General features: G+C 65.0%; 35 protein-coding genes and 2 pseudogenes (1 of these 37 cut by a window edge). 26 read left to right on the top strand and 11 right to left on the bottom strand.

From position 1 onward, the window contains the following. Positions 1-71 precede the first annotated feature (71 nt). From ABD882_RS12100 to ABD882_RS12090, 3 genes are read right to left on the bottom strand one after another with little or no spacing between them, the layout of a single operon-like run. On the bottom strand, positions 72-956 hold the full coding sequence (locus ABD882_RS12100) for an SIR2 family NAD-dependent protein deacylase (protein WP_345187257.1): 885 nt from the start codon (positions 954-956) through the stop codon (positions 72-74). Next, positions 953-1,798 (bottom strand): macro domain-containing protein, encoded by an 846-nt coding sequence (locus ABD882_RS12095; RefSeq protein WP_345187255.1) that lies wholly within the window; start codon positions 1,796-1,798, stop codon positions 953-955. The genes ABD882_RS12100 and ABD882_RS12095 overlap by 4 nt, the downstream gene beginning before the upstream one ends. Continuing rightward, entirely contained in the window at positions 1,795-2,160 is a 366-nt protein-coding gene (locus tag ABD882_RS12090; RefSeq protein ID WP_345187254.1) for a winged helix-turn-helix transcriptional regulator, read from the bottom strand. Before ABD882_RS12090 ends, ABD882_RS12095 begins: the two co-directional genes overlap by 4 nt. A gap of 169 nt (positions 2,161-2,329) precedes the next feature. Between ABD882_RS12090 and ABD882_RS12085 the strand changes: the two genes are divergently transcribed. From ABD882_RS12085 to ABD882_RS11980, 22 genes and pseudogenes are all read left to right on the top strand, one after another. Continuing rightward, entirely contained in the window at positions 2,330-3,097 is a 768-nt protein-coding gene (locus ABD882_RS12085) for a nuclear transport factor 2 family protein (RefSeq protein WP_345187252.1), read from the top strand. Between the two features lie 201 nt (positions 3,098-3,298). After that, on the top strand, positions 3,299-4,243 hold the full coding sequence (locus ABD882_RS12080; protein ID WP_345187265.1) for a helix-turn-helix transcriptional regulator: 945 nt from the start codon (positions 3,299-3,301) through the stop codon (positions 4,241-4,243). 232 nt (positions 4,244-4,475) lie between these two features. Further along, on the top strand, positions 4,476-5,423 hold the full coding sequence (locus tag ABD882_RS12075; RefSeq protein ID WP_345187250.1) for a bifunctional DNA primase/polymerase: 948 nt from the start codon (positions 4,476-4,478) through the stop codon (positions 5,421-5,423). A 35-nt stretch (positions 5,424-5,458) separates the two neighbouring features. After that, a pseudogene (locus ABD882_RS12070) lies at positions 5,459-6,114 on the top strand (DUF2637 domain-containing protein). Further along, on the top strand, positions 6,111-6,563 hold the full coding sequence (locus tag ABD882_RS12065) for a hypothetical protein (protein ID WP_345187248.1): 453 nt from the start codon (positions 6,111-6,113) through the stop codon (positions 6,561-6,563). The pseudogene ABD882_RS12070 and the gene ABD882_RS12065 overlap by 4 nt, the downstream one beginning before the upstream one ends. Before the next feature lie 75 nt (positions 6,564-6,638). Continuing rightward, on the top strand, positions 6,639-7,490 hold the full coding sequence (locus ABD882_RS12060; RefSeq protein WP_345187246.1) for a hypothetical protein: 852 nt from the start codon (positions 6,639-6,641) through the stop codon (positions 7,488-7,490). Next, positions 7,487-8,485 carry a ParB N-terminal domain-containing protein gene (locus tag ABD882_RS12055; protein WP_345187245.1) on the top strand — a complete coding sequence of 333 codons (999 nt, stop codon included), beginning with the start codon at positions 7,487-7,489 and terminating at the stop codon, positions 8,483-8,485. The genes ABD882_RS12060 and ABD882_RS12055 overlap by 4 nt, the downstream gene beginning before the upstream one ends. Positions 8,486-8,527: 42 nt before the next feature. Further along, on the top strand, positions 8,528-9,217 hold the full coding sequence (locus ABD882_RS12050) for a hypothetical protein (protein ID WP_345187243.1): 690 nt from the start codon (positions 8,528-8,530) through the stop codon (positions 9,215-9,217). A 12-nt stretch (positions 9,218-9,229) separates the two neighbouring features. After that, positions 9,230-10,405, top strand: a pseudogene (locus ABD882_RS12045) (M23 family metallopeptidase); the annotation flags it as partial. 11 nt (positions 10,406-10,416) lie between these two features. Continuing rightward, entirely contained in the window at positions 10,417-10,683 is a 267-nt protein-coding gene (locus ABD882_RS12040; RefSeq protein WP_345187264.1) for a DUF6112 family protein, read from the top strand. Between the two features lie 179 nt (positions 10,684-10,862). After that, on the top strand, positions 10,863-11,135 hold the full coding sequence (locus ABD882_RS12035; RefSeq protein WP_345187262.1) for a DUF6112 family protein: 273 nt from the start codon (positions 10,863-10,865) through the stop codon (positions 11,133-11,135). Positions 11,136-11,172: 37 nt separating this feature from the next. Continuing rightward, entirely contained in the window at positions 11,173-12,576 is a 1,404-nt protein-coding gene (locus ABD882_RS12030; protein WP_345187261.1) for a conjugal transfer protein TrbL, read from the top strand. Positions 12,577-12,579: 3 nt separating this feature from the next. Beyond that, positions 12,580-14,052 (top strand): SCO6880 family protein, encoded by a 1,473-nt coding sequence (locus tag ABD882_RS12025; protein WP_345187241.1) that lies wholly within the window; start codon positions 12,580-12,582, stop codon positions 14,050-14,052. A 51-nt stretch (positions 14,053-14,103) separates the two neighbouring features. Further along, positions 14,104-14,586: a hypothetical protein gene (locus ABD882_RS12020; protein ID WP_345187239.1), complete on the top strand. Its 483-nt coding sequence runs from the start codon at positions 14,104-14,106 to the stop codon at positions 14,584-14,586. Further along, a complete protein-coding gene (locus ABD882_RS12015) occupies positions 14,583-16,079 on the top strand; it encodes an ATP-binding protein (RefSeq protein WP_345187237.1) in 1,497 nt (498 codons plus the stop codon). The genes ABD882_RS12020 and ABD882_RS12015 overlap by 4 nt, the downstream gene beginning before the upstream one ends. Further along, positions 16,079-16,528 (top strand): hypothetical protein, encoded by a 450-nt coding sequence (locus tag ABD882_RS12010; RefSeq protein ID WP_345187236.1) that lies wholly within the window; start codon positions 16,079-16,081, stop codon positions 16,526-16,528. Before ABD882_RS12015 ends, ABD882_RS12010 begins: the two co-directional genes overlap by 1 nt. A gap of 96 nt (positions 16,529-16,624) precedes the next feature. Beyond that, positions 16,625-17,065 carry a hypothetical protein gene (locus ABD882_RS12005; RefSeq protein WP_345187234.1) on the top strand — a complete coding sequence of 147 codons (441 nt, stop codon included), beginning with the start codon at positions 16,625-16,627 and terminating at the stop codon, positions 17,063-17,065. 59 nt (positions 17,066-17,124) lie between these two features. After that, on the top strand, positions 17,125-18,852 hold the full coding sequence (locus tag ABD882_RS12000; protein WP_345187232.1) for a type IV secretory system conjugative DNA transfer family protein: 1,728 nt from the start codon (positions 17,125-17,127) through the stop codon (positions 18,850-18,852). A gap of 213 nt (positions 18,853-19,065) precedes the next feature. After that, complete coding sequence (locus ABD882_RS11995) at positions 19,066-19,614, top strand: hypothetical protein (protein ID WP_345187231.1); 549 nt, start codon at positions 19,066-19,068, stop codon at positions 19,612-19,614. 38 nt (positions 19,615-19,652) lie between these two features. Next, positions 19,653-24,674: an SNF2-related protein gene (locus tag ABD882_RS11990; RefSeq protein ID WP_345187229.1), complete on the top strand. Its 5,022-nt coding sequence runs from the start codon at positions 19,653-19,655 to the stop codon at positions 24,672-24,674. Positions 24,675-24,747: 73 nt separating this feature from the next. Then, positions 24,748-25,212: a single-stranded DNA-binding protein gene (locus tag ABD882_RS11985; protein WP_345187227.1), complete on the top strand. Its 465-nt coding sequence runs from the start codon at positions 24,748-24,750 to the stop codon at positions 25,210-25,212. A gap of 7 nt (positions 25,213-25,219) precedes the next feature. Further along, a complete protein-coding gene (locus tag ABD882_RS11980) occupies positions 25,220-25,807 on the top strand; it encodes a hypothetical protein (RefSeq protein WP_345187226.1) in 588 nt (195 codons plus the stop codon). A 62-nt stretch (positions 25,808-25,869) separates the two neighbouring features. On the opposite strand, the gene ABD882_RS11975 is transcribed toward ABD882_RS11980, so the two are convergent. The 6 genes from ABD882_RS11975 to nrdH all read right to left on the bottom strand — a co-directional run bounded on the left by ABD882_RS11975 (position 25,870) and on the right by nrdH (position 33,042). Continuing rightward, positions 25,870-26,592 (bottom strand): DUF6349 family protein, encoded by a 723-nt coding sequence (locus ABD882_RS11975; protein ID WP_345187224.1) that lies wholly within the window; start codon positions 26,590-26,592, stop codon positions 25,870-25,872. A 922-nt stretch (positions 26,593-27,514) separates the two neighbouring features. Continuing rightward, positions 27,515-28,831 (bottom strand): tyrosine-type recombinase/integrase, encoded by a 1,317-nt coding sequence (locus ABD882_RS11970; protein WP_345187222.1) that lies wholly within the window; start codon positions 28,829-28,831, stop codon positions 27,515-27,517. 364 nt (positions 28,832-29,195) lie between these two features. Next, positions 29,196-30,173, bottom strand: a complete 978-nt coding sequence (gene nrdF / locus ABD882_RS11965; protein WP_345187221.1) for a class 1b ribonucleoside-diphosphate reductase subunit beta — start codon at positions 30,171-30,173, stop codon at positions 29,196-29,198. Positions 30,174-30,206: 33 nt separating this feature from the next. Further along, positions 30,207-32,366 carry a class 1b ribonucleoside-diphosphate reductase subunit alpha gene (nrdE, locus tag ABD882_RS11960; RefSeq protein WP_345187220.1) on the bottom strand — a complete coding sequence of 720 codons (2,160 nt, stop codon included), beginning with the start codon at positions 32,364-32,366 and terminating at the stop codon, positions 30,207-30,209. Beyond that, positions 32,348-32,785 (bottom strand): class Ib ribonucleoside-diphosphate reductase assembly flavoprotein NrdI, encoded by a 438-nt coding sequence (gene nrdI / locus ABD882_RS11955; RefSeq protein ID WP_345187219.1) that lies wholly within the window; start codon positions 32,783-32,785, stop codon positions 32,348-32,350. Before nrdI ends, nrdE begins: the two co-directional genes overlap by 19 nt. 23 nt (positions 32,786-32,808) lie before the next feature. Then, positions 32,809-33,042 (bottom strand): glutaredoxin-like protein NrdH, encoded by a 234-nt coding sequence (nrdH, locus tag ABD882_RS11950; RefSeq protein WP_345187217.1) that lies wholly within the window; start codon positions 33,040-33,042, stop codon positions 32,809-32,811. A 394-nt stretch (positions 33,043-33,436) separates the two neighbouring features. Here nrdH and ABD882_RS11945 point away from each other — a divergent pair, with 394 nt between their 5' ends. Then, positions 33,437-34,648: an MFS transporter gene (locus ABD882_RS11945; RefSeq protein ID WP_345187216.1), complete on the top strand. Its 1,212-nt coding sequence runs from the start codon at positions 33,437-33,439 to the stop codon at positions 34,646-34,648. A 46-nt stretch (positions 34,649-34,694) separates the two neighbouring features. Here ABD882_RS11945 and ABD882_RS11940 read toward each other — a convergent pair whose 3' ends face one another. After that, entirely contained in the window at positions 34,695-35,006 is a 312-nt protein-coding gene (locus ABD882_RS11940; protein WP_345187214.1) for a helix-turn-helix domain-containing protein, read from the bottom strand. A 127-nt stretch (positions 35,007-35,133) separates the two neighbouring features. Between ABD882_RS11940 and ABD882_RS11935 the strand changes: the two genes are divergently transcribed. Beyond that, positions 35,134-40,074 carry a DEAD/DEAH box helicase gene (locus tag ABD882_RS11935; RefSeq protein WP_345187212.1) on the top strand — a complete coding sequence of 1,647 codons (4,941 nt, stop codon included), beginning with the start codon at positions 35,134-35,136 and terminating at the stop codon, positions 40,072-40,074. Further along, complete coding sequence (locus tag ABD882_RS11930) at positions 40,071-42,212, top strand: ATP-dependent nuclease (RefSeq protein ID WP_345187210.1); 2,142 nt, start codon at positions 40,071-40,073, stop codon at positions 42,210-42,212. The genes ABD882_RS11935 and ABD882_RS11930 overlap by 4 nt, the downstream gene beginning before the upstream one ends. Positions 42,213-42,263: 51 nt before the next feature. Here ABD882_RS11930 and ABD882_RS11925 read toward each other — a convergent pair whose 3' ends face one another. After that, positions 42,264-42,611, bottom strand: a complete 348-nt coding sequence (locus tag ABD882_RS11925; RefSeq protein ID WP_345187209.1) for a DUF5615 family PIN-like protein — start codon at positions 42,609-42,611, stop codon at positions 42,264-42,266. Positions 42,612-42,625: 14 nt separating this feature from the next. Between ABD882_RS11925 and ABD882_RS11920 the strand changes: the two genes are divergently transcribed. Beyond that, positions 42,626-42,868: the 5' portion of a type II toxin-antitoxin system RelE/ParE family toxin gene (locus tag ABD882_RS11920; RefSeq protein WP_345187207.1), read on the top strand. It continues 36 nt past the right edge of the window; the window shows 243 of its 279 coding nt (coding positions 1-243); the start codon lies at positions 42,626-42,628; its stop codon lies off the right edge, out of view.

The raw sequence follows: 42,868 nt of genomic DNA, 5'->3' as shown, positions 1-42,868 counted from the left end.
AACCCACACCCACGACGAATCCGTCGCGGCCTAACATCGCCCTCCGAAAATCCCAGGCCGATTCAGTCAGGTCAACCCCAGGCCGAAGTGCGGCGGACGAAGTCCATTGCATTGCTTGTGATGGATGCGGCGCGGGGCGCAATCGCGGGCGGGACCCCAGGGTGATTGGTGTTCACGCGGATGAGGCGGCTTTCATGAAGGTGTGTGGTGATGCGTTCGATGGGCCACCGGATAACTCCGGGGGTATTGAAACCGGCGCCAATCTCGATGACCACGGTGTTCCCGCCCTCGTGAGCGGCGTTGTGGAGCCAGTCATTGAGGGCGTGGAGTTGGGGTTGAAAGTGGTCATTGATGTACCAGGAGCCCGCAAAAACGTTAAGCGTCACCGCGCCGCCGCAGTTCGGACAGACCGGGACTGCTTTCTCTGAAGTCGCACCGGTTCTCGGGTCGTAGTCGTCAAGAGCGTGACGGAGGATGCCACGGGCATCCCAGACTTGTCGCGTGCACGGAGTCAGACATTGGTAGAGAGCGTAGTCGCCCTGAGGTGTGTAGACCCGAGCGGCGTCGAAACCGTTGCGGGTGAACAATGCATCGACGTTGGAGGACATGACGAAGTGATCACGATCACCGACGAGGTTTCGCAGGTCTTGGTACACCGAGTCGGGCTGATCACCGAGGCGGATGTCGTTGACGTGCACAGCCCAAAATCCCCACTGGTGGCGTGGAGGGAGAGGGTATCCGACGAGTTCGTAACGAGCATGAAACCCGGCGCGATGCAGTGCAGGAAACAACTCTTTGAACCGTTCCGTGTCGCCGTAATCGTAACCGGCCGCGGCAGAGAGACCTGCACCAGCGCCGATCAGCACCCGGTCGGCGGCGTCGACCCAGTCGAACGCGTCCTGGATCGTGCCATGGCCACCAACCAGTGGCGGAAGCTGCTGGTGGGGATGACTCACGATGGGACCATTTCGCTCAGCGCCGTGCGGTATGCAACCTCGTCCACATCGGAGAAGAGGCTAATGATGATCCGGAGGGCACTGTCGGGGTGCCGGTCGAACCAGGAGGCGATAGTTTCCAAGCAGACTCGTGCTGCAGCCGTTTTCGGGAAACCGAATACGCCGGTCGAGATGCTACATAGCCCCACAGTTTCGATATCGGAGCGTGCGTGAGCGGCGTCAAGGATCGACTGGTAGCTGAGCGCGAGGAGACCCTCATCGATGTCAGTCAGTTCGCCGCGCACTATCGGGCCAACGGTGTGGATGACGTGGGCGGCCGGGAGATTGTAACCGCACGTGATAACGGCGTGACCGGTGGGCTCGGGGGTACCTTGGCTCCGCATGTGCGCGTCGCATTCCTCGCGTAAGCGCGGTCCCGCGGCAGCGTGGATAGCGTTGTCAATGCAAGCGTGCCCAGGGATAAAGCATCCAAGCATTCGGTCATTGGCAGCGTTGACGATCGCATCGGCGCGCAACCGGGTTAGATCGCCGCGCCACATTCCCACCCGGTCCGTGGGGAACCCCGGTAGCGCTATGCCTCGATCGGTCAGTGTCGGCAATGCGTCTGCTTCAACAGTGCCGCGGGCCTCCCGCTCGCCGCTGAGCAATGCATCGAGATCATTGAGTATTCCCACCGGAAGTGGTCCCGGCGCTCGGGAGGTCAGCAGAGCAGCGAGGAGTCGACGGTTGTCGGGGTTCCTGCTCCCTTTGGGCCTGCGGGAACGGATATCCGTTGCTTGGCCGACAGGAAGCACGTCGTCGATGAAGTAGTCCACCAGTCGGCCTACCACGGTCTCTGTCATCGGGGTGCCTCCACCGAGAATCTGTCCCGAGCATCCAGGATCGACGCCATGTGCTCCTTCGCCCAGTCCTCCAAGGCCTTCAGCGGCTCCTGGAGACTGCGCCCCGCCGTGGTGAGCTCGTAGTCCACACGAACGGGGACCGCAGCAGTCACAGTCCGTGTCACCAAACCGTCCTGCTCCAGCCCACGGAGCGTCTGAGTGAGCATCTTCTGCGATATCCCGTCGATCCGGGCCGCCAGTTCGGAGAACCTCAACGGGCCGCCAGCCAGCGTCCCCACAACGAGGACCGTCCAACGGTCCCCGATTCGGTCCAGCACCTTCCGTGTTGGACAGTTGCGGTCATACGGATCCCACTCCACCATCACGCCTCCACTTACTAAAAAACCACCAACTTACCTTTTGGTGCCTTATATCGATCTAGCTGAAACTCTCCTATAGTAACCCATGTGATAGACCAAAGGAAGGTTCCCCTGAGGATCCTCGCCGCCGCTATCCGAATCAAACACCGTCACCACGACTGAGGAGACACCCGTGACCACTGAAATGACCCCCGCAGAGACCGTCACCGCCGCCACGACCGCCGCTTTCGGTGAGAAGGACATCACGGCGATCGACACCTATTTCGGTCCCACCTATATCCAGCACTCCACCCTTGCCAGCGACGGCATCGCCGGCCTGAAGGACCTCGTGTCATCCCTCACCGACGACTTCCGGTACGAGCCCGCCCGGATCATCGCCGACGGCGACCTTGTCGTCACTCAGGGCATCTACTACGGTTTCGGGCCGGTCCCGCTGACCGGCTTCGATGTCTGGCGAGTCCAGGACGGCAGGATTGTCGAGCACTGGGACGCGCTCACCGCCGTCGTCGAGAACACGGTAAGTGGACGCACTCAGACCGATGGGCCCGCCCAGACCACCAACCTCGACAAGACCGAAGCGAACAAGGCACTCATCACTGAGTTTGCCAACCTCGTCCTGATCGGTGCCGACTATTCCAAGCTCACCGACTACATCTCCACTGATCAGTATAATCAGCACAACGTCGACGCCGCCGACGGCCTCGCTGGATTCGGGGCGGCCGTCGAGAAGTGGGCGGTGGACGGGAAAAACCTCGCCTACAAGACGCTCCACCAGGTCATCGCCGAAGGCAACTTCGTCTTCACCCGTGCCGAAGGTGAGTTCGGAGTTCCGTCCATCTACAACGACCTGTGGCGCGTCCAGGACGGCAAGATCGTTGAGCACTGGGACGTCGTCATCCCCGTCCCTGCAGACCTCCCGCACACCAACGGGGTTTTCTAGACCGACCTGCAAGAGCGGTTGGGGACCGCGAGGTCGTGCCACCCCAACCGCTCTTGCACACGCGCGACGCGGCAATCCTCACCTCCGCGCGCTGGATCACCTGCATTGGAACAGTTCGGCAAGCGAGGCAGCTTTCTTACCCGCGCCCAGGACATGGAGTTTCCAACGCAACCTGCTGGAAAGGCTACGTGCCCCATGAGCATGCAGTCTGAAATGACAAGTGCTGCGACCAACCGCAACGACGACGGCTCGAACCCCTTCCAGCCGATTCTCGCTCGCACAAGGACAGTCCATCAATCGGTGGGTCCGGTGGCGTACGACTGTGTGAAGGTCATCGTCGTCCGCGACGGCAGCGCGATTCTCTTCTCCGAATTTGGCCAGAGGCCCGTCAAGGTCGGCGACGTAATTCTGCTCGGCTCGAACGTGCTCTGCGGATCGGAGCCAGAGGGCTCCATCACCGTCACGACGGTCTACTTAGACACCGACTACGTGCACGATCAAGTGCGTTGGCAGTACGCGGGCCTCCTCGAGGATCGCTTCAACGCACAAGGCTTCGCCGAAACCATCTACACGGAGCCTGCGCAGGTCCTCCGCCTGGGCGAGGACCACGCAAGGATGTTGGAGCCCTGGCTCGATGAACTGGTCTCGCTCAGCCTCGACGGCGACTTCGTGCACCACTATTACCGGATACATGCCCTGTGGTTCCAGATCATGCACGTCGTCGCCCCGTTCATCAGAGCCTCCCCAGTACGCGTCACGTCCTCCCAGCGCGCACACATCCGCCCCAGCCTGCCCAGGGATCGCCGCTTCGTACCGCTGCGGGCAGAGGCCCGCACTGCAGCTGGTTTGCTGCGCAACGCCCCTTCTCGACGGTGGACACTGGAAGAACTCGCGGCCGAGGTACACCTATCGTCTTCTCGCCTATCGAGCGTGTTCGTGGAGGCTTACGGCAAGACACCACTCGCGTTTCTGACGATGATTCGCGCTGAGAACCTGGCAAAATACCTCCGAGAGACCGACCTCACGGTCACCGCAGCGATGCAGCGCGTGGGGTGGCACTCCCGCTCGCACGCGACGAAGCTCTTCCGCCAGTACGTCGGGCTCACGCCTGGCGACTACCGACGGCTCCGCATCCAGACAGCCTGACGCGGTGAGCCGAATCTGCCAACTCTGAGCCGGTCTTTTCAGAACATGGGCCTCTGGCCGTTGAGACCCCGGATCGACTGGTAATCCGGTAGGGACTCGTCGGGTTCTTCGCGAAGCCTGACGGTCACAGTCTCGTCTCCTTGTCCGTCTCGTCTTCCTGATCCTCTCGACGCACCTCACGGTCGTACGGCCGCCTCGCCGGGGGTAGCCACTGGAGGAAGGGAGACCGACGATGGACGAGGCCCGCGAGGCCACGACGCGCCGAACCTCGGCAGTCGCTGCAGCCTTCAGACTTCTCACCGAGGGGCTGCCCGTCTCCATCGCGGCGCGCGAGTTGGCGCGGCGAGGCGTGCCGGTGTTCCCGTGCGCGCCGGGTGAGAAACATCCGATCCCCGAGCGTGGTTTCCATGAGGCATCCGTCGATGCCAGGCAGGTCGAGCTGTGGTGGCGGGAGCGGCCTCGGGCGAACCTCGCCCTTCCGACTGGTGCCACCTCCGGCGTGGTCGTCGTCGATGTCGACATGCACGGCGTCAACGGCCACATCGCGTTCGCTCGCGCAGCGCGTTCGGGAATGCTCCCGGAGCCGTTGGCGACGGTGACGACGCCGACCGGCGGCAGGCACCTGTACTTCCCGGCCGACCAGGAGCGGGAGCAACGGTCATGGCAGGTGGGTCACACTGGCATCGACTTCCGGGGCGACGGCGGCTACATCATCGTGCCGCCCTCGCTCCGCGCGCTTGACGGTCACTGGGTGCCGTACCGGGTCGAGACCGTGGCTACTGGGCCGGTCGTTTCGTTGGACGCGCAACGGCTGCGCGACTTCCTCGACCCTCGCCCGAAGTACGTTCCCGTGCCGGAGCCGCCGGGCGGCTGGCCGCTGGACGTTGCCCGGCTCGCCTCGAAGGTCGCAGGCAGGCCCGAGGGCGAGCGCAACCTCGGGCTGTTTAAGGCCGCTTGCCGCATGGCCGAGCACGGGCACCCGCAAGGTGAAGCTCTGGAAGCGCTCGGCCCGGCGGCAAGTCAGTCCGGGCTCGGCGAGCGCGAGATCACCCGAACGGTCTACTCGGCGTATCACCACGTCAGCACCAACGGGCCGCGCCATCGCGCCCTAATACGCCAGGCGGGTTCCGAGTTCATGCAGAACGAGCCGCCAGTCTCGGTGATTAGTCGGGGGCTGTGATGAGTGCGCAGAGACCGAAATGGGGTTGGGCGGTCATGACGGCAGCGACCGGCACCGTGCTGATCGGTATAGGCGCGTTCTGGCTGTCGTTCATGTCGCTCGCGGATCTAGCAACTCGCTCGGGTATCGCGATGGAACAGGCATGGATCTGGCCACTGTTGGTGGATGGCCAGATCGTCGTCTCGACGATCGCAGTTGTCGCGCTCGATGAGCGTGCAGGTGTTTGGTACCCGTGGGCGCTGCTGATGGGCGGCGCCCTGATGTCTGTCACCGCGAATGCACTGCACGCGGTCGTCGCAGCGGACGCGAGCGTGCCCGCTGTGCTGGCGGCGGCAGTCGCAGCGGTACCACCGCTCGTGCTTCTGGCAAGCACCCATCTCACGGTCGTCCTCACCCGCTCGACACAACCCACGAATCCAGCTTCTGAAGTTGACGCCGACGACGCACGCGAGGATGCCGACGAGCTGTTAGACCCACTCGCCGCACAAGAAACGATCACGCCCGTCGAGGAACAACCGCACGAGGTGGGGCGGCGGGAGCAGGCCAAGCGGTTGCGGAAGCGCAGTGGTCGAACAAAGCGATCGCCCGCGAGCTGGGCGTGCACCCCTCAACCGTGGGCCGCTGGCTCACATCGGCCACCGATGAACCACACCCCGGCGACGGGGATGAGAAGAAGGAGAACCCATCATGAGTACCGATCCCCACAACGACTCAGACATGGCGCGACGGCAGTCGCCACCTGAACGAGAGCTGGTAACACCGCCGGTCGAAGCGGTGAAGGTGCCCGAGGCTGTGCAGGAGTCCGACGTTGACCGTCGCCGGAAGCTCCTCGAGATCGACACCGCCGACAAAGCACTCGACACCGAGGTCGCGGAGAGCGACGTTGCGGAGAAGTCGAAGCTGACCCAGGCACGAGGCGTGGAGTGGGTACGCCCGACCGATCTGATGGCGCGCCACTCCAGCGCCCTCGCCGGGCGCGGCCTCGACCTGCACACGCGCCTCGATGCCGAGCTGCGCGGCAAGATCGCCGCCGCGCGAACTGCGCTCGGGCAGCAGGCGCGGCGGCTCTCACCGCTGTCGTCCTTCGGGCGCGGCGCACGCCACGAAGCACCCACTCGGGCGGCGGTCGGAAAGGCATGAACGTGAGCCAGACCGACGCGACACACACCGTCACATGGATCAGGCAGTGCACCTGGCACCAAGGAGGAAACAGCGATGAAGAATCACACGCCTACTGGTGAGCCAGAAGACTTCACGACCAGCGAAGGGCTCCGTGCTCTCCTGCACCGGCTCCACGAGACCGGGCCGCACGCATGGGAGCACGACCCGATCGCCCGCGAGGTTATGGCCTACGCCGCCGACAAGTACGCGGCCCTCGCCCGCAAGCACGGCCTCGACCCGTGGGAAGCCGCCAGCGCGGCGTTCGACGTGATGCGAGCACGAGCAACCCGCACCGCCGATGACCCGTGGGGCGTCGTCACTCACGCGGTCAGGATCACCTGCATCGCGGAAGAACGCGGGCAGGGCCTGTTGTGCTCCACGCACCAGGCGCGCCGCCCACACGTCTCCGCATTCCACGATCCCGAGCGACTCTCCGACAGGGAGAACCCGCTCCCCGACTACCACCCGGCGTTCCACTACACCGACGCCGACCCCACCGAGGATGCTTCCCTTGGCGGCTCGGAGGAGGCGTGCACCTCGGCTGGCAGCGCGATGGAAGACGCGATCGCACTGTTCACGCTGCTGGGGTGGCCGCCGCACATCGCCCGCGCCGGGGTCGAACACGTCTGCCAGGCCCTCGCGCTCATCGGGAACCGGCGTAGCGCCTATGAAACGCTCCGCCGCGACAAGCACTCCCGCGCCCTCCTCGACATCAGCGCCGACGCATGGACAGCACTCCTGAAGGCGTTGCTCGGGCATCCGCACCCGTCCTATGCCGCCACGATTGCTGGCCGGGGTGTCCTGCTGCGGTTGCTGATAGGTGAACCGCTGCGGGTGTTGCTGCGCGATGACGACCTCGTGCTCATGATCGCGCTCGCGGCTCCATCTGATGGGAGTCGGTCGTGAGCGGACGCGGCGGCAGTATCGAGCTGGATCGGGCCGTGGACTCGATCATCGTCGGCGCACGGCACCGCACCGATCTGGGCGACCTCGACGACCTCGCCGCGTCAATTGCCCAGCATGGGCTGTTGCAGCCGTTGACCGTGACGCTCGACGGGATACTCGTGTGCGGGGCGCGCAGGCTCGCCGCGATCAAACAGCTCGGCTGGCGGACGGTCGGCGTGTGGGTGCGCTCAGGCATCTCCGACCAGCTCGGGCACCTCCTCGCGGAACAAGACGACGACAAGCTCCACAAGGCGCTCACTCCCGTCGAAGCCGCCGACCTTTACCAAGAAATCAAGACCCTCATGGCTGAGGATGCTGCTCGCCGTATGGGTGCGGGCCAGTTCTCTGACGAGTATCAGCCGAGGTGGAACGGCTCCGGAAAATTTCCGGAGCCGTTGGACACGCCCACCGGCGAGTCCCGTGAACAGGCGGCGTCGATGATTCCTGGTGCTCCGTCGTACAAGACGCTCGACAAGATCGCCTACCTGCGACAGATCGCAGACGACCTCGGCCAGCCTGCGGAGCTTCGGGCGCAGGCCACGCGCGAGGTCGAGCAGGTCAACGCGGGAGAGCCCGTCCATCCCGCCTATGCGCGCATTCGTGAAGCGGTCAAGCAAGCGCACTCGGATGACGCGGCCGATCTACAAGCGCTCGCCGCGGAAGCGGTCGTCCGCGCTCAACGTGGCAGCATCAAGGGCACGTCAGCAGCAGGGAAATCTACGGTGACGCTAGTGCCGGAGCGATGGTCGGTGCGCGCATTCGTGACGACGTGGAGCGAGCTGGAATCGTGGTGGCTGCACTTCGACGTGACGAGCCTTGCAGCGGCGCTCACCGACGAACAGGTCACGGCGTTCCTCGCCACTGTCGACGGCTCCAGCGAGTTCGCCGATGCGCTACGCGAGGCCTGGGATAGCAAGCCCGGTACGGTCGCGCGCGGGCATCTTCACGCACTCTGACCGCCGCATTGCCCGGCGGGTGTGCGGGTGCACCTGCCGGGTATGACCCCTCATCCTGATTCTCGTTCACGTCGGCGCTTGATCGCTCTGATCGCGACTGGCGTGATTCTTGTTGTTCTGGCCGGGTTTGGCATCTACGGCCTCCTCGCCGGCCCCGATCGCGATCACACGCCCACGCCGCCTGGCGAAACAGCCAGCCCCGCCCCGAGCGCCCCCAGAGAGTCGTGGACGCCCGGTCGTCCGCAGCTTCCCCCCGTGGTGCAGTCGCGTGATGCCGAGACCTTTGCCCGCAACGTGGCCGAAGCACTGTTCGCTTGGGACACCGGCTCGGGGTTCACGCCTCTCGATTACACCTCGGTGATCCTCGAAGTCGGTGATCCATCCGGGCAGGAACAGGCCGGGCTTGCGGGCGATATTGCCGCGTATCTGCCGACACAGGGTGCGTGGCTGCAGCTGCGCCAATATGCGACTCGGCAGTACCTCATGATCGACTCGATCACGATCCCCGAAGCCTGGGCAGATGCGGTCGCACGGGCGCAACCGGGCCAGCTCGCTCCGGGCACCGTCGCGTACACGATTGAAGGCACCCGACACCGTGACGGCATGTGGAACGACGACCCGCAGACCTCATCAATCGACGTCGCGTTCACCGTGTTCATCGTCTGCCCGCCTACCGGGAACGACCCCTGTTCGCTGTTGCGTCTCTCGCAGCTCGACAACCCGCTCCGATAGCGGAGGCGGACCATGCTGAAGAAAGCCGTTGCAGTCGTCGCCGCGATTCTCCTGTTGGGGCCGATGATGGGCTTGGTCGGGATCGCGCTCATCGCGAACCCCGCTGCGAACGCTCACTGCACCATCTCGGGCAACATCATGCTCGGTGAGATCCCCGACGAACTGACCGTGACGACCGCAGGCGGGGTGACGTTCACGCTCAACAAGAAGCAGCTCACGCACGCGGCAACCATCATCGAAACCGGAGCCGGGATCGACGGTGTAGGCGTCAACGGCATCCGGATCGCGCTCGTGGCTGCCCTCACCGAGAGCACCCTGCGCCAGCTCGCGAACACCGGCACCTACCCGGCGAGCGGCGACTATCCGAACGACGGCAACGGCTCCGACCACGACAGCCTGGGCCTGTTCCAGATGCGACCACAAGCGGGCTGGGGCACCGTAGCCGAGCTCATGGACACCACGTACCAAGCACGTGCATTCTTCGGTGGCCCCGACGGGCCGAACTATCCCAGTCCGCGCGGCCTCCTCGACATCCCTGGCTGGGAACAGCTCGACCCCGGCGAAGCCGCGCAAGCCGTCGAGGTCTCCGCCTACCCTGACCGCTATCAGGACTACCGGCCAGTCGCCGACAGCATCCTCGACGCGCTCACCAAGCCATCAAACGGCACCGGGGCTGGGAGCTCTGGATCGGAGATCACCGGCGAGACAGTGCCGGAGACCTCGGAGGTGGTGTTTCCGCTGCCGGAGGGAGCCTGGGTACAGACCGACGTATTCGGGCCGCGCACCGACCCGATCACTGGAGAGGCCGCGTTCCACTCCGGCATTGACCTCGGCGCGCCTGGCGGCACCGCGATCCTCGCCGCCGCCGATGGCGTCGTCACCGTCGCGGAGTTCTCCGGCGGGTACGGCGGCCTCATCGTCGTCGAGCACACCGTCGACGGGCAGACCGTCGCCACCGCGTACGGGCACATGTGGCAAGACGGCATCCACGTCACAGCAGGCGATCACGTCACCGCAGGCCAGCACATCGGTGACGTCGGTTCCAGCGGACGTTCGACCGGCAACCACCTGCACTTCGAAGTGCGACCCGGCGGCACGAACGGTGAAGCAATCGACCCGACGCCCTGGCTCACCGATCACGACGCGACAGACCTGCTTGAACCATCCGGATCTTCCCCCGACCAGTGCAGAGGTGCATGATGAACGTGTTTCCCGACTTCGGCGGACTCGACGGTGTCAGCGACATGAAGACCGTCATCGGCGCGCTCCTCACGATCGTGCTGATTGTGGCCGTCCTCATGCTCATCGTCTCCGCGATCATCTGGGCAATCTCAGCCTCCAGCGGTAACTACGGTGTCGCGAGCAAAGCCCGCACCGGAACCCTCGTCGCCCTCGGAGCTGCCGCCCTCGCAGGCTGCGCGGTCGCTTGGGTGAACTGGCTCATCAGCATCGGCGAACAACTCTAGATACCCGCGTCATGCGCCCGTCCTCGTCAAGAGGGCGGGCACTTTCGCATATCTGTGGCGCGGCGTGCACCTCGGGGATGACCTCGTTCATTGCCCGCTACCAGGCGGGCTTCCTCGTCAGGAGCCACATCGTGTTCGACCTCTTTTCTACTCTGTCCGTCCTTCCGGCCGTGCTGCCGATGGACATCAGCATCGACCCCAACGACAACGGGCTGCCCGGTATCGCGCAGCTGCGGACCATCGTCGGCGCGGTCATGACGGTCGGCCTGATCCTCAGCGTCCTCGCGCTCATCATCAGCGCGATCGTCTGGGGCTTCGGCGCGAACTCCTCGAACCCGCACCTCGCAGGTAGGGGCAAGATCGGCGTCCTCGTCAGCTGCGGGGCAGCGGTGATCTGCGGTGCTGCCGTGACGCTCGTGAACTTTTCCTGGGGCGTCGGCCAGCAGGTCTAACACCCACCCGTCAACCACCAATCTGAGGAGGTTCGTGATGGGAGTCTGCGATGTCCCGATCATCTCCAACGTCTGCGATGTCGCGGGCGAAGCAGCCGCGACACTCGTCGCGGCCCCCTTCAACTGGCTCGCGTCAGCGATGGGCGAAGCAGCCGGATGGCTGATCGAGACCATGTGGACGGTCTTCGACTCGACCACGCTCGTCGACCTCACCGGGACCGGGTTCATCTCGGTCTACAACCTGCTGTTTGGCGTCGCGGTCTTCATCGTGCTGATCTTCTTCTGCTTCCAGCTCATCCTCGGCCTGGTCAGACGCGACCCCACCGCACTATCGAGAGCCGCGCTCGGGGCCGGGAAATCGATCCTCGGATCGTTCCTGGTCATCACGCTGACCGGGCTCGCGCTCGAGATCGTCGATCAACTGTGCATCGGGATCGTGCAAGCAGCGGGTGAGACGACCGGAACGATGGGCATCAAGATCGCCCTGCTCGCCGCCGGTCTGACCGCGATCAACATTGCCGCACCGGGTGTCGGGGCGATCGTCACGATCTTCCTCGCAGGCTTGATGATCGCCGCCGTCGCGATCGTGTGGTTCAGCCTCCTCATCCGAAAGACACTGCTGCTCGTCGCGGTCATACTCGCCCCGATCGCACTGTCTGGTGCCGCGTGGGACGTAGCCCGTTCCTGGTTCGGGAAGTGGGCGGCATTCGTCCTGGCACTGATCCTGTCCAAGCTCGTGCTCGTTGTCGTGTTCCTCATCGCGATCACGCAGATCGCGACACCGATCGAGCTGGATCTCACCGCGATCACCGAGCCGATCGTCGGCATCGTGCTGCTGTTCATCGCCGCGTTCGCGCCCTACATGGTCTACCGCTTCATCAGCTTCCTGGGCTTCGACATGTATCACGCAATGGGCAGCGAACAGGAAGCCAAGGCCGCAATGAACCGCCCCGTCCCGACCGCCTCGAAGCCATCCGGCGACGGGCCGAAGAAAGTCCTCGACGGCGGAGACTCCGGCGGTGGAAGCTGCGACGCGCCAAAGCCACCGCCATCAAGCGGAGCCCCGGCGAGTGCGAGCGCGGGTGCTGGAGCCGGAGGAGCAGGGGCAGGCGGCGCTGGAGCGGGTGCCGGGGCTGGTACAGGTGCGGTTGCCGCAGGCCCAGCTGCCGCCGTCATTGTCGGGGCGGAAGTCGTGCAGGCCGCTGGAACCGCTGGCCCGGCTCTTGGCGGGGCAATCGGAACCCAAGCCGAAACCGCAGCAGGTGGCGCGGATCAGCCGAATGACCCCGGTTCGTCGACGCCGCCACCGTCCGTCCCGACTCCGAACCAACCCGCCGATCCGGCACCGCCCGCGCCGAACCCGCAGCCACCTGCTCCGGGGCCAGTGCCGAAATCCCCGCCGCCGAATGTTCCACCGATGCCGAAGCCAAGAAAGGAGTAAGCCATGAGCAACAGCACACGAGACAGCCAAGACGCATCCGGCGGCCTGGCCCCGGTGAAGTTCTCCCGTCTCACGAGGCGCGGCGTCCTGCTCGGACTCTCCGCTGCACAGTTGGTCACGCTCGGCGTAGGGGGTGCTTCGCTGGTGTTCGCGTTCTACGCGGGCGGCGGCATCCTCGTCGCTTACACCGCGCCGATCTGGGTGATGAGCGCGATCCTCACCTGGGTGTCGATCGGTGGGCGAAAGATGGTCGAGTGGGTGCCGATCGCGGTCAAGTGGTTGTGGCGCAGCACCGGCAAGCAGTTGATCTACCGGCGCAAGGTCGTCAAGCCTCGCCCTGAAGGGACGCTCGCGCTGCCGGGCGACATGTCTAGCCTGCGCGAGTACACCGACCCGACTACCGAGGCGGGCATGATCCACGATCCCTACGCGGGCACGCTCACTGCCGTCTGCGAGGTCACGCACCCGGCATTCGTACTCCTCGACCCGTCCGAGCAGGAACGTCGCGTCACGTCGTGGGGGCGCGTGCTGGCGACCGTTTGCCGCTCCGGTCGCGTTGCAACTCTGCAAGTCCTCGAACGCACGCTGCCTGACTCGGGAACGGGGCTTGCCGAATGGTGGGCCGAGCACGGCACCGCTGACGGGTCATGGGCCGCGAACACCTACGCGGAGCTGATCGAACGGGCAGGCCCTGCCGGAGAACGCCACGCGACCACGCTCAGCCTGTCGCTGGACATGCACGCCGCCGCGCGACAGATCCGCACGGCAGGCGGCGGCATTCGTGGGGCTGCAGCGGTGCTCCGGCAGGAGATGTCGACGCTGACTGCCGCGCTGCGTTCGGCAGACCTCGCACCGAAGCACTGGCTCTCGTGCGGGCAGATCGCCGTGATCCTCCGCTCGGCCTATGACCCGGCGGTCGCGGCGACACTGGAGCGTCACGGCGAAATTGGCCAGTCGCTCGCGACGGCTGGCCCGGTGTCGGTGAACGAGTCGTGGTCGCGGCTGCGCACGGACTCCGCATATCACGCGGTGCTGTGGGTGTCGGAGTGGCCGCGCTCGCTGGTCTATCCGGGGTTCCTCGCCCCGGTGCTGCTGTCGACGGGTATCCAACGGTCGTTCTCGCTGCTGTGCACGCCGATGCGGTCGGATCAGGCCGCCCGCGACATCCGCAAGAAGAAGGTCGAATACATCTCGGATCAGGCGCAGCGGCAACGCATCGGGCAGGTCGAGGACGCGTCGCAGAGCGCGGAGTTCCGTGACGTGCTTCAGCAGGAAGCTGACCTCACCGCAGGTCACGGCGTGCTCCGCTACACCGGCCTCATATCGGTGTCTGCCGAGACCGTCGAAGAGCTCGACGCGGCGGTCTCCGGGATCGAACAGGCCGCGATCCAAGCGTCCTGCGAGACCCGGCTCCTGGTCGGGCAACAGGCCGTCGCGTTCACGGCGGCAGCGCTCCCGCTGGGTCGTCGCGTCTGAACTCGCAGCTGCCTGCCGCCACCAACTCCTCACTTTTGAAAGGGCACGATCATGCCGACGTTCTACGATCCCGAAGCCGATGCCGCTGAAGCCAGGGAAGCGATACGCGGTCTCGCGCACGCCTCCCGGCAGATCGACCATCCCGACGCCCTCTACGGTCTCGTCTGGGAAATGCTGGGGGCGACGCGCAACCTCGAACAGGTGTTGAACCAGCTCGCCCGCAACACCCTCGCTCATCAGCAGCGCGCCTCCACCGACCGTGGCGATGACAAGATCGGGCATGCCGATGCGTGGGCCGCCGCCGACTTCCTCGCAACCGCTGCACGCGAAGTCGGGCAGGCCGAAGCCGCCCTCGATCAGGCATCCGGGCTCCTCGGGCGCATCGCCTGGCAGAAGACCCCGCCGCAGGTAGCCGAGACGATCGAACGCGCGCCGCACGCGCTCGATGAACGGCAGGCGCAGGCGAAGTCGCGGAGCTGGTTCGAGCATCCGGGCATCGCCGCAGTCAAGCGCGAACGGGGGCTCGGGCGGTGAACAGTGAAGACACCGAGCGGCTGCATACGAGCGTGCTCGTCGCCCCGGCGAAAGAACGACGTCGGGCACGCAAGCAGCGCCACGAAGCCGCCGTCAAACTCCAGGTAGAGAAGCACGCACGCGAGAAAGCCGAGCAGGTCGCGAAGGCTGAAGCGGAGCGTGCCGAGCGACGCGCGACCATCTACCTGCCGCGTGCCGGAGAACCGGGGGCCGTCGCGTTGCGGACGCCGGGCAAGTTCCGACTTCCGCGCCATCAGGACACGTCCGCAGCTCTTGCGGGCGCGTTCCCGTTTCTCGCCGAAGGCGGCCTCGGCTCCGAAGGCGTCTTCATCGGGCAAGACCTATACTCGGGCGGTTCATTCGTCTACGACCCGTGGGAGCTGTACCGGCGCGGGATCATCACCGCTCCGAATCTGGTACTAGCGGGCATCGTCGGCAGCGGCAAGTCCGCCCTCGCCAAGAGTCTCTACACGAGGTCGATTCCGTTCGGGCGGCGCGTCTACGTTCCCGGCGACCCGAAAGGCGAGCACACGGAAGTCGCGCGTGCTGTCGGTGGGCGGGCGATCGTGCTCGGGCACGGCTTGAACACGCGCCTGAACCCGCTCGATGAGGGCTACCGGCCCGACGGTCTCAGCGATGAGGAATGGGCCAGCACCGTCGCCTCACGTCGCCGCGACCTCATCGGCGCACTCACCGAGACCGTGCTCGCACGCACACTCACCCCGCTCGAACACACCGCGATCGACACAGCACTCACCGCGACAGTGCGGGAAAACAGCGTGCCGATCCTACCGATGATCGTCGATCGCATCCTCGAGCCCCGCGACGATACAGACGGACGTCTCGCGGAAGACGGCAGACTCGTCGGCCACGCGCTGCGCCGCCTCGTCAAAGGCGACCTGAGCGGCCTGTTCGACGGGCCGTCGACGGTCGTGTTCGATCCGACACTCCCGATGATCAGCCTCGACCTGTCCCGCGTCACCGAGAACTCGACGTTGATCTCCGTGCTCATGACGTGCTCGTCCGCGTGGATGGAGGCCGCGTTGCTCGACCCGAACGGCGGGCAGCGGTGGGTGATCTACGACGAAGCCTGGCGGCTCATGAGCCACCCCGCCTTGCTCAAGCGAATGGATGCACACTGGCGTCTCGCTCGCGCCTACGGCATCGCAAACATGCTCATCTTCCACAAGCTCACCGACCTAGAAAACGTTGGTGATGCCGGTTCTGCGATGCGGTCACTGGCGAACTCGCTACTCGCGAATGCAGAGACACGCATCATCTACCGGCAGGAGTCCGACCAGCTCGGCGCGACCTCCGCCGCGCTCGGCCTCACCAGCACCGAGCGCAAGCTTCTCCCGAGCCTCGGTATTGGACAGGGCTTGTGGCGGATCAAGGAGCGCAGCTTCGTCACACAACATCAATTGCACCCCGCTGAGCTCGAACTCTTCGACACGAGCTCCAGGGCCAGTGGTCTGGCCTCGGGCGGTGCGTGATGAGTCAGGACGGGATCGACCGCGACCGGCACACGCAGGCGATGCTGCTGCTCGATGACGGGCTGCGGCGGATCGCGGATCAGCACAAGAACAGCGTCGACTTTGAGTACGAAGACCCGCTCACATTCGGTGGCGGGCACTTCGTGTTCTACCCCGAAGGCAGCAACTCGGCACGGTTCGCAATTGAGGAACAGTACGAGGGCACCGACTGGAGCGACGAAGACCGCCTCCCAACCTCATGGACATGGCGGGCAGAACGCATCGTCAGACACCCGGACGGCTCCCACTACTGGGGCACCGAGCGCGAAGGCGAGACGAAGATCGAGGATCTCCCGAACCTACTCGTCGAAGTCGACCGCTGGGTGAGGAAGACCGAGAACCGGGCCACGCAGTCCGCCCAGTTCGGTGCGCCAGCGCGCAGGCAGGAGCCTCCCGCGCCGCGTCTCTAGGCATCGTTCGCGCACCTGGCGGGCATGAGAAAACGCCCCGACTCTTTGCCCGTGTCGATGCCGCTGATCTGCCTGAACGTGCAGACGGACGGCACGATGACCGTCACCGTCGACGGCGAACCCCTCGGCCCGCCACCCGGAGAACAGGTGTGGCGGCGCGCAGGGTTCGCTCGCGTCATCGACCAGATCACCGGGCAACGGATGACCCCCGTCCGCGTCGAAGTCACCGAAGCCGATGGCAACACCTTCACCGAGATCGTCGCCCCCAGCCGCCGCACCCCGGCACGCGTACCGGAAGTGCATCCCGCTCCAGTACCGGCGGTGAAGACGGTTCCGGTGCTGGTCGAAGTCAACGGCGACAGGTTCATCTCGGGCGAGGATGTCGCGGTCGCGATCATCGTCGCTCACACCGATGCCGCCCCTGGCGGGCAGGCACGGGCGCTACTTGACGCGGCACAGATTCCGGCGGCGGAGACCGGCGAGGTCGCACTAATCGGTCGTATCTCGGGGTCATTCGTGATTCGGAGACTGTCGTGAGCGGCACGGCACCGGGCAGGCAGACCGGCGGCTACGGTGACGAGCTGACGAACTGGCTCATGATCGGGCTGGTCGCCCTATTCGGGTTCGCCCTGATCCTGCGCGCGGCAGGATCGATCACCGCATTCCTCACCGGCACACCGCAGCCCGATGCCGGAGCCATCACAGGCATCGGTGTGCTCCTGCATCCCGGCGACCCGGCAACGGCACTCGACGCCAAAGGACTGAACCCGGTCGTCTACTGGATCGTCACCGGGGTCCTCCTTGGCGGGCTTGTGACCGGGCTGGGGCGGGCATGGACGAAGTGGCGTCGCCATTCACGCAAGGTCGAGACCGACCCACACCGCCTCGCCGGAGCCGCGATCCGGCACGAAGTCGTCGAAACGGCGTCAGCGAAAGCGCTGCTGAAGCGGGCCGGGAACCTGCGCCCGTCGCTGGATGAGCCACAGCCGGCCGATGTCGGCTACCTGATCGGCACCTCGCGCGGCATCGGCGTCTGGGCCTCGGTCGAAGACTCGATCCTGCTGATCGGCCCGCCACGCTCGGGCAAGGGCCTGCACATTGTGATCCCGGCGATCCTCGACGCGCCGGGCGCGGTCGTGACGACCTCAACTCGTCCCGACAACCTCACCGCGACCCTACGCGCCAGGCAGCGGATCGGGCCGGTCGCCGTGTTCGACCCGCAGCACCTGGCCGAGGGCATCCCGGCAGGGCTCAGGTGGTCGCCGATCCGGGGGTGCGAAGACCCGCTGACGGCGATGATCCGCGCCACCGGCCTCGCCTCTGCCACCGGCCTCAGCTCCGGCGGGGTCGAGGGTGGCGGCTTCTGGGAGGGCAAGACCCGCACCGCCTTGCAAGCGCTGCTGCACGCGGCGGCGCTGGACCGCCGCACGCCCGCCGAGCTGTTCCGGTGGACGCTCGACCCGACCGCCGCAAGCGATGCCGTCACGATCCTCACAAACAGTCCGCAGGCCGCTGAAGGGTGGGCGGACTCGTTACAGTCGATGATCGAGGCCGACCCTCGCACGAGAGATTCGATCTGGCAGGGCGTGAGCCTGTCGCTTTCGGCGCTCGCTGACCCGCGCGTGCTCGATGCCGTATCCCCTGGGCCGGGTGAAGACTTCGACCCCGAACAGTTCCTCATGAAGCGCGGCACCCTGTTTCTGTTGGCGACAGGTGCTGGTGCGGGTGCGTCTGCGCCGTTGGTGGCGGCGTTCGTGGAAGACCTCATCGAGACTGCACGGCGGCTCGCCGCACGCTCGCCGGGCGCGCGGCTTGACCCGCCGATGCTGCTCGCGCTTGATGAGATCGCGAACCTCGCCCCGTTGCCGTCGTTGCCGGTACTGATGGCTGAGGGTGGCGGTACGGGGATCACGACGTTGCCGGTGTTGCAGTCGCTCGCGCAGGCGCGGGATCGGTGGAACGAGAACCAAGCGAACGCGATCTGGGATGCGTCGATCACGAAGATCGTCCTCGGTGGTGCGTCGAACAGTCGCGACCTGCAAGACCTCAGCGCCCTGATCGGTGAGCGGGATGAGTTCACCGACTCGGTGACGCTCGGCGATCACGGCACCCGCTCGAACCAGCGCTCGATCCGGCGCGTGCCGATCCTGCCGCCCGACCGGATAAGGACGCTCCCGTTCGGCACCGCCGTGACGCTTCTACGTACGGCCCCGCCGATCGTCACCGATCTGCGCGCCTGGCCGACCCGCGCCGATGCTGCCCGGTTGAAGAGCGATCGTGCCGAGATCGAGGGCCTGTTGGAGCGAGGCAGTCGTGCGGTGTGAGCGCACCTTGGCTGGTGGCCCGCACGGTGTCGTGCGGGCCACTTCCGCGCGCATGACGAAGTGCTGGGGTGATTCAGATGGCCAGGCGTAGCCGCCGCAAGCCTCCTCCGGGGCAGCTCGAGTTCGATCTGTGGGGGCTTTCAGAGTCCACCGCTGACGAGACCATCACGAATGTTGCCGAGAACGCGGTGACCGAACCGGAGGGAGAAGACCGTGAATCAGTACGGGCGCAGAATGATGCGGGCGTGGAGCCAGCGGGCCCCGGAACGGGTGGCGCAGATGGAGAACCCGGACGCGTTCTTCACCCAGTTGGGGCAGGAAGTCGAGGGGCAGATCCTGTCACTGTCGGCTCAGCTGGAAGCGAACTCGGCGGGGATGCTGGCGACGGGGAGCTTTTCGGAGGAGACTTACTTACAGGACGTCGCACGTCGGATGACGGCGCGGCGGATCGCAGAGGAGGTCGTGATGAATCAGCTCGCCTGGATCAGCGACCCGGCCCTGCCGTTGGACGAAGCCCGCGAGGAGTGGAACCAGACCAGTCCCTCGATCGAGAATCTGATCCGCTGGGCCGAACGGATGCAGGACGCACCCGACCTGATGCCCTCGACGGCAGACCTGGAGCAGAAGGCCAAGGACTGGGCCGTGCCGGTGGAGTTTCTGGAGGGCATGGTGCAGGCGGAGATTCCGCGCGCCTACCTGAACGAGCACCAGGCGATGCTCGACGAAGCAGCAACGATCCGCTTCCTCCGCGAACTCCACTAACCCCGGCCACACTGCCGGAGCCGATCCGTTCGGAGCCGTTGACGGCGTTCGTGCCGTCGAACCGTGACGACCTCGCACCATCTGGTGCGAAGGCTCGCTTCCAGGCGAACGTCGCCGCGATCGAGACGGCCCGCCGCATCGAAGCAGAAGGTCGGACGGCGACGGCGGATGAGCAGCGAGTCCTGGCGCGCTGGTCGAGCTGGGGCGCAGTTCCCGATGTATTCGACACGTCCAAGGAGCATTGCGCGGTCGAGCGTGAGCAACTGCGCGGGCTGTTGCCGACTGATGAGTGGCAGGCGGCTGAGCGCACGACGACCAACGCGCACTACACCGACCCGCTGATCGCGTCTCAGATGTGGCGCACCGTGCAGGCGCTCGGCTTCGACGGTGGCCGCGTGCTGGAACCGGGCAGCGGCCTGGGCACGTTCATCGGCCTCGCCCCCGCCACGGCACAGATGACGGGTGTGGAGCTGGACCCGGTGACGGCGATGATCAGCCGCGCCCTCTACCCGCGCGCTGAGGTGCGGAGCGAGTCGTTCGCCGATACGCGCCTGCCAGAAGGGTCGTTCGACCTAGCCATCGGGAACGTGCCGTTCTCGAACGTGGTGCTGCATGACCCTGTGCACAACGGCACGAAGCAGTCGATGCACAACCACTTCATCCTCAAGAGCCTGCGGCTCATCAGGCCTGGCGGGATGCTCGCGGTGCTGACCTCGCAGTACACGATGGACGCGCAGAACCCCGGCGCACGCCGCGAAATGGGACTCCTCGCTGACCTCGTGGGCGCAGTCCGCCTGCCCGCCGGGGCGCACCGCCGGATAGCGGGCACCGACGTGGTGACCGATCTGCTGATCCTGCGCCGCCGCGCCGACGGCGAACCCCCGGCGGACGATCTGTGGGAGACAGTCACCCCGATCGGGATCGACGGGCAGATGGCGAAGATCAACACCTACTTCGATGTGCATCCCGAGCATGTGCTCGGCGCGCTCGACGTCCGCCAAGACATGTACGGGCAGCCATCCCTCACCGTCGACGGAAACCTTGATGAGCTTCATCTGGAGCTCGCGGGCTCGCTCGACCAGATCACGTTCCGCGCCCGCCGCTTCGGACAAACCTTCACGCCACCTGACCCGACCGTGCCGGCGCGGCAGGCGGCGCGGGTGCCCGCGCCGCCTGAGCTGTGGGCCGGGAGCATCGTCCAGTCCGGGCGCGAGTTCGGCACCGTCGCAGAAGGCACCGTCGAACCCCTCGTCGTGCCAAAGACAGCACAGGTGGAGCTGCGTGCCCTGCTGCGGCTGCGGGATCAGGCGACACGGTTGCTGAGCCTGGAGGCGGCGACCGTGGACGACACTGACGAAATCACCAGTATGCGTGCCGAGCTGCACCGCGACTACCGGAAGTACGTCGGCAAGTACGGGCCACTGAACCGGTACACGCTGCGCCGCACCGGTCGCACCAACGAGCAGGGCGAGGAGACCTTCGCGCGGATCATGCCGACGCCGATCAGGTTGCTGCGTTCCGACCCGTTCGGGGCGCTCGTGCTCGCCCTGGAACAATTCGACGACGCCGACCAGACCGCGACGCCTGCGGCGATCATGACCCGCCGCGTCGTCACCCCACGCGCCGAAGTGCAGGGCGTGGATACTCCGGCGGATGCGGTCGCGGTGAGCTTGGATCGCACCGGCAGCATCGACCTGCCGCTGATCGCCGACATGCTCGGCATGGACGAACCTGAAGCCCGCACTGCGCTCACCGGCCTCGTGTTCACCGACCCCCTGACCGATGACCTCATCCACGCCCCGGCGTATCTCTCCGGGGACGTGCGGGTGAAGCTCGACGCCGCGAAAGAGCGCGCCGCCACTGACCCGGAGTTCCAGTCGAACGTCGACGCGCTCACCGAGGTTGTCCCGGCGGCGCTGGGGGTGGGAGACATTACGGCGAAGCTCGGCGCGGTGTGGATCGACCCGGCCACGCACGCGCAGTTCTTGAACGAGCTGCTGCGCACCCGTGACGTGCAGGTCGAAAACCCGCTGCCGGGCATGTGGGAAGTGCGCGGCGGCAGACAGGGGCTGCTGGCGACGAGCGAGTGGGGCACCGACCGCCGCCCTGCCCCCGACATCGCGCAGGCGATCATGGAGCAGCGCGCCCTCCTCGTCTACGACGAGATCGAGGATGCCGAGGGGAAGAAACGACGGGTGCTGAACCCGTTGGAGACGACCGCCGCGCAGGAGAAGGCAGACAGCCTGCAGGAGCGGTTCGCGGAGTGGGTGTTTGAAGACCCCGAACGTGCCGAGCGGCTGGTGGCCGAGTACAATCGGCGCTTCAACTCGATCGTGCTGCGGGATTACACCGGGGCAGGCGAATACCTGAGCCTGCCGGGACTGGCGGAGAACTTCACCCCGCGCCCACACCAACGCTCAGCGGTCGCCCGGATGATCGCCGAACCCGCTGCCGGTCTCTTCCATGAAGTCGGTGCCGGGAAGACGGCGGAAATGATCATGGGCGTGATGGAGATGCGTCGGATGGGGCTCGTCTCAAAGCCCGTCCTGGTCGTTCCGAATCACATGCTCGAACAGTTCGGGCGCGAGTGGTTGCAGATCTACCCGCGGGCGCGCGTGCTCGCAGCGTCCAGCAAAGACCTCACCGCCGACAAGCGGCGGCTGTTCGTCGCGCGTGCGTCGGCGAATGACTGGGATGGCGTGCTGATGACGCAGGGCGCGTTCGAGAAGATTCCGCTGCGCGCCGAAACTCAACAGGACTACGTCCGCGCGCAGGTCGATGAGATGCGTGCCGTGCTCGACACCGCGACCGCCGAGAACCAGATGAGCGTCAAGCGCATCCAGCGCAAGCTCCTCCAGCTGGAGAACAAGGTCAAAGAACGCATCGATAGTGGCCGCGACGCAGGAGTGTGCTTTGAGGACACCGGCATCGACTATGTGGTCGTCGATGAGATGCACATGTACAAGAACCTGTCAACGGACTCGAACATTCAAGACGCCTCGATCGAGGGATCGAACCGGGCCAGCGACCTGCACATGAAGCTCGAATACCTCCGCACCCAGGGCCGCGAACGTGTCGTGACCGGCGCGACCGCGACCCCGATCTCCAACAGCGTGACCGAGGCGTATGTGATGCAGCGCTACCTGCGCCCCGACCTGCTCGAATCGGCAGGTATCTCCGCGTTCGATGCATGGGCGGCGACGTTCGGGCAGACGGTCACGCAGATGGAGATGGCCCCGGCCGGGAACAACACGTTCCGCATGAAGACCCGGTTCGCGAAGTTCTCCAACGTGCCCGAAATGCTCAAACTCTGGGCCGTGTTCGCGGACGTGAAAACCGCCGACGACCTCGACCTCCCCACCCCCGATATCGCCGAGCGGGAGGACGGGTCGCGGGCGGCGCGCACGGTGCCGGTGCAGCCGACCGTGGAGTTGGAGCACTTCATCGAAACGCTCGGGCAGCGCGCCGACAAGGTGGCCTCACGGTCGGTGTCGCCGGATCAGGACAATATGCTCGCCATCTCCACCGACGGCAGGAAAGGCGCGCTCGATATTCGGATGGTCGCGCCCGGTTCACCGTCCGGGCCGACGAAAGTCGATATGGCGGCGGACACGATCTACCGGGTCTGGGAGCAGACGCGCGACAACACCTATATCGACACGATCAGTGGCGGGCCGTCTCAGGTGAGGGGTGCGTTGCAGCTGGTGTTCTCCGACATCGGCACCCCGAACGCGAGCAGGTGGAATGCCTACGACGAACTGCGGGAGCAGCTCGTGAAGCGCGGGATGCCTGCCGAGTCGATCCGGTTCATGCACGAAGCGAAGACCGATGTGGAAAAGGGCCGGCTGTTCTCCGCCGCACGCTCCGGGCACGTCGCCGTGCTCATGGGATCGACCGGGAAGATGGGCGTGGGCACCAACGTCCAGGCCAGGGCGGTCGCGCTCTACCACCTGGACTGTCCGTGGCGGCCCAGCGATATTGCCCAGCGGGAGGGGCGCATCCTGCGGCAAGGGAACCAGAACCCGGAGATCGCGATCGTCCGGTTCGTCACCGAGCGCTCCTTCGACGCGTACATGTGGCAGGGCGTGGAGCGGAAGGCGACGTTCATCGCGCAGATCATGCGCGGCAGGCTCGATTCCCGAGAGATAGAAGAAATCGACTCGTCCGCGCTGTCAGCGGCGGAAGCGAAAGCGATCAGTTCCGGCAACCCGCTGCTGTTGGAACACTCGACCGTCAACAGCGAAGTCACCCGGCTTCGCCGGTTGGAGCGAGCACACCAGCGCAACGAGACGATGCTGCACCACGTCCGCGACCGCGCGAACGACGACATTCGCCGCATCACCACCGACATCGACGGGCTGGAAGCGGCAGTCCCGCGCATCCGCGATACGTCCGGTGACCTGTTCCGCATCGAGCTGCGCGGCACCCAGTTCATCTCGCGCGTGGATGCCGCGCATGCGCTCGCGCAGTGGGCGCACGACTCCGACCTGAAATGGGCACCGCGCTACGCGACCCATGACTACGGCACCGTCGGCACCATCAGCGGCTTCGAATTCACCGTCGACGTGACTCCCGCGCCCGGGCAAGACCCCATGGTGCGTGTCCGACTCGCGGGCGTTCCCCGCAGCGGCTTCACGCTCAGCCGTGATCTGTTCCTCGAAGGCGGCATCGGCCTGATCCAGCGCATCGAGAACCGTGTCTCCGGCATCCCCGTTCTCCTCGAGCAGGCCCGCGCCGACCTCACCGATGCCGAGCAAGCACGCTCCGATGCGGATCAGCGCATCGGTCAGCCGTTCCGTCACGCACAGGTACTCACCGCGGCCGAGCAGGATCTCGCCCGGATCGAGACGCAGCTCGCCGCGATGCAAGAAGACATCGACGCGGAGCATCAGGCCGAGCCGGAACCGGAACCTGTCGGCGCGGGGCGCGTGCTGAGCGTCGAGGACGTGCGCTCGCACCAGCCCGCGATGGGCGTCTGCGCGAGCACCGAGAGGGCACCGTCTGAGATGTCGTCGCCAGGATCGCCCTCGGGGTTCACACCACCGTCACCGCGATTGTAGGCCGGGGCAAAGCGAGCACCTGTCGGGCAGCCGTGGCTCTCGCCGCGCGCAGTCCAAGTTCAAAGGAGGCGTCATGTCCATGAAGACAGATCAATCCGTCAACGGGTTCATCGCAACCGATCCGCAGCTCACCCATGGGCCGAACGGTATTCCCCGGTTTTATGCGCGCGTTGGCATCGAGCATTTCCGTCGTGAAGAAGACGGAACGTTTACCCAGCTCGATCCGACCTTCCACAACCTCGTCGCGTACCGCAAGACCGCCGAGCACGCGATGGAGAAGTTCGAGCGGGGTGACCGATTCCTCGCCGCCGGATACGTCCGTGAGTACACCTTCGAGCGCGAAGGCCAGCATGTCGAAGGTGAGGAGTTCGTCGCGAGCAAGATCGGCCACGACGCAGCCCGTTCCACATACACGGTCGATCGCACACCTCGACAAGAGGCTGCCGCGCGTGACGCGGCAGGGGTAACCCGTGAACAGGGGTTCGACCCGCCTGAGCGTCCCGCATATGAGCAGCGCCCCGCCGCCATCGGACAGTGAGACGCGCATGAGCACCGACGATGAGCAGCGCGACGACGCGGGCGTTGTGCCCGACTTTGATGAGCCGGAACCAGAACTGCCGCGCATGGCACCGCCGATGCTGGACGAACCGCCAGGCCCGGTGAACTGGAACCTCCTGACCGCTGACGAGGCCGAATCGCACTGGCTCGAACTGAACCAATGGGTCAACTGGCTCCGGCACACCTACGGGCTCCCGTCGTCGGTCGTGCCCCCGATATGGCACCGGCACTCCGAGCTGGTGTGGGAGCTGTCGGCGCTGCACACGCATTGGCTCTGTGCCTTCGACCCCGCACAAAACGGTTCCGCACCGATCGGCTGGCATCGCGACTTCGCCGACACCCGACAGCGGCTGCGCGATTGGGTCGCTGCTTCCGGCACGCGCCTCGACCGTGACCGCCCGACCCGGCAGACCTCCTGGCCGGGCGAAGAGCCCGCCGACCCGATTGAGGAGACCGTGATCACGCACCGGGACGAGGACTTCGTGCGGTTCGTGATCGACGACGTAGAACGCCGCCGTCAGGCCGAGACGGACTTCTACGCGAATCTCAACCCGGAGACCGGCGAGGTCACCTGAAAAGGCCGTCCTTCAAGCGTGTGGGGACGCGGCTATCGAGCCGCGTCCCCACACGCTTGTGTTCAGAAGCCGATCGAAGGATGGTCGTGTCGCGCTGTGTCGGGACGCTTCAGTTCAATCGGCAGCGTGACTTGGCTGCGTCGGGGCCGCTCAGAGTGGTCAAGGTCCCGCGTCGGGTGACCGAGCGCGGTCGACGAAAGATCGTAGCCGCCCCACGGCGAGAAGCCCGGAACATGCCGGGTGCCGTACTTCTGGCGTTCGGTGATGATAGGCGCGCCCGGCACTTGCATATGTTGCGGATAGTGCTCAGCGATCCAAGCACGAGCGAGCTTGGTCAGCCCCTTCTCGTTGCGGACGCGGATCTCAGCGGGTACGACGGGTAGCTCACGCCAACCGGACCGTGCGTGATCGTGCCACGCTTCGACCGCCAGGTTCTCGTGCCCCGCGATGATATGCCACTCGCACGGTTCGCAGACGACCAGCCTGAGCAGTTCGCCAGGCCCCTCTGCTTCACGGCTCGGTCGCACGTCGGCGTCGAAAGAGGCTGCTACATGATCGCCGAGTTCTGTTTCCCCGGTGGTAATGCTGCGGTGCCACATTTGACTGCGCGGATGCGATCCCACGTGCCCGTTGAGGAAGCACCAGTGTTCGAACGCTTCGTCAAGCATCACGGGTGGGTAGTAGTCCATCGTGAAATGCAGCGGCGCTCCAGACCATTCCCCTAGCTTGCTGCGCGCTTCCTCGCGTTCCAGCTCGGCGAAGTCGAACGCGATCTGTCCGTCCAACGGGTTGAGACATAGGTCGCCCCCTCTCAGCGGAGAGGTGCACGCTCTGAAAAGCACGGCTTCGATCGTGCGCCCTTCCGATGTTCGAATGGCAGGAGTACCCTGGTTGAAGAGACAACAGGAGATATAGCTTGAGCTACCGCCTTCGGGCAGGTGGTCGGTGCTCCAGAGGCTCCCTCCGGTCAGCGCCCTTTGTAAACGTGACGTTGCCTCGGCTCCTTGGAGGGCATGTCATGTTCCGTCTCATTCTCATCGTCGCGAGTTTCGTCCACGAGTGTCTGCGCCGATCCGCCCCGAGCAACATTCTGCTCAATCGTCTCCGCACTCGACGCGGGCTGAAGTGGGGCGGGCCTGCGATGCTAGTCGGCGCAGGCTACTTCGCACTGGCGTACTTGTGCACAACACTCATTGCCAATGGTGCGCCCGGCTGGCTCAATCTCATTGTGCTTCTGGGCACCTACAACGGCTTCCGCTTCGCGCTGATGGGGCCGGTCAGCCTCGCCAGGCTCATCGCAGTTCGATTCAGGGAGCATCGCGCCAGTCGCCTCGCAGCAGCTGATCCGGCTGCCTCTCCCCCGACTGCTCGTCGCACAACCGTAACAAGCACGAAGAGAAGAACGCCCTGCGTCTCACGACGCAGGGCGTTCTTCTCAGTCGAGCAGGTTATCGCTCGCTCTTGACCTATCTTGCGGTTGGCATCTCCACGAGCAGTTTGTCTCGAAGCTCATCAAGGTCAACGCGGATGAGCCTACCGAGTCGGTATCCATGCACGGTGCCGTCAGCGATGCGGCGGCGAAGGGTCTTTACCGACACCCCGTACTGCTCGGCGGCAACGGTCAATGACACCAACGATGTCACCGGGCTGTTGGGCCTATTCTGACTGGTCATGGCGATGCCTCCTGCGAAGTGACGAGTGATCACATCACAGGTACTCTTCCCCGTCCGGCAAGGCCGTCTCCGCTTTGTTCTTCGCCTCGGCGATCCTCTGAGCTACACGTTCACTCATCCGCTCTGCGAGTTCTCGATCACGGTTCATCGTGGCGTGCTGGTAGCGAAGCACGATCCGCATGTCCGAGTGGCCACCACGTCGCATGAGTTCAGCGAGTGTCGCACCTTCTTGAGCAAAGAGAGTCAGCCCGGTATGGCGGAGATCATGGAAGCGAAAGCGGAGCGGCAGGCCTGCAACGGCCTCTCGTGCGTCGCCCCAGATGTATCCCCACCGAGTGTTCGAGAGAGGCACGATCCCACGAACGCTGGTTGGAAGGATGGGAGCTTTCGCCTCCGGTTCGACGTAGGTGTCGAGATGCACTTTGAGTCGCTCAATCATGATGCTCGGGATGCTGACGGAGCGCTTACCTGCATCGCTCTTCAACAGCGTGTAGTCCCCGGTATTCGCGTTCAGCTGCCGTCGAACGTGCACGGTTGCGGATCCATCGTCGTGCCATTCGATGTCGCGACGTTGAAGCCCCAGGCACTCGGCGCGGCGCAGCTGGCACCAGGCCGCGAACATGACACCGATCGACCATTGGTCGGGCATCGCCTCATACAGTTCTTCAACCTGTTCGGGGCTGGCCACGTCCTCGTTGGGATCATGGTCGGCGTCATGTCGAACAGCGGGCTGCTTCGGGATCGAGATGTCTGGAGCAGCAGGGATGATGCCGTCTCGGACAGCTTGGCGCAGGATCATCATGAGTACGACGAGCACCGGCGTGGTGATGCCGTTGAACTTCGACCTCGGATTGAGCGGCGACGGAATCTGATCCAACCGATCGGTCATCTCGCGAATCCTCGCCTTGTCGATCTCGCGAATCGGCGTGTCTCCGAACTCAGGCATCAGGTAGCCGGTGAGCTTGCTCTTGTATGCCCGCACGGTGCCGACTGCTCGTTTCTTGCCGCTGCGGTTGGGCTGAGTACGGATCATCTCAATCCAGCTCTCGGAATACTCGTTGAAGCCGATCGACCTGGCTTCGTCTGCCTTTGCTTCTTCCCGGCGACGCGCTGCGAGTTGCGCGGGCGGCATCCACTGCCCGAGAGCGATCTTCGTCTGCACGCTGGCGAGCCAGGTGCGAGCGTCTGTCTTGGTGAGGAACGTGAGCGACTTGTCGTCGTCGGTGCGAGCGGGATGCATCTTGCCGTCCGGCCCTGGGTAGCGAGCTTGCCAGCGCCCGGAGGGGAGCTTTCGCAGCCTCCCCCATGCTTCGCGTTTGGCCGCGGATTGCTTCGTCTTCGGCGTGCTCATGATGCCCTCCCGTGGACTAGAACGACCGTCTGTGGGCCGTCGTGCCCCTCCGTGCCCCTCATGGGACAGAGCACCCAACTTCCGCGTGATTTCGCGGTTAACCGGCGCTTGTCTGCACCACGAGGGGCACGATGGGGCACGGCCTCGGGAGTGCGCGCGACGCGAATTTCGGTCGTTTCGCATCCCCTCGCCCGTCCCGTAGGTGAGCTCGTGCCCCCTGCGTGCCCTGTCGAATGGGTATTGGTGTTCATCTGCGTCCTCCTCTGTTCAGTGACAGAGAGCACAAAAAGAGGCCAGGACCTGGAGAAATCTGCAGGTCCTGGCCTCTCATCAGCCCTTTCGGGCTTTGCCTGAAATCTGGAGCTTAGAAGTCCCAGTCCTCGTCCTCGGTGGACTCCGCCTTGCCGATGACGTACGAGGATCCGGATCCTGAGAAGAAGTCGTGATTCTCGTCTGCGTTCGGGGACAGGGCCGAAAGGATGGCCGGGTTCACGTTCGTCACGGACGCCGGGAACATCGCCTCATAGCCGAGGTTCATCAGCGCCTTGTTGGCGTTGTAGTGCAGGAAGCGCTTGACGTCTTCGGTGAGCCCGACGCCGTCGTACAGGTCCTGCGTGTACTGCACCTCGTTGTCGTAGAGCTCGTACATCAGCGAGAACGTGTAGTCCTTGAGCTCGTCCTTGCGGGCCTGGTCGAGCGTCTCGAGCCCGCGCTGGTACTTGTAGCCGATGTAGTACCCGTGCACGGCCTCATCGCGGATGATGAGGCGGATCAGGTCGGCCGTGTTGGTGAGCTTGGCGCGCGAGGACCAGTGCATCGGCAGGTAGAAGCCCGAGTAGAAGAGGAACGACTCAAGCAGCGTCGAGGCGACCTTCCGCTTGAGGGGATCGTCGCCGTGGTAGTAGTCCATGACGATCTGCGCCTTCTTCTGCAGATTCTGGTTCTCCACCGACCAGCGGAACGCCTCGTCGATCTCCTTCGTCGAGCACAGCGTCGAGAAGATCGACGAATAGCTCTTCGCGTGCACCGACTCCATGAACGCGATGTTCGTGTAGACGGCCTCCTCGTGCGGCGTGAGCGCATCGGGGATGAGCGACACGGCGCCGACGGTGCCCTGGATGGTGTCCAGCAGCGTCAGGCCGGTGAACACGCGCATCGTGAGCGTCTGCTCCTCGGCGGTGAGCGTGTTCCACGACTGGATGTCGTTCGACAGCGGCACCTTCTCGGGCAGCCAGAAGTTGTTCACCAGGCGGTTCCAGACCTCGAGGTCCTTGTCGTCCTGGATCTTGTTCCAGTTGATCGCCTGCACGCGGTCGACCAGCTTGAGCGGTTCGGGAGTCATATCATTCCTTCAGAATAATACCTGATCAGAGAGTCAAAGCATGCACGAGACGCACTCAGCCATGTCCGTGCCCTCGAGCGCCATCTGACGCAGGCGGATGTAGTAGATCGTCTTGATGCCCTTGCGCCAGGCGTAGATCTGCGCCTTGTTGATGTCGCGGGTCGACGCGGTGTCCTTGAAGAACAGCGTCAGCGACAGGCCCTGGTCGACGTGCTGAGTGGCGGCGGCGTAGGTGTCGATGACCTTCTCGTAGCCGATCTCGTACGCGTCCTGGTAGTACTCCAGGTTGTCGTTCGTCATGAACGGCGCCGGGTAGTAGACGCGGCCGAGCTTGCCTTCCTTGCGGATCTCGATCTTCGACGCGATCGGGTGAATCGAGCTCGTCGAGTTGTTGATGTACGAGATGGATCCGGTCGGCGGCACCGCCTGCAGGTTCTGGTTGTAGATGCCGTGCTTCTGGATGGAGTCCTTCAGCTCGGCCCAGTCCTGCTGGGTCGGGATGTGCTTGCCCGTGAAGAGCTCCTTGACCTTCTCGGTCTCGGGCTCCCAGGCGCGCTCGAGGTACTTGTCGAAGAACTCACCCGACGCGTAGGTGGAGTCCTCGAAGCCGTCGAAGGCCGTGCCGCGCTCGATCGCGAGCAGGTTGGAGGCCCGCAGCGCGTGGAAGAGCACCGTGTAGAAGTAGATGTTCGTGAAGTCGATGCCCTCATCGGATCCGTAGAACACCCGCTCACGGGCGAGGTAGCCGTGCAGGTTCATCTGGCCGAGACCGATCGCGTGCGAGCGGTCGTTGCCGTCCTCGATCGAGCGCACCGAGCCGATGTGGCTCTGGTTGCTCACCGCGGTGAGCGCGCGGATCGCGGTCTCCACCGTCTGACCGAGATCGTCGGCGTCCATCGCCAGGGCGATGTTCATGGAGCCGAGGTTGCAGGAGATGTCCTTGCCGATCTGGCCGTACGAGAGGTCCTCGTTGTAGGTCGTCGGGGTGTTCACCTGCAGGATCTCGCTGCACAGGTTGGACATGTTGATCCGGCCCTTGATCGGGTTGGCCTTGTTCACCGTGTCCTCGAACATGATGTACGGGTAGCCCGACTCGAACTGGATCTCGGCGATCGTCTGGAAGAACTCGCGCGCGTTGATCTTGGTCTTCTTGATGCGCGGGTCGTCGACCATCTCGCGGTACTTCTCGGTGACCGAGATGTCCCCGAACGGCACGCCGTAGACGCGCTCGACGTCGTAGGGCGAGAACAGGTACATGTCCTCATCGTTCTTCGCGAGCTCGAACGTGATGTCCGGCACGACGACGCCGAGCGACAGCGTCTTGATGCGGATCTTCTCATCGGCGTTCTCGCGCTTGGTGTCGAGGAACCGCATGATGTCGGGGTGGTGCGCCGAGAGGTACACCGCACCGGCGCCCTGACGGGCCCCCAGCTGGTTGGCGTAGCTGAAGCTGTCTTCGAGCAGCTTCATCACCGGGATGATGCCGGAGGACTGGTTCTCGATCTGCTTGATCGGGGCGCCGGACTCGCGGATGTTCGAGAGCAGCAGCGCCACGCCGCCGCCGCGCTTGGACAGCTGCAGGGCGGAGTTGATGCCGCGGGCGATCGATTCCATGTTGTCTTCGATGCGCAGCAGGAAGCAGCTGACCAGCTCGCCGCGCTGCGCCTTGCCGGCGTTCAGGAACGTCGGGGTGGCCGGCTGGAACCGGCCCGAGATGATCTCGTCGACGAGGTTCACGGCGAGCTTCTCGTCGCCGTCCGCGAGGGCGAGGGCGGTCATCACGACGCGGTCCTCGAAACGCTCGAGGTAGCGCTTGCCGTCGAAGGTCTTCAGCGTGTAGCTGGTGTAGTACTTGAACGCGCCGAGGAACGTCTCGAACCGGAACTTCTTGCCGTAGGCGAGGTCGTTCAGCTTCTGGATGAACTCGGGCGTGTAGCGCTCGAGCACGGCGCCCTCGTAGTACTCCTTCTCCACGAGGTAGTCCAGGCGCTCCTTGAGCGAGTGGAAGAACACCGTGTTCTGGTTCACGTGCTGCAGGAAGTACTCCCGCGCAGCGCGCTTGTCCGCATCGAACTGGATCTTGCCGTCCGCGTCGTACAGGTTCAGCATCGCGTTCAGGGCGTGATAATCGAGCCCCTCATACGCCGCGTTGACCTTGAACGCCGTCTCGTCCTTCAGTGCTGCTTCCACCATCGTTCCAATCCGTCGGTCACCCGATCGACGTCGTTCTGTGTGCCGTAGATTTCGAGCCGGTACAAGTGGGGCACGTGGCACTTGCGGCTGATGATGTCACCGGCTGCGCAGAACGCCTCGCCGAAGTTGGTGTTGCCTGCGGAGATGACTCCGCGGATGTGACGCCGGTTGCGCTCGTCGTTGAGGAACCGGATGACCTGCTTGGGTACCGCGCCTTTCTCCTCGCCGCGTCCCTGCCCGCCGCCGTAGGTCGGCGTGACGAGCACGAACGGCTCATCGACGACCAGCGGATCCTCGGTGCTGTGCAACGGGATCCGCCGCGCCGGAAGACCCAGCTTGTCGACGAAGCGGGCGGTGTTGCCCGAGATGCTCGAGAAGTAGACCAGCAGCGGCGCTGCGGTCGCGGTGGCGGCGTTCATGAGATCGCCCCCTTCAGCAGGCTCTACGCCAGGCGAGCGGCGAGCTCGTCGATCTTGTCGGGACGGAAGCCCGACCAGTGGCCCTCATCGGTGACCACGACGGGAGCCTGCAGGTAGCCGAGCGACTTCACGTGCTCGAGCGCTGCGGCGTCTTCCGAGACGTCGTGCACCTCGTACTCGATGCCCTTCGCGTCGAGTGCGCGATACGTCGCGTTGCACTGCACGCAGGAGGGCTTGGTGTAGACCGTGATGGACATGTGATTCGCCTCTTCTTCCCCTCAGAACCCGGCTTTCGGACAGGTGACCCCGCCGGGACTTCAATACTACATATGGGGACGGACATTCGGGTCGACCACAAGGGGTAGTAGTTACAAGCCTGTAGTTTTCCACCGCTCTCCACCGGTTCGACACAGGTTCTCCACCACCTTGTCCACAGGTCGCCGCCGCTCGTGAGCACCCACGATCCGCGATATCCCGCGGGTCCCGGATGCCTGGTCCGGATCCGTCCACAGAAGTCACCGTAGAGCGGGCCTCCGACATTCCCCAGGCTGTGGAATTCGCCCTTCGGCGTGTCGTCGGCGTGTCGCGCCGCCGGCCGCGCGCAGCCGCTCCCGACCCCTCCCGCGGACCGCCGACCGGTAACGTTGATCCGTGGCCGGATCGGGATACAGAGAGCTCTTGCGTGCTCCCGGGGTGGGGCGCATCATCGCCGCGCAGCTGACCGCGCGATTCCCGAACGGCATGTCGAGCCTGGCGATCCTGCTGCACGTCGAGCACATCACCGGCTCCTACGGCGCGGCAGGGCTCGTGCTCGCTTCGGCCTCCGTGGGGCAGGCCGTGGCCGGCCCCATCACGAGCCGCTGGATGGGCCGCTGGGGCATGCGCAGGGTGCTCACCTTGACACTCGCGGTCTGCGTGCTCTCCTTCCTCGGACTCGCCTTCCTCGCGCTCCCCCTGCCGGGGTACATGGCGCTGGGTCTCATCGCGGGGCTCTCCACCCCGCCGGTCCAGTCCGCGGTACGCACGATCTACCCGAAGCTGGTGAACTCCTCCCAGCTGACACCGCTGTTCTCCCTCGACGCGTCACTGCAGGAGATCATCTGGATCGTCGCCCCGGTCGTCATCACGATCGTCTCGACCCAGGTCGGATCCCAGCAGGGTCTGCTGCTCGTCGCGGCGGTGCTCGTGGCTGGCGGCGCCTGGTTCATCCTCTCCCCCGAGGTGGGACGGGTGCGGATCCCGCGCAGCCGCCGCGGCTTCGGCGCCGTCGTGCTGAAGCCGCCGGTGCTGCTGGCGACGGTGATCGGCTTCCTGCTGATCGGTGCGTGCTCCGCGGTCGAGGTCGGCGTGGTGAAGACGTTCGACGAGGGCGGGCTGCAGGCCGGTCTCGTGCTGGCGGTCTTCTCACTCGGCAGCCTCATCGGCGGCCTCGCCTCCGGACGGGTGCCGATCGGGCCGTGGGCGATGGCGCGCCGCCTCGCGATCGTCGCTGTAGGGCTGTCACTGACGATGTTCTCCCTCAACGTGTTCTGGCTCGGCGGCACGCTGATCGCCGCCGGCATCGGGATCGCGCCCGCGCTCGCCGTGCTGTTCGCGATCACCTCGGCGAGCGTCAAGTTCTCCGAGACCGCCGAGGCCTACGGCTGGGTCGGCACCGGCCAGCTCATCGGCGCGGCGGCCGGATCCGCTGTCGCCGGCTTCCTGATCGACCGCTCCGGAAGCCCCGCGGGCGCCTATCTCGCCGCCACCCTCTTCGCGGCGGTCGGACTGATCGTGTCGGTGGTCTTCGTCCGGGCCTTCCCTGACCTGCGCCACCGCGACGCCTCCCCGATCCCCGACACCGAGGCCGTGCCGCTGCCCTGAGGATCGGCGGGCTCAGCGCCGCCAGCCGCGGAGCCGAACTCCGGCATCAGGCGATGCGATCCTTCGGGCGCCAGAAACTCGCCTCGAACGAGCTCAGCGGGTGCGGCTCGTCCTTGCCGGTGAGGCCGTACGGATCAAGCCCTCGGAACAGCTCGACGAGGTCGACCTCGAGCACCCCGGCGAGCTTCAGGATCGTGGCCAGCCGAGGGTTGCCCTGCCCCTTCTCGATGGTGCGCAGATTCGAGGGATCCAGCTCGCTCGCCGCCGCGAGCCCCTGGATCGTCAGCGACTGACGGATCCGGATCTCGGCAAGCCGCCGGCCGAGCTCGACACGCGGATCCTCAGGAGTTTCGGGCACTCATCTTTGGTAATCCCCGCACGCGAAAACACGAAGGTTTAGTACCACTAGGTTAACTACGCGAGGTTATTTCCTCTCGGTTCTGGTCTCGCATCTCGTTGCGACGCCTACCCGGGAGCGATGCCGCATGACCGCCGAGGACCTTCCCGTCCACGTCCGCTTCGTCCCTGAGCCCGAGGATACGACGCCCTTCGACGCTCTGCTCACGCAGTTCCGCGCTCTCGCCGACTCCAAGCGGATGCAGGGCAACTACCTCGAGGAGCTCGTGCGGCACTTCCTGCGACTCGAGCCGCTGCGCGCCGATCAGCTGCAGGACGTGTGGCTGTGGAAGGACTGGCCCGGACGCGAGGGGCGCCCCGACACCGGGATCGACCTCGTCGCGCAGACGAAGGCCGGCGAGCTGCTCGCCGTACAGGTGAAGTTCTTCGCCGCCTCTCATCGGATGCAGAAGAGCGACCTCGACTCGTTCTTCGAAGCCGTCGGGCGTGAGCCGTTCGCCGGCGGCATCGTCGTGGACACGACCGACGGAGCCTGGTCGACCAATGCGCAGGAGGCGCTGAAGAACCGGACCAAGCCGATCCGCCGGATCACGCTCGATGCGCTTCGCCACAGCCAGGTCGACTGGTCTTCGTACGACCTGTTGGATCCCCGCACCGCGCCCGGCATCCACGAGCGCAAGCAGCTCCGGCCACACCAGCACGATGCGGTCGGCGCCGTGATGAACGCCTTCGCGGAGCATCACGCCGAGCGCGGCACCATGGTGATGGCGTGCGGCACAGGCAAGACGTTCACCGCGCTGAAGATTGCCGAGCGCTGGACTCGCGAGCAGGCCGGGGAGCGCTCGCTGATCCTGTTCGCCGTCCCCTCCCTCGCACTGCTGCAGCAGTCGCTCGAGGAGTGGTCGCGTGAGCATGACCCCGAGCTGCCGTTCCGCGCATTCGCTGTCGGATCGGACAGCAAGCTCGGCCGCGTCGCGAACGGCGATCTGACGACCGTCGCGCTCGAAGACCTCGGAGCGCCCGCCACCACCGACGGCGCGACCCTGCATCGGCTGATCGGTGACGACGACCTCGACGTCGGCATGACGGTCGTCTTCTCGACCTATCAGTCGATCCAGGCCGTCTCCGACGCGCAGCGACTCGGGCTGCCGTCGTTCGACCTCGTCATCTGCGACGAAGCGCACCGCACGACCGGCGTGACGCTCGCCGACGAGGACAGCTCCGAGTTCGTCAAGATCCACGACCCGGCGGTGATCGACGCCGATCACCGGCTTTACATGACCGCGACCCCGCGCATCTTCAACGCAGATGTCAAGAACAAGGCGCGATCCCAGGACGCCGAGCTCGTCTCGATGGACGACGTCGAGCGCTTCGGCGCGGTGGTCTACAGGATCGGGTTCGGCGAGGCGGTCGAACGGGAACTGCTCACCGATTACAAGGTGCTCGTGCTGGGGGTGAGCGAGGACCAGATCGCGACCTCGTTCCAGCAGGACATGGCCCGTGAGGGGCACGAGCTGCCGCTCAGTGATGTCGCCAAGCTCATCGGCTGCTGGAACGGGATGTCGAAGCGTCAGGCGGGACACCTCGCAGAGGGCTTCGGCGAGGACATCGCCCCGATGCGCCGCGCGGTCGCGTTCGCACGCGACATCAAGACCTCGAAGGGCATCGCGCAGGACTTCCCACTGCTCGTGCGTTCACACCTGCAGAACTTGATGAACGATGACCCGACAGACGATCTCGGGGTGTCGGCGCGTCATGTCGACGGCACAATGAATGCCACCGAACGTGGAGCGCTCCTCGATTGGCTCAAGGAGGATCCCGGGGCGGGCCTGAGCGGCGCTCCTGAAGCCCGCGTCCTCACGAACGCGCGCTGCCTCAGCGAAGGCGTCGATGTTCCGAGCCTCGACGCGGTGCTGTTCCTGAACGCACGCAAGTCGCAGGTGGATGTGGTGCAGGCCGTGGGCCGGGTCATGCGCCGCGCTGAGGGCAAACGCTGCGGCTACATCATCCTGCCGATCGCGATCCCCGATGGCGTTTCTGCCGAAGGCGCACTCTCGGATAACGAACGCTACAAGGTCGTCTGGCAGGTACTGCAGGCTCTGCGCTCGCACGACGAACGCCTCGACGCGCAGATCAACCAGATGGCGATCACCGGCAAGGCGCCGGAATCGATCGTCATCGAGCACATCGATCTGACGAGGAAGTCGTCGAGGAGCGACACCGGTCATGGGATCGGCGACGGCGACACGATGCCGGATTCTGACGGATCCACCGCTTCCGGATCCGCATCGCCGGCGCCCTCCGTCGCCGTCCCGCTCTTCGGCGCAGACGACTGGAAGGACGCCGTCTACGCCAAGCTCGTCCGCAACGTCGGCGACCGCATGTACTGGGATGACTGGGCCGGCGACATCTCCGAGATCGCGCAGAAGTACATCACGCTGATTCGCGCGCACCTCGGCGCAGAGGGCAGCGATCGCGCGCCCTTCGAGGCATTTCTCACCGCGCTCAGGGCGACGGTCAACCCGGAGATCGACGAGTCCGAGGCGATCGAGCTGCTCGCCCAGCACCTCGTCACGATGCCGATCTTCGAGGCGATGTTCCCCGACGACAGCTTCTCGCGGGCGAACCCGGTCTCGGCAGCGATGCAGGTCGTCATCGACTCGTTCGCCGAGAACGCCGCCTTCGCCCGCGAGCGCGAGCCCCTCGAGGAGTTCTACTCGCGGATCACGGATCGGATCCGCAAGCTCCCCGACTTCACGTCGAAGCAGCGCCTGCTCGTCACGCTGTACGACAGGTTCTTCACGAAGGCGTTCCCCAAGCTGGCCGACCGGATGGGGATCGTGTTCACTCCGGTCGAGGTGGTGGACTACATCCTGCGCTCGGCGGACGACGCGTTGCGTGCTGCATTCGGCCGCAGCCTCGGCGACCGGGACGTGAAGATCCTGGATCCGTTCACGGGAACCGGCACCTTCCTCACCCGGCTGCTGCAACTCGGGATCATCCCGCCCGAGAACCTCGAATACAAGTACCGCCACGACCTCTTCGCGAACGAGATCGTGCTGCTCAGCTACTACATCGCCGCGGTGAACATCGAGAGCGTGTTCCGCGAGGTCTCTGCCACTTCGAACGTTGAGCGAGCACAGCGAGACGAAACCCCGGATTCCCCCATCGATACGGCTTTCCCCGGCATCAGCCTCACCGACACCTTCGCGATGGATGAGCGCGACAATCAGCTCGCCGGCGGTGTCTTCCCGGAGAACACGGAGCGACTGGAACGCGAGCGCAACAGCCCGATCAACGTGATCGTGATGAACCCGCCCTACTCGGTAGGACAGCGCAGTGCGAACGACAACAACCAGAACGCAAAGTACGGGCTCGATGAGCGGATCCGCGAGACCTACGCCGCCAAGTCGACGGCGACGAACAAGAACGGGCTCTACGACTCCTATTACCGCGCGCTGCGCTGGGCGACGGACCGGATCAAGGATCGCGGGATCATCGCGTTCGTCTCGAACTCCGGCTTCGTGGATGGCAACACTGCTGATGGGATCCGGCTGACCTGGGCTGAGGAGTTCAGCGACATCTTCGTGTTCAACCTTCGAGGCAACGCGCGGACGCAGGGCGATGTGCGCCGGCGCGAGGCTGGCAACGTCTTCGGCGAAGGCAGCCGTACCGGCGTCGCGGTCGCGATCCTGGTGAAGAGCCCGGAGCACGAAGGCCCTGCGCGCGTGCACTACGCCGACATCGGCGACTATCTTTCCCGCGAAGAGAAGCTCGAGCGGGTTCGAGACGAAGCTTCCCTCCGCGGAACCGACTACATCGAGCTCGTGCCGAACGAGGATGGCGACTGGATCAACCAGCGCGACGACCGATTTGCGTCGTTCACCGCCATCACCGGCGCTGACGGGATCTTCGAGTTGGCATCGAACGGCGTCAAGACGAACCGCGACGCCTGGTGCTACAGCTTCAGTCGTCCAGCGCTCGAAACTCACGTCCGCCGCCTCATTCGGAACTCCAACGCTGTGTCTACGAAGACGAACACCTTCGATGCGGAGGACCCCACTCTGGTCAATTGGAACCGGGCACTCCGCCGGGATGCGGAGCGCGGTGTGACACATGCGTGGGACAACAACGCCGTTCGCGCGGCCGTCTACCGTCCGTTCACGCGCGAATGGGTCTATTTCGACCGCGCAATGAACGACATGATCTATCGCCTTCCTAAGTTGTTCCCGACTCCGCAACATCCAAATATCGCCATCATCACGAACTCGGACTCACGTCGCGCTGCTGAGCCGCTCATCACAGACCTGCTACCTGATCTACACGTGAACGGTGACACCCAGTGTTTCGCCCGCTACACCTGGGAGCCCATCACCGCCTCGGACGGAGGCTTCAACTTCACCAGCTTCGACGAATCCAACGAAGACGTGATCCTCGACGGTTACCGCCGGGTCGACAACATCACCGACCACACCCTCGAGACGTATCGCATCGTCTACGCGGACGACAAGATCACGAAGGATGACATCTTCTACGGCGTCTACGGTCTGCTGCATCACCCGGAATACCGGGAACGCTACGCGGCGGACCTGAAGAAGATGCTCCCCCGCATCCCGCACGTGACGGGTTTCCGCGAGTACGCCCGCATCGGCCGCGCGCTGGCCGATCTGCACATCGACTACGAGAGCGCTCCACTCTTTGAACTGACCGAGGTGTGGGCGATCGATCCTCCCGAGGATGAGTTCGAGCGCTACGCGATCGAGAAGATGTCGTGGACGAAGCGCACCGAGCACACCGCGATCAAGGTCAACGCGCACCTGACGCTGTCTGGCATCCCCGAACAGGCCAACGCCTACACGATCGGTGGTCGCAGCCCTCTGGAGTGGATCCTCGATCGCTATCGCATCAAGGTCGACAAGCCGTCTGGCATCGTGAACGATCCGAACGCGTGGCTGCGCGAACACGACGACCCCCGATACGTCGTGAACCTCATCGGATCGCTCGTAACCCTGTCGATGGAAACGCAGCGTCTTGTCGCCGAGCTCCCTGCCTTCGAGGTGATCAGATGAATGCCAACACAGAATACGAGCCCTCCGAAGCGATCGTCGGGTTCGAGATCACGGGCGATCCGCTACTCGGAGGTGAGTTCATTTCTCTGCGGCGCGGGCTCACCGTGCTGTACGGCCTGAATGGCGCCGGAAAGTCACGACTGCTGCGTGGGATCCACGGAGCGCTTCTCGGAGTTGCGAGCGACGTGGAGGTCGGCGTGGTCGTTCGGGCGATGCCAGGTCCGGTTGCTGACGCTCTTGCCGCTGCGATCACACCCGGCCATGCCCGCCTGAGGCTCAGTGCAGATCAGGTCATCGAGCGCTTGATCAGCGACCGCGCGGGGGATTCGAATCCCCCGCTGACCGCCGAGCTGCTGAGCACCCGCCTCTTCCTCCTCATGCCGACGGGGACAGCTGCGCACCCCTCGTGGGACGCATGGCCCGTCGCGGATCTCTCCCACCCCGTCATCGCATCCGAGTTTCAGGAAGTCACCGACCTCGCACGCGACTTCGAGCAAAACTCGCCCGATAATCAAGAAGAGTGGGATAGCGCCTTCGCGGCATATCAGGAGCAAACTTCGCAGTACACGCTCTCTGCTGACGAGCGCCCGCCAACCGCGCGACGACATCAACAGAGCGTGCAGTCGGAGCACTTCCTCATGTACAACGTCGAAGACAGCCTGGAGTTCACCCCCGCCATTGAGATTGAGAAGGGGATCGACCTCGGCGCCGACGTACTCGCCCTGGATCGTGATCCGGACGATGCGACGCGAGCGCTGCTGGGGAAGATATTGCGTGCAATGGCGTTAGAGAATGCCTTCTCGGCTGAAGTTCAGGGGTTTGCCGGGCCTGGCGAGTCGATGCATGCCAGGGGCGACCGAGAACTCGACACCCATGAATTGCGCGGCGTCGCGGACAGCGTAAGTTCACAGGAACTCGCGGAATTTCTCAGTGAGGTCGCCGAGCACATCGCCGAAGCGCTTGCCGCCCGAGTGAACACGATCCTCGCGATGCTCATGCCCGACCCACCCACCGCCGTGTTGCAGTTGGCACCGATCGCCTTCAGAACGGTGCTCCCACCTCTGTCATGGTCGTTCACGACGCCGAGAATGGCCGGGCATGGGGTCGAGCTCACGGCACTTTCCCGCGCGGAACAGTACTGGGCGAAGCAAGCGATCAACGCCGCACTGTATCTGCACCAACGCTCCCTCACTCCCCCCACCGATCCGCTTCGGCCGGCCATTGCGCTGTTGGACGAGCCAGAGTCCGGGCTCCATCGCGCCGCCGAGGCTCGAATGGTTCAGGCGCTCCACGAGTATTCCATCGACCCTCGATGTGTTCTGTTCGCAGCGACCCACTCGCCCGAGCTTCTCGACGACCCATCGGCAAACCTCATCGAAGTCCAGCGTGGATCCGGAGAGCGAGGCGGCTCACAGGTGCAGCGGTTGGATCTTGCAGACCGCAAGGCTCTCGAAAGACTCGGGTTGACTGCCAGTGATCTGTTGCGGTGGCCGCGGGTCTTCCTCCTCGTAGAGGGCGTCCACGACCAGAGCCTGCTCGAGGCCTTCCTCGGCGAACGACTTCGCCGCGCGAGAATCGAGATCATCCCGATCCACGGTGCACGGAACCTATCCGGCAGTGTCGATAGTCAGGTTCTCTTCTCGCACACCCGCGCACATGTCGTGGCGCTGCTGGACAAGGTGCGAGGAGATGACGTTCGATCGGCATGGTCGGCTGCGCTGGCGCTGGAAAGGCAGGGCGACAGCGACGCCGCTGCCGATCTGGTCGTCTCGCGCATCAGCGACAAGACAGACGAATCGGGCCATCTGGTCAGTTGGCTGACGGCTGCGCTCCAACGTGGAATGAGCGATCGCATCGCTCCAGAAGGACTCGAGTTGGCCGATGTGATCGAGTATCTGCCGGTCCAGGATTTCGTACCCCGTGCCAAGGACTGGGAAGCACTTCACGAAGAACACCGAGCGGCCCGTCAGGATCCGAAGAAGTCGACGCCGTCGGATTTCAAGAAGTGGCTGACAGCGAAATATCAAGTCAACTTCAGCCCGAGCAGTCTCCGCGAATCCGCTCAGCGCGTGAGCACCCCTGCAGAGTTCCTGCGACTGATGGACCGACTCGAAGCGTTGAGCATCGACGCCCGCTGACGTATGGACTCTGGCGTCGTCGTCACCGCCGAGTGCCGAACAACCGATGCCCTACGCCAACCAATCCTCGATCGGACGCAGTCCGACTGCGGAGACGCGTAGCCACCCGTCCAGCGCCTCAGCGATCGCCGCCGCCCGCTGCGCGCCCCCGCGCGGATGGCGACGAGGATGCACAAGCAGAAGCCCGGCCATTGTGTCTCCCCGCGCGGTCGCGACGACGAGCAACGGCCGGAAGTCCTTGATGTTCTCCGTCACGATGCGGTGGTCACGAGCGGCCGCCCAAGCACAGATCTCGGCGTCGCTGCGACCTCGCAGTTCGTGATCCGCGGCGACCTCGATCACTTCATGCCCCGTCGAGCGGACAGCTCGCGCGGGGCACTGATTCGTGATGCGCAACACGCTACGATCTATCCATGATCAGGTCCTTCCGACACAAGGGCTTGAGGCTGCTCTACGAAACGGGCAAGGCGTCCGGGGTGCAACCGCATCACACAAAGCGTCTGCGTATCCAGCTCGCCGTGCTCGACTCGGCCCAGACCGTCGACGACGTGGATCTTCCCGGCTTCCGCCTGCGTGCTCTCCGAGGCGAGAGCCGCGGTCGCTGGTCGATCTGGGTCAACGGAAACTGGCAGGTCACGTTCGAATTCCGCGATGGA

It is taken from the genome of Microbacterium panaciterrae (assembly GCF_039541635.1).
Taxonomy (GTDB): Bacteria; Actinomycetota; Actinomycetes; order Actinomycetales; family Microbacteriaceae; genus Microbacterium; species Microbacterium panaciterrae.
This window is presented reverse-complemented; position numbering and strand designations above follow the sequence as displayed.

Excerpts from the sequence above, each read along its gene's own strand:
- ABD882_RS12050 (WP_345187243.1), top strand. The coding sequence starts at position 8,528 with ATGACCCCTCATCCTGATTCTCGTTCACGTCGGCGCTTGATCGCTCTG.
- ABD882_RS12020 (WP_345187239.1), top strand. The coding sequence starts at position 14,104 with ATGCCGACGTTCTACGATCCCGAAGCCGATGCCGCTGAAGCCAGGGAA.
- ABD882_RS11935 (WP_345187212.1), top strand. The coding sequence starts at position 35,134 with ATGACCGCCGAGGACCTTCCCGTCCACGTCCGCTTCGTCCCTGAGCCC.
- ABD882_RS12080 (WP_345187265.1), top strand. The coding sequence starts at position 3,299 with ATGCAGTCTGAAATGACAAGTGCTGCGACCAACCGCAACGACGACGGC.
- ABD882_RS12035 (WP_345187262.1), top strand. The coding sequence starts at position 10,863 with ATGGACATCAGCATCGACCCCAACGACAACGGGCTGCCCGGTATCGCG.
- ABD882_RS12040 (WP_345187264.1), top strand. The coding sequence starts at position 10,417 with ATGAACGTGTTTCCCGACTTCGGCGGACTCGACGGTGTCAGCGACATG.
- ABD882_RS12060 (WP_345187246.1), top strand. The coding sequence starts at position 6,639 with ATGAAGAATCACACGCCTACTGGTGAGCCAGAAGACTTCACGACCAGC.
- ABD882_RS11970 (WP_345187222.1), bottom strand. The coding sequence starts at position 28,831 with ATGAGCACGCCGAAGACGAAGCAATCCGCGGCCAAACGCGAAGCATGG.
- ABD882_RS11985 (WP_345187227.1), top strand. The coding sequence starts at position 24,748 with ATGTCCATGAAGACAGATCAATCCGTCAACGGGTTCATCGCAACCGAT.
- ABD882_RS12000 (WP_345187232.1), top strand. The coding sequence starts at position 17,125 with ATGATCGGGCTGGTCGCCCTATTCGGGTTCGCCCTGATCCTGCGCGCG.
- ABD882_RS12025 (WP_345187241.1), top strand. The coding sequence starts at position 12,580 with ATGAGCAACAGCACACGAGACAGCCAAGACGCATCCGGCGGCCTGGCC.
- nrdE (WP_345187220.1), bottom strand. The coding sequence starts at position 32,366 with ATGGTGGAAGCAGCACTGAAGGACGAGACGGCGTTCAAGGTCAACGCG.
- ABD882_RS11930 (WP_345187210.1), top strand. The coding sequence starts at position 40,071 with ATGAATGCCAACACAGAATACGAGCCCTCCGAAGCGATCGTCGGGTTC.
- ABD882_RS12095 (WP_345187255.1), bottom strand. The coding sequence starts at position 1,798 with ATGACAGAGACCGTGGTAGGCCGACTGGTGGACTACTTCATCGACGAC.
- ABD882_RS11980 (WP_345187226.1), top strand. The coding sequence starts at position 25,220 with ATGAGCACCGACGATGAGCAGCGCGACGACGCGGGCGTTGTGCCCGAC.
- nrdH (WP_345187217.1), bottom strand. The coding sequence starts at position 33,042 with ATGTCCATCACGGTCTACACCAAGCCCTCCTGCGTGCAGTGCAACGCG.
- ABD882_RS12075 (WP_345187250.1), top strand. The coding sequence starts at position 4,476 with ATGGACGAGGCCCGCGAGGCCACGACGCGCCGAACCTCGGCAGTCGCT.
- nrdF (WP_345187221.1), bottom strand. The coding sequence starts at position 30,173 with ATGACTCCCGAACCGCTCAAGCTGGTCGACCGCGTGCAGGCGATCAAC.
- nrdI (WP_345187219.1), bottom strand. The coding sequence starts at position 32,785 with ATGAACGCCGCCACCGCGACCGCAGCGCCGCTGCTGGTCTACTTCTCG.
- ABD882_RS12090 (WP_345187254.1), bottom strand. The coding sequence starts at position 2,160 with ATGGTGGAGTGGGATCCGTATGACCGCAACTGTCCAACACGGAAGGTG.
- ABD882_RS12065 (WP_345187248.1), top strand. The coding sequence starts at position 6,111 with ATGAGTACCGATCCCCACAACGACTCAGACATGGCGCGACGGCAGTCG.
- ABD882_RS12005 (WP_345187234.1), top strand. The coding sequence starts at position 16,625 with ATGACCGTCACCGTCGACGGCGAACCCCTCGGCCCGCCACCCGGAGAA.
- ABD882_RS12030 (WP_345187261.1), top strand. The coding sequence starts at position 11,173 with ATGGGAGTCTGCGATGTCCCGATCATCTCCAACGTCTGCGATGTCGCG.
- ABD882_RS12010 (WP_345187236.1), top strand. The coding sequence starts at position 16,079 with ATGAGTCAGGACGGGATCGACCGCGACCGGCACACGCAGGCGATGCTG.